At 69.1% G+C, this 57671-nt stretch carries 56 protein-coding genes (2 of these 56 cut by a window edge); 26 read left to right on the top strand and 30 right to left on the bottom strand.

The genetic code is table 11. From position 1 onward, the window contains the following. Position 1: 1 nt before the first annotated feature. The 9 genes from AU194_RS02395 to AU194_RS02355 form a co-directional block, all read right to left on the bottom strand. Positions 2–1042, bottom strand: a complete 1041-nt coding sequence (locus tag AU194_RS02395) for a lipopolysaccharide assembly protein LapB (protein WP_059087621.1) — start codon at positions 1040–1042, stop codon at positions 2–4. A 30-nt stretch (positions 1043–1072) separates the two neighbouring features. Next, the gene (locus tag AU194_RS02390; protein ID WP_059087620.1) at positions 1073–1894 is read right to left on the bottom strand and encodes an ANTAR domain-containing protein; all 822 of its coding nucleotides are present in this window, start codon (positions 1892–1894) and stop codon (positions 1073–1075) included. An 88-nt stretch (positions 1895–1982) separates the two neighbouring features. Next, a complete protein-coding gene (locus AU194_RS02385) occupies positions 1983–3290 on the bottom strand; it encodes a lipase family protein (protein ID WP_059087685.1) in 1308 nt (435 codons plus the stop codon). 96 nt (positions 3291–3386) lie between these two features. Further along, the gene (gene ahcY, locus AU194_RS02380) at positions 3387–4859 is read right to left on the bottom strand and encodes an adenosylhomocysteinase (RefSeq protein ID WP_059087619.1); all 1473 of its coding nucleotides are present in this window, start codon (positions 4857–4859) and stop codon (positions 3387–3389) included. A 48-nt stretch (positions 4860–4907) separates the two neighbouring features. Next, entirely contained in the window at positions 4908–5576 is a 669-nt protein-coding gene (locus tag AU194_RS02375; protein ID WP_059087618.1) for a TetR family transcriptional regulator, read from the bottom strand. Then, positions 5573–5752 (bottom strand): rubredoxin, encoded by a 180-nt coding sequence (locus tag AU194_RS02370; protein ID WP_011768120.1) that lies wholly within the window; start codon positions 5750–5752, stop codon positions 5573–5575. The genes AU194_RS02375 and AU194_RS02370 overlap by 4 nt, the downstream gene beginning before the upstream one ends. 87 nt (positions 5753–5839) lie before the next feature. Next, positions 5840–6001 (bottom strand): rubredoxin, encoded by a 162-nt coding sequence (locus AU194_RS02365; protein ID WP_059087617.1) that lies wholly within the window; start codon positions 5999–6001, stop codon positions 5840–5842. Continuing rightward, entirely contained in the window at positions 5998–7152 is a 1155-nt protein-coding gene (locus AU194_RS02360; RefSeq protein WP_231743134.1) for an alkane 1-monooxygenase, read from the bottom strand. The genes AU194_RS02365 and AU194_RS02360 overlap by 4 nt, the downstream gene beginning before the upstream one ends. A gap of 151 nt (positions 7153–7303) precedes the next feature. Further along, positions 7304–8776, bottom strand: a complete 1473-nt coding sequence (locus tag AU194_RS02355; RefSeq protein ID WP_059087615.1) for an amino acid permease — start codon at positions 8774–8776, stop codon at positions 7304–7306. Between the two features lie 76 nt (positions 8777–8852). On the opposite strand from AU194_RS02355, the gene AU194_RS02350 reads away from it, so the two are divergent. Then, positions 8853–10235 carry an NAD(P)/FAD-dependent oxidoreductase gene (locus AU194_RS02350; protein WP_059087614.1) on the top strand — a complete coding sequence of 461 codons (1383 nt, stop codon included), beginning with the start codon at positions 8853–8855 and terminating at the stop codon, positions 10233–10235. Here the strand turns inward: AU194_RS02350 and manA are convergent, their stop codons facing one another. From manA to AU194_RS02330, 4 genes are all read right to left on the bottom strand, one after another. Next, entirely contained in the window at positions 10236–11465 is a 1230-nt protein-coding gene (manA, locus tag AU194_RS02345) for a mannose-6-phosphate isomerase, class I (RefSeq protein ID WP_059087613.1), read from the bottom strand. A 4-nt stretch (positions 11466–11469) separates the two neighbouring features. Further along, positions 11470–12558, bottom strand: a complete 1089-nt coding sequence (locus AU194_RS02340; protein ID WP_059087612.1) for a hypothetical protein — start codon at positions 12556–12558, stop codon at positions 11470–11472. Continuing rightward, positions 12555–13952: a phosphomannomutase/phosphoglucomutase gene (locus AU194_RS02335; protein WP_059087611.1), complete on the bottom strand. Its 1398-nt coding sequence runs from the start codon at positions 13950–13952 to the stop codon at positions 12555–12557. Before AU194_RS02335 ends, AU194_RS02340 begins: the two co-directional genes overlap by 4 nt. A 95-nt stretch (positions 13953–14047) precedes the next feature. Further along, the gene (locus AU194_RS02330) at positions 14048–14470 is read right to left on the bottom strand and encodes a DUF3499 domain-containing protein (protein ID WP_059087610.1); all 423 of its coding nucleotides are present in this window, start codon (positions 14468–14470) and stop codon (positions 14048–14050) included. Between the two features lie 133 nt (positions 14471–14603). On the opposite strand from AU194_RS02330, the gene AU194_RS02325 reads away from it, so the two are divergent. Continuing rightward, complete coding sequence (locus tag AU194_RS02325; RefSeq protein ID WP_059087684.1) at positions 14604–15029, top strand: metallopeptidase family protein; 426 nt, start codon at positions 14604–14606, stop codon at positions 15027–15029. Positions 15030–15059: 30 nt separating this feature from the next. Here the strand turns inward: AU194_RS02325 and AU194_RS02320 are convergent, their stop codons facing one another. Then, a complete protein-coding gene (locus tag AU194_RS02320; protein WP_197417494.1) occupies positions 15060–15341 on the bottom strand; it encodes a WhiB family transcriptional regulator in 282 nt (93 codons plus the stop codon). A 403-nt stretch (positions 15342–15744) separates the two neighbouring features. Here AU194_RS02320 and cofD point away from each other — a divergent pair, with 403 nt between their 5' ends. From cofD to AU194_RS02305, 3 genes are read left to right on the top strand one after another with little or no spacing between them, the layout of a single operon-like run. Continuing rightward, a complete protein-coding gene (gene cofD, locus AU194_RS02315; protein ID WP_059087608.1) occupies positions 15745–16752 on the top strand; it encodes a 2-phospho-L-lactate transferase in 1008 nt (335 codons plus the stop codon). 26 nt (positions 16753–16778) lie between these two features. Continuing rightward, entirely contained in the window at positions 16779–18116 is a 1338-nt protein-coding gene (locus AU194_RS02310; RefSeq protein WP_157575862.1) for a coenzyme F420-0:L-glutamate ligase, read from the top strand. Next, positions 18113–18667 (top strand): NUDIX hydrolase, encoded by a 555-nt coding sequence (locus AU194_RS02305; protein ID WP_059087606.1) that lies wholly within the window; start codon positions 18113–18115, stop codon positions 18665–18667. The genes AU194_RS02310 and AU194_RS02305 overlap by 4 nt, the downstream gene beginning before the upstream one ends. On the opposite strand, the gene AU194_RS02300 is transcribed toward AU194_RS02305, so the two are convergent. Genes AU194_RS02300 through rfbD form a run of 3 tightly spaced genes read right to left on the bottom strand, consistent with a single transcriptional unit; the run spans position 18649 to position 21513 of the window. Next, a complete protein-coding gene (locus tag AU194_RS02300) occupies positions 18649–19725 on the bottom strand; it encodes a sugar phosphate nucleotidyltransferase (protein WP_059087605.1) in 1077 nt (358 codons plus the stop codon). The two genes, AU194_RS02305 and AU194_RS02300, sit on opposite strands and share 19 nt — an antisense overlap. Further along, entirely contained in the window at positions 19725–20609 is an 885-nt protein-coding gene (locus tag AU194_RS02295; protein WP_059087604.1) for a glycosyltransferase family 2 protein, read from the bottom strand. Before AU194_RS02295 ends, AU194_RS02300 begins: the two co-directional genes overlap by 1 nt. 40 nt (positions 20610–20649) lie before the next feature. After that, positions 20650–21513: a dTDP-4-dehydrorhamnose reductase gene (gene rfbD, locus AU194_RS02290; RefSeq protein ID WP_059087603.1), complete on the bottom strand. Its 864-nt coding sequence runs from the start codon at positions 21511–21513 to the stop codon at positions 20650–20652. 79 nt (positions 21514–21592) lie between these two features. Between rfbD and AU194_RS02285 the strand changes: the two genes are divergently transcribed. From AU194_RS02285 to AU194_RS02275, 3 genes are all read left to right on the top strand, one after another. Further along, entirely contained in the window at positions 21593–23077 is a 1485-nt protein-coding gene (locus AU194_RS02285; RefSeq protein WP_059087602.1) for an LCP family protein, read from the top strand. Next, complete coding sequence (locus AU194_RS02280; protein ID WP_059087601.1) at positions 23065–23802, top strand: TIGR03089 family protein; 738 nt, start codon at positions 23065–23067, stop codon at positions 23800–23802. The genes AU194_RS02285 and AU194_RS02280 overlap by 13 nt, the downstream gene beginning before the upstream one ends. 144 nt (positions 23803–23946) lie before the next feature. Then, on the top strand, positions 23947–24273 hold the full coding sequence (locus tag AU194_RS02275) for a hypothetical protein (RefSeq protein WP_059087600.1): 327 nt from the start codon (positions 23947–23949) through the stop codon (positions 24271–24273). Here AU194_RS02275 and wecB read toward each other — a convergent pair. Further along, positions 24250–25404, bottom strand: coding sequence for a non-hydrolyzing UDP-N-acetylglucosamine 2-epimerase (wecB, locus tag AU194_RS02270; protein ID WP_157575857.1), 1155 nt, complete (start codon positions 25402–25404; stop codon positions 24250–24252). The two genes, AU194_RS02275 and wecB, sit on opposite strands and share 24 nt — an antisense overlap. 291 nt (positions 25405–25695) lie before the next feature. Between wecB and AU194_RS02265 the strand changes: the two genes are divergently transcribed. Genes AU194_RS02265 through AU194_RS02245 form a run of 5 tightly spaced genes read left to right on the top strand, consistent with a single transcriptional unit; the run spans position 25696 to position 30564 of the window. After that, the gene (locus AU194_RS02265; protein ID WP_231743126.1) at positions 25696–26376 is read left to right on the top strand and encodes a hypothetical protein; all 681 of its coding nucleotides are present in this window, start codon (positions 25696–25698) and stop codon (positions 26374–26376) included. Continuing rightward, a complete protein-coding gene (locus tag AU194_RS02260) occupies positions 26373–27326 on the top strand; it encodes a polysaccharide deacetylase family protein (RefSeq protein WP_059087599.1) in 954 nt (317 codons plus the stop codon). The genes AU194_RS02265 and AU194_RS02260 overlap by 4 nt, the downstream gene beginning before the upstream one ends. Beyond that, on the top strand, positions 27310–28422 hold the full coding sequence (locus AU194_RS02255) for a right-handed parallel beta-helix repeat-containing protein (RefSeq protein ID WP_059087598.1): 1113 nt from the start codon (positions 27310–27312) through the stop codon (positions 28420–28422). The genes AU194_RS02260 and AU194_RS02255 overlap by 17 nt, the downstream gene beginning before the upstream one ends. A gap of 22 nt (positions 28423–28444) precedes the next feature. Continuing rightward, a complete protein-coding gene (locus AU194_RS02250) occupies positions 28445–29503 on the top strand; it encodes a glycosyltransferase (RefSeq protein WP_059087597.1) in 1059 nt (352 codons plus the stop codon). After that, positions 29500–30564, top strand: a complete 1065-nt coding sequence (locus AU194_RS02245) for a glycosyltransferase family 1 protein (RefSeq protein ID WP_059087596.1) — start codon at positions 29500–29502, stop codon at positions 30562–30564. Before AU194_RS02250 ends, AU194_RS02245 begins: the two co-directional genes overlap by 4 nt. A gap of 11 nt (positions 30565–30575) precedes the next feature. On the opposite strand, the gene AU194_RS02240 is transcribed toward AU194_RS02245, so the two are convergent. From AU194_RS02240 to AU194_RS02225, 4 genes are all read right to left on the bottom strand, one after another. Next, positions 30576–31898: an O-antigen polymerase gene (locus AU194_RS02240; protein ID WP_059087595.1), complete on the bottom strand. Its 1323-nt coding sequence runs from the start codon at positions 31896–31898 to the stop codon at positions 30576–30578. After that, on the bottom strand, positions 31895–33169 hold the full coding sequence (locus tag AU194_RS02235) for a hypothetical protein (protein WP_059087594.1): 1275 nt from the start codon (positions 33167–33169) through the stop codon (positions 31895–31897). Before AU194_RS02235 ends, AU194_RS02240 begins: the two co-directional genes overlap by 4 nt. A gap of 215 nt (positions 33170–33384) precedes the next feature. Then, positions 33385–34710 (bottom strand): teichoic acid transporter, encoded by a 1326-nt coding sequence (locus AU194_RS02230; RefSeq protein WP_059087593.1) that lies wholly within the window; start codon positions 34708–34710, stop codon positions 33385–33387. Further along, on the bottom strand, positions 34707–35681 hold the full coding sequence (locus tag AU194_RS02225) for a glycosyltransferase family 2 protein (RefSeq protein WP_231743125.1): 975 nt from the start codon (positions 35679–35681) through the stop codon (positions 34707–34709). The genes AU194_RS02230 and AU194_RS02225 overlap by 4 nt, the downstream gene beginning before the upstream one ends. A 195-nt stretch (positions 35682–35876) precedes the next feature. Here AU194_RS02225 and AU194_RS02220 point away from each other — a divergent pair, with 195 nt between their 5' ends. The 5 genes from AU194_RS02220 to AU194_RS02200 all read left to right on the top strand — a co-directional run bounded on the left by AU194_RS02220 (position 35877) and on the right by AU194_RS02200 (position 42111). Continuing rightward, entirely contained in the window at positions 35877–37226 is a 1350-nt protein-coding gene (locus AU194_RS02220; protein ID WP_231743124.1) for a glycosyltransferase family 87 protein, read from the top strand. After that, positions 37172–37981 (top strand): biotin--[acetyl-CoA-carboxylase] ligase, encoded by an 810-nt coding sequence (locus tag AU194_RS02215; RefSeq protein WP_059087592.1) that lies wholly within the window; start codon positions 37172–37174, stop codon positions 37979–37981. Before AU194_RS02220 ends, AU194_RS02215 begins: the two co-directional genes overlap by 55 nt. Before the next feature lie 592 nt (positions 37982–38573). Then, positions 38574–39371 carry a glycosyltransferase gene (locus AU194_RS02210; RefSeq protein ID WP_059087591.1) on the top strand — a complete coding sequence of 266 codons (798 nt, stop codon included), beginning with the start codon at positions 38574–38576 and terminating at the stop codon, positions 39369–39371. Beyond that, on the top strand, positions 39372–40697 hold the full coding sequence (locus tag AU194_RS02205; RefSeq protein ID WP_059087590.1) for an FAD-dependent oxidoreductase: 1326 nt from the start codon (positions 39372–39374) through the stop codon (positions 40695–40697). Then, on the top strand, positions 40690–42111 hold the full coding sequence (locus AU194_RS02200) for a sugar transferase (RefSeq protein ID WP_059087589.1): 1422 nt from the start codon (positions 40690–40692) through the stop codon (positions 42109–42111). The genes AU194_RS02205 and AU194_RS02200 overlap by 8 nt, the downstream gene beginning before the upstream one ends. 13 nt (positions 42112–42124) lie before the next feature. Here the strand turns inward: AU194_RS02200 and AU194_RS02195 are convergent, their stop codons facing one another. Genes AU194_RS02195 through AU194_RS02185 form a run of 3 tightly spaced genes read right to left on the bottom strand, consistent with a single transcriptional unit; the run spans position 42125 to position 45081 of the window. Next, a complete protein-coding gene (locus AU194_RS02195) occupies positions 42125–43291 on the bottom strand; it encodes an acyl-CoA dehydrogenase (protein ID WP_059087588.1) in 1167 nt (388 codons plus the stop codon). 39 nt (positions 43292–43330) lie between these two features. Beyond that, positions 43331–43843, bottom strand: coding sequence for a 5-(carboxyamino)imidazole ribonucleotide mutase (gene purE, locus AU194_RS02190; RefSeq protein ID WP_255374821.1), 513 nt, complete (start codon positions 43841–43843; stop codon positions 43331–43333). Continuing rightward, a complete protein-coding gene (locus AU194_RS02185) occupies positions 43840–45081 on the bottom strand; it encodes a 5-(carboxyamino)imidazole ribonucleotide synthase (protein WP_082698438.1) in 1242 nt (413 codons plus the stop codon). Before AU194_RS02185 ends, purE begins: the two co-directional genes overlap by 4 nt. A 141-nt stretch (positions 45082–45222) precedes the next feature. On the opposite strand from AU194_RS02185, the gene AU194_RS02180 reads away from it, so the two are divergent. Next, positions 45223–45903, top strand: a complete 681-nt coding sequence (locus AU194_RS02180) for a GtrA family protein (protein WP_059087587.1) — start codon at positions 45223–45225, stop codon at positions 45901–45903. On the opposite strand, the gene AU194_RS02175 is transcribed toward AU194_RS02180, so the two are convergent. Further along, on the bottom strand, positions 45858–46376 hold the full coding sequence (locus AU194_RS02175; RefSeq protein WP_059087586.1) for a PH domain-containing protein: 519 nt from the start codon (positions 46374–46376) through the stop codon (positions 45858–45860). The two genes, AU194_RS02180 and AU194_RS02175, sit on opposite strands and share 46 nt — an antisense overlap. Before the next feature lie 43 nt (positions 46377–46419). Next, positions 46420–47910 carry a sugar transferase gene (locus tag AU194_RS02170; protein WP_059087585.1) on the bottom strand — a complete coding sequence of 497 codons (1491 nt, stop codon included), beginning with the start codon at positions 47908–47910 and terminating at the stop codon, positions 46420–46422. 515 nt (positions 47911–48425) lie between these two features. Here AU194_RS02170 and AU194_RS02165 point away from each other — a divergent pair. Genes AU194_RS02165 through AU194_RS02145 form a run of 5 tightly spaced genes read left to right on the top strand, consistent with a single transcriptional unit; the run spans position 48426 to position 52345 of the window. Further along, entirely contained in the window at positions 48426–50063 is a 1638-nt protein-coding gene (locus AU194_RS02165; RefSeq protein WP_059087584.1) for an acyl-CoA carboxylase subunit beta, read from the top strand. Between the two features lie 24 nt (positions 50064–50087). Continuing rightward, the gene (locus AU194_RS02160; RefSeq protein WP_059087583.1) at positions 50088–50366 is read left to right on the top strand and encodes an acyl-CoA carboxylase epsilon subunit; all 279 of its coding nucleotides are present in this window, start codon (positions 50088–50090) and stop codon (positions 50364–50366) included. Continuing rightward, a complete protein-coding gene (locus AU194_RS02155) occupies positions 50363–50992 on the top strand; it encodes a nucleoside triphosphate pyrophosphatase (protein ID WP_059087582.1) in 630 nt (209 codons plus the stop codon). The genes AU194_RS02160 and AU194_RS02155 overlap by 4 nt, the downstream gene beginning before the upstream one ends. A 43-nt stretch (positions 50993–51035) precedes the next feature. Beyond that, on the top strand, positions 51036–51932 hold the full coding sequence (locus AU194_RS02150; RefSeq protein ID WP_059087581.1) for a sulfurtransferase: 897 nt from the start codon (positions 51036–51038) through the stop codon (positions 51930–51932). Beyond that, the gene (locus AU194_RS02145; protein ID WP_059087580.1) at positions 51929–52345 is read left to right on the top strand and encodes a SufE family protein; all 417 of its coding nucleotides are present in this window, start codon (positions 51929–51931) and stop codon (positions 52343–52345) included. Before AU194_RS02150 ends, AU194_RS02145 begins: the two co-directional genes overlap by 4 nt. Positions 52346–52387: 42 nt before the next feature. Here the strand turns inward: AU194_RS02145 and AU194_RS02140 are convergent, their stop codons facing one another. Then, the gene (locus tag AU194_RS02140; protein ID WP_059087579.1) at positions 52388–53101 is read right to left on the bottom strand and encodes an SDR family NAD(P)-dependent oxidoreductase; all 714 of its coding nucleotides are present in this window, start codon (positions 53099–53101) and stop codon (positions 52388–52390) included. Positions 53102–53209: 108 nt separating this feature from the next. Here AU194_RS02140 and AU194_RS02135 point away from each other — a divergent pair, with 108 nt between their 5' ends. Together AU194_RS02135 and AU194_RS02130 are read left to right on the top strand one after the other, a co-directional pair. Then, positions 53210–53812, top strand: coding sequence for a TetR/AcrR family transcriptional regulator (locus AU194_RS02135; protein WP_059087578.1), 603 nt, complete (start codon positions 53210–53212; stop codon positions 53810–53812). A gap of 269 nt (positions 53813–54081) precedes the next feature. Further along, positions 54082–55890: an acetyl/propionyl/methylcrotonyl-CoA carboxylase subunit alpha gene (locus AU194_RS02130; RefSeq protein WP_059087577.1), complete on the top strand. Its 1809-nt coding sequence runs from the start codon at positions 54082–54084 to the stop codon at positions 55888–55890. 790 nt (positions 55891–56680) lie between these two features. Here the strand turns inward: AU194_RS02130 and AU194_RS02125 are convergent. Next, on the bottom strand, positions 56681–57671 hold the 3' portion of the coding sequence (locus AU194_RS02125; protein ID WP_059087576.1) for a zinc-binding dehydrogenase. 17 nt of this gene lie beyond the right edge of the window; only the last 991 of its 1008 coding nucleotides appear in the window; its start codon lies beyond the right edge, outside the window; the stop codon is at positions 56681–56683. Next, positions 57664–57671: the 3' portion of a phosphonate ABC transporter, permease protein PhnE gene (gene phnE, locus AU194_RS02120; RefSeq protein WP_369804016.1), read on the bottom strand. It continues 1570 nt past the right edge of the window; only the last 8 of its 1578 coding nucleotides appear in the window; its start codon lies beyond the right edge, outside the window; the stop codon is at positions 57664–57666. The genes AU194_RS02125 and phnE overlap by 25 nt, the downstream gene beginning before the upstream one ends.

The raw sequence follows: 57671 nt of genomic DNA, 5'->3' as shown, positions 1-57671 counted from the left end.
CTCACCACAGCCGCTCGTCGCCCAACCCACCGGCGATCACGACAACCGGCAACGTAAGCACCAGGACCGACGCCACCACTGCCGGCACCGTCATCCCACCGACCGCAGCGGTCACGCCCCCCACTGCCACCGCGACCACCAACTGCACGAGCCGCACCACCAGCATCTTCCGCTGCCGCAGAACAGCTTCCACCATCACCCGAGGCAACCCGCGCATCGCCCGCCCGAGCATCACCACCAGCAGGACGGCGCCGACCCCAGCCACCACCCTGGGAACCACGGTGGCATGGCCGTCCTGACCGAGCGTGTACGCGAAGATGACCGCGAACGCGACGATCAACACCACCCATGCCGACTTCCGCAGCATTCCCCCGACCAGCGCACCGATGTTCTGCCGCACCACCTCTCGGTACGACGAATCCAGGTTCGCCGCGGCAACGAAACCGCGCATCGCGCTGGCGCGCCGTCCCCTCGCGTGCTCCAGCAGGGCCAAGCTGTGCACGGCGTCGGCATGCTCCGGATGTCGACGCAGCGCCTCGCGATACTGAGACTCCGCCGCGTCGCGCTGACCCGACGCCGCCAGGATGTCCCCGCGCAGCACCAACGAGTCGACGTCCGACGGGTTCAACCCCACAGCGGAATCGACGGCCGCCAGAGCCTCTCGCGGTCGCCCCGCAACCTGCAGCAGTCGGGCGTATCCGTAATACGCCTGATGACTCGACGGATACGCGCTCACCGTTCGCCACGCCATCGACAACGCCTCGTCCACCCGCCCGAGCATCTCGAGCGCGCGGGTGTACACCCGCATCGTGTGCTCGTTGTCCGGGTCGACCGACAGCGCCGCGTACGCGCTCGTTGCGGCGGCCGCCCAGTCCGACAGCCCCAGCTTCGCCCTCGCGTACGCCGTCAGCAGCCGTGGATCATGCGGCGAAAAAGTCAGAGCGGCCCGGATCACCTCGTCGGCACGCCGGTAATCACCTGCAGCGAAGCACGTTTCGGCCGCACGCAAGGTTTCCTCAACGCCACCGAAGCCAGCAGTCATCGACAGCGGACTCTACGGCACCTCCGGCGTCTACGCCGAGACCGCACCCGTCTCGGCCACGAGCGACGCCGCGACGTCGTGCACGGCCGCGACCAACTTCGGCATGACCTCGCTGTCGTACCACCGCAGCCACTGCGCGCAGGAATCGGCGTGCCCGTGCAGCATCTCCACGGCGAACGGATCGATGCGCGGACGGCGGGAATCGAACATCACCGTCACCGCACCCCAGTTGCGGCCGTCCTCATCGCACATCGGCACCGCGAGCTCGGCCTGCACACCGGAGGCGGCCAGCACCTCCATATCGGTGAAGCCGTACAGCGGGGATACAGCGACGTCGTCTACCCGCGCGACCTCGCAGTGCGCGGTCGCGTACCCGGCGGCCGAGCCCCCGTCCTCGACGAAACTGAAGTGGTGGCGGAACTGCTCGGGCAAACCGGTGTGGCTCTCGATGCAGAGCCCGCCGAACGTGGCGTCACGCAACTGCACCGCACCGGCCTGCCCACCGAACAGGTCGACGGCGGTGGTCAGCAGATCGGCCAGCACATCCGAACGTTTCGGCACGCTGCCGCGGCCGCGCAGCGAGAACGACAGCCCGGGCGCCGGGGTGCGCTTCGCGGTCGGCGTATCGGCGTCGGCGTTGATCACCGCCGCGGACAGGTGCCGCAGTTTGACGTCGTAGCGCTGCGACACGGTCAGCAGCGCACGAAATGCCGTGTCGCCGTCGGGGATTCCGTGTGCTTCCTGCAGCCGGGCGACCGCGCGGCTCACGGCGGCGTGCGAGATGAGATTGATCGGCGCCACCAGCGCCGTCTCGTTGAAGCTCTGCTCGTCACCGATATGCACGTCGGCCATCCCGCGTCCTTCCCTCAAGTGAATGTGAGCTCTCAATACCCCGAGGTTCTCGCCGCGAAACGGAGGTCACCGTCATGTAAGACCCGAGTCAGAACCGTCCACAGTTCGGGGCCGTCGGCACGCCCTTGAACCGGTCGGCGATCCACTGCATGGCCGGCTCCCCGTCGACGAGCATCGGCAGCCCGTGGTTGACCATCGCCTTGTTCAGGAACGGTGGTTGCTCGTTGGTGCGCGCCTCGACGTCGGCACCCTGCGCACACCAGTCGCGGCCCATCTGCATGGCCGCGGCCCACGGCACCAAGGGGTCGAACCGGTTGGCGTTGATCAGCACCGGCGCGTTCGGTTTCGTGCGGCCCAGCCTCTGCTCTTCGAACAGCGATGCGAACGGTTCCTGCTCGACGACCGTGAAGATGTCCTGATTGAAGTACGGCTGCAGGTGGCGGAACATGAATTTCGTGAGCGTCTCGCCGACGCACTGATCCTGCACCTTGAAGAGAAGGTCGGTCCCACGCGGGGTCAACGTCGCCCGGATCGCCGCCTCGTGCTCGGGGTAGGCCGCGATGATCCCGTTCAGCGCATAACCCACCGCCCCCACCAGCGCGCTGCCGTCGGCGAACGGGAACAGCGCCTTCAGATCGGCCGGCGGTGCGCCCGCGTACGTGCCGACGGTCCGCAGTTCCGGTGCGTAATCCTGCGCCATCTCCGCCGCAGACGCCGCCGCTCCCCCACCCTGCGAGTAACCCCAGAACGCCACGGGCCCATCGGCTTCCAGCGACGTGTCGGGCAGCCGCTTGGCCGCCCGCGCGGCGTCGAGCATGGCGTGGCCCTGCGAGACCCGGCTGACGTAGGTGTGCAGACCCGGGGTGCCGAGACCCTCGTAATCGGTCATGACGATCGCGAAACCGCGCGCGACCATCGTGGCGACGAACATCTCCTCGTAGTTGAACGCGATGTCCAGATACGGCGACCAGTGGATGCCCTGATTGAACTGTCGCGACGGCGCGCACTGGTCGCCTTGGCCCTGTGTGCCCGGCCCGTACACGATCAACGGGCGCGGCCCTGGATGCGGCCACGGGTTGTGCGGTTCGAAGTAGATTCCGGTGACAGCCACCGGATTGCCGCGAGCGTCGTTGCTGCGGTACATGATTCGCGTACCGTCCGCCACGATCATGCCGAGCGCGCCAGACGGCTCGAGCACCAGGCGCGACGGTTCGGTGCGGATCAGATCGCCGGGCGCCCCCGGCGGCAACGGGTCGGGCGGGGTGTAGAACGCCTGGTACTCGTCCTCGTTGAAGTACGGGTGGTGGTCGTCGATCGTCGGATCATCGGCGGCGGCGGGGCCTGCGGTTCCCACCGCGGCGGCGAGCAGGCACAGCACGATGCAGACATTCCGGATCCCCCACCCCACGAACCGACCCTAACGACGAACGTGCGCCCACTGCGGGAGTTTTCGAGAATTCCCGCGGTGAGCGCACGTTCGGCGCAGCGTGTTCTAGTACCGGTAGTGCTCCGGCTTGTAGGGGCCTTCGACGTCGACGTTGATGTACTCCGCCTGCTCCTTGGTGAGCTTGGTCAGCGTGCCGCCGAGCGCCTCGACGTGGATGCGCGCCACCTTCTCGTCGAGATGCTTGGCGAGCCGATACACCGCGTTGTCGTACTCGTCGTTCTTGGTCCACAGCTCGATCTGCGCGATCACCTGGTTCGAGAAGCTGTTGCTCATCACGAACGACGGGTGACCGGTCGCGTTGCCCAGGTTGAGCAGCCGGCCCTCGGACAGCACGATGATCGCCTTGCCCGAGTCCCCGAAGGTCCACTCGTCAACCTGCGGCTTGATGTTGATCCGGGTGGCACCGGAGCGTTCCAGGGCGGCCATGTCGATCTCGTTGTCGAAGTGGCCGATGTTGCCCAGGATCGCATGATCCTTCATCGCCTTCATGTGATCGAGGGTGATGATGTCCTTGTTGCCGGTCGACGTGATGACGATGTCGGCATCGCTGATCGCCTGCTCGACGGTGACGACGTCGTAGCCGTCCATCAGCGCCTGCAGCGCGTTGATCGGGTCGATCTCGGTGACCTGGACGCGGGCGCCCTGGCCGGCCAGCGACTCGGCGCAGCCCTTGCCGACGTCGCCGTACCCACAGATCAGCACCTTCTTGCCGCCGATGAGGGCGTCGGTGCCACGGTTGATGCCGTCGACCAGCGAGTGGCGGGTGCCGTACTTGTTGTCGAACTTGCTCTTGGTGACCGAGTCGTTGACGTTGATCGCCGGGAACGGCAGCTCGCCGGCGGCCTCGAACTGGTACAGGCGCAGCACGCCGGTGGTGGTCTCCTCGGTGACGCCCTGGACCGACTCGGCGATCTTCGTCCACTTGGTCTTGTCGGTCTCGAACCGCTCACGGAGCAGGTTGAGGAAGACCCGGTACTCGGCGGAGTCGTCGTCCTCGGCGGGCGGGACCACGCCGGCCTTCTCGAACTGCGCGCCGCGCAGCACGAGCATCGTGGCGTCGCCACCGTCGTCGAGGATCATGTTGGCGGGCTCACCCGGCCAGGTCAGCATCTGCTCGGCGGCCCACCAGTACTCCTCCAGCGTCTCGCCCTTCCAGGCGAAGACCGGGGTGCCCTTGGGCTCCTCCGGGGTGCCGTGCGGGCCGACGACGATCGCGGCGGCCGCATGGTCCTGGGTGGAGAAGATGTTGCAGCTCGCCCAGCGCACCTCGGCGCCGAGGGCCGTCAGGGTCTCGATGAGCACCGCGGTCTGCACGGTCATGTGCAGCGAACCGGAGATGCGGGCGCCCTTGAGCGGCTGCACGTCGTGGTACTCACGACGCAGTGCCATCAGGCCCGGCATCTCGTGCTCGGCCAGGCGGATCTCCTTGCGGCCGAATTCGGCCAGGGACAGGTCGGCCACCTTGTAATCGATGCCGTTGCGGCTGTCGACCGTCAGTCGCTGCTCAGTCGTGGTCATGTACTTCCTTCTCGCTTCTCGTGCGCGCGTGTGGTCAGCTGAAATCATTCACCGATCGGGGCTCTGCGTCTTCGCCGGCCGCGGATCCTGTTCGATAACACCGTAGCGCTCCGCGAACGGTGTCATCAGACGGGCCAGGTCACCGGCCACATCGTGGTCGGCTTCCGGGGGCATCGAGACGTAGCTCATCGCCAGGCGCACGATCGCCCGCGCCAGGATCCCGGCGTCCTCGTCGCTGGCTTTAACCCAGCTGTGTTGGAAGGTGGCGGTCAACCGCTCCGAGCAGCGGGTGATGATCGGACCGCTGTCGGTGGTGATGATCTGCAGCAGGTCCGGTTTGGTGTCCCCCGACAGCAACGAGATCACCAGCGGGTCGGCGGCCGATTCGGTGAAGAACGCGCGGAAGCCCTCGAGGAACGCGGCGTACACCTCGCCGATGTTGCCCTCGATCGCCTCGTCCACCGCGTCGACGAGGCGATCGGCCAGGCGCAGCGCGTAGCCCTGGGCGAGACCCTGCCGGGAGCCGAATTCGTTGTAGATGGTCTGCCTGCTGATGCCTGCCGCCTTCGCGACGTCGGTCAGCGTGATCGCCGACCAGTCGCGGCTGCGCAGCAACTCGCGCATCCCGTCCAGGATGGAGTCGCGCAGCAGGACGCGCGACGCCTCGGCGTAGGGCACGCGTGCGCGGGAAACCACACGCGCGACCCTATAGGTCATCCTCGGGCGACCTCCACCATCTCGAAATCCGACTTGGCCGCGCCGCAGTCCGGGCAGCTCCAGTCGTCGGGGATGTCGTCCCAGCGGGTGCCCGGTGCGATGCCGTCCTCCGGCCAGCCCTTGGCCTCGTCGTACTCGAAGCCGCACTGCACGCAGACGAACAGTTTGTAATCCATGGTCTTCCTCTCCTGGGGGTCGTTGACCCTGCGCTCACGGTCCGAATGTGCGAGTGGGGCACGCCGTGAACGCAGAGTCAACGATGGTCAGACGGGTTCGAAATCGGGTTTCTCGCGTACCGCGCAGTCCGGGCAGAACCAGTCGTCGGGCACGTCGGCCCATGCGGTGCCTGCCGGGAGACCCTCGCGCGGTTCGCCTTTGGCCTCGTCGTAGACGTAGCCGCAACCGGGGCAGCGGTGCGCGCTCATGCGGGCACGTTCGTGCTGTAGCGGGCAAGCACCGCCTCACGCATCCGCGGGTGGATGTTGACGCGGGTGATGTCGCCGCCGTAGTGCGCGAGCACGCGGTGGTCCATCACCTTGCGCCACAGCGGCGGGAAGTACGTCAGCGCGATCATCGACGCGTACCCGCTCGGCAGGTTCGGGGCGCCCTCCATGCTGCGCAGCGTCTGGTAGCGACGCGTCGGGTTGGCGTGGTGGTCGCTGTGCCGCTGCAAGTGGTAGAGGAACAGGTTGGTCACGATGTGGTCGGAGTTCCAGCTGTGCACCGGCGCGCAGCGCTCGTAGCGGCCGCTCTCGAGTTTCTGGCGCAGCAGACCGTAGTGCTCGAGGTAGTTGACGGTCTCGAGCAGCGTGAAGCCGAAGACCGCCGAGATGACGATGTACGGGAGCAGCGCCCAGCCGAACACCGCGACCAGCGCGCCGTAGAACACCACCGACATTGCCCAGGCGTTGAGCACGTCGTTGGACCAGTGCCATTTACTCTTGCCGGCGCGGTCCAGGCGTTTGGCCTCCAGCTCCCACGCCGACTTGAGCGAACCCCACACGCTGCGCGGCAGGAATTCCCAGAACGTCTCACCGAAGCGTGCGGACGCGGGGTCCTCGGGGGTGGCGACGCGGACGTGGTGGCCGCGGTTGTGCTCGATGTAGAAGTGTCCGTAGCAGGTCTGCGCGAGCGTGATCTTGCTCAGCCAGCGTTCCAGCGAGTCCTTCTTGTGCCCGAGTTCGTGCGCGGTGTTGATCCCCACGCCGCCGAGCAGACCCACCGACAGGGCGAGTCCGATCTTCGCGGGCCAGCCGAGTCCGCCGTCGAAGCCGAGCCAGCTCAGGTCCGACGCGGTGAACAGGTAGGCGCCGAGGATGACGCTGGCGTACTGGAACGGGATGTAGGCGTAGGTGCAGTAGCGGTAGTACTTGTCGTTCTCCAACCGCTCCATCACCTCGTCGGGCGGGTTCTGCCCGTCCGGTCCGAAGCGCAGGTCCAGCGCAGGCAACAGGCCGTACAGCAGGATCGGCCCGATCCAGAACGGCACTGCCGCCGCGCCATGCCAGCCCTGCTGGTTGAGCGCCCACACCACCGGCAGCATCACGAACAGCGCCGTCGGGGCGATCAGTCCCATCAGCCACAGGTAGCGCTTGCGGTCGCGCCATTCGACGAGTTGCGGTTCTGCGGTCACCACACACCTCCTAGTCAAGCCATCGTGCGATGACTTGACTATAGAGGTGACTTTGTCGTTCGTCTAGACACAAAACATCGTTTTGTAAAATCGCTTACTCGGTGACGGCCTCGCGCTCGCGCTGGGCCATGACCGAGTGGCGCCGCCCGTAGAGGAAGTAGACGCCGATACCGATCGCCATCCAGATGAGGAACCGGATCCAGGTCAGACCGGTCAGGTTCAGCATCAGCCACACGCAGGCGATGATCGCGGCGATCGGCAGGATCGGCACCAGCGGCGCCTTGAAGCCGCGCTCGAGGTCCGGCCTGGTGCGCCGCAGCACGATCACCCCGGCCGAGACCAGCACGAACGCGAACAGCGTCCCGATGTTGACCATCTCCTCGAGCTTGCCGATCGGGAACACCGTCGCCGCGATCGCCACGACCACGCCGACGATCACGGTGATCCGCACCGGGGTGCCGTGTTCACCGGTGCGGGCCAGCTGGCGCGGCATCAGACCGTCGCGCGACATCGCGAACAGCACGCGGGTCTGGCCCAGCATCAGCACGATCACCACGGTGGTGAGCCCGGCCAGTGCGCCGATGGAGATGACGGTCGCCGCCCAGTTCACGCCGTTGGCCTCGAACGCCGTCGCGAGGTTGGCCCCGCTGCCGGCATCGCGCAGTTCGGTGTAGGACACCATGCCCGACAGCACCACCGCGACGGCCACGTAGAGGACGGTGACGATCGCGAGCGACGCGAGGATGCCGCGCGGCACGTCGCGCTGCGGGTTCTTGGTCTCCTCCGCGGTGGTGGCGACGATGTCGAACCCGATGAACGCGAAGAACACGATCGACGCGCCCGCGAGCAGGCCGTACCAGCCGTAGTGGCTGCCCTCGGCGCCCGTGATGAGCGAGAACAGGGACTGTTCGGTGCCCGAACCGCCCTCACCGGATTCCGCGGGCGGGATGAACGGGGTGTAGTTGGCGGCCTTGATGAAGAACGACCCGACGATGACGACCAGCAGCACGACGGCGACCTTGATGACGGTGATGACCAGGCTCACCGACGCGGACAGTTTCGTCCCCCTTGCCAGCAACAGGGTGACGAAGGCGATGATGACCAGCGCCCCCCAGTCCACTTCGAAGCCGCCGAAGTTCGCGACACCCCCGCCGAACCCGAACACGGTGCCCAGGTAGCTCGACCACCCCTTCGCCACCACGGCCGCGGCAACCGCGAACTCCAGGATCAGATCCCAGCCGATGATCCAGGCCATGAACTCGCCGAAGGTCGCATACGAGAACGTGTACGCACTGCCCGCGACCGGCACCGTCGAGGCGAATTCCGCGTAGCACAGCGCCGCGAGGCCGCATGCGATCGCGGCGAGGATGAACGAGATCGAGATGGCCGGGCCGGTCAGGTTCCCCGCCGTCGACGCCGTGATGGTGAAGATGCCGGCGCCGATCACCACCGACACCCCGAAGACGGTGAGGTCCCACCAGCTCAAGTCCTTGCGCAGGCGGGTTCCGGGTTCGTCGGTGTCGGCGATCGACTGCTCGACCGTCTTCGTGCGCCAATTGCCGGCCATGACGTTTCCCTTTCGAAAGAAGTTCGGGTGCGATTCGGGGCCTGGATGTCGTGAACGTACCGAGTACTGTGCACCGATGGGGCGGAGAATTAAACACACGGTCGTCATCGGGGGCAGCATCGCGGGGATGTGTGCAGCCCGGGTGCTGTCCGACTTCTCCGATCACGTGACCGTTTACGAACGCGACGAGCTGCCCGCGGGTCCCCGGAATCGGGCCGCCGTCCCGCAGGGCAGGCACGTCCACCTGCTCATGGCGCGCGGCGCCCAGGAGTTCGAGAACCTCTATCCCGGGCTGCTCGACGACATGGTGGCCCAGGGCGTGCCGATGTTGGAGAACCGGCCCGACTGCATCCATTTCGGGGCGGCCGGCCACGTGCTGGGCACCCACCACACGTTGCGCGAGGAGTTCACCGCGTATGTGCCCAGCCGCCCGCAACTGGAATGGCAGATCCGCAGGCGCACCACGGCGATCCCCAACGTGACGGTGGAGAAACGGTCGGTGCACGAACCGCTCTTCGATCCGGCCGCCGGCCGCGTCACCGGAGTACTGCTCGACGCCGACGACGGATACGACACGGTGCCCGCCGACCTCGTCGTGGACGCGACGGGGCGCGGCACCCGGCTGCCGGTGTGGCTGACGCAGTGGGGCTTCGAACGGCCGCACGAGGACACTGTCGAGGTCGGGATCTCGTACGCCACCCAGCAGGTGCACATCCCCGACGGCCTGCTGGCCGAGAAGGTGGTGGTGGCCGGCGCGTCGGCCGACCATCCGCTGGGTCTGGGCATGCTGTTCTACGAGGACGGCAACTGGAACATCACCACGTTCGGCGTCGGCAAGGCGACTCCCCCGCAGAACTTCGCCGAGATCTGCGACCTGGTCGACGCCATGGCACCGGCGCACGTCGCCGCCGCGGTGCGCTCGGGAACGCCATTGGGCGACATGGCTTTTCACAAGTACCCGACCAGCCGCTGGCGCCGCTACGACAAGCTGCGACGGCTCCCGGCGGGCATCCTGCCGTTCGGGGATGCGGTGGTGAGCTTCAACCCGACGTTCGGTCAGGGGATGACGATGACGTCGTTGCAGGCCGGTCACCTGCGCCGCGCGCTGCAGCACCGGCAGCCGGATCTGGTGCGCACATTCTGCAGGGCGACCGCCAAGACGACGTTCCCGGTGTGGCAGATGAACGCGATCGGCGACCTGACGCTGCACCGCGCGAGCGGGCCGATGCCGAAGTGGTACGGGCCGGTGGGCAGCCTGTTCGACCAGTTCCTCGGCGCGGCGGAAACCGATCCCGTGCTGGCCGAGTGGTTCCTGCGCCGGTTCAGCCTGCTCGACAGCCTCTACATGGTGCCGTCACCGCGTCTGGTGGGCCGCACCGTCGGCCACAACATGAGAATGTGGTTGGCCGAACGGCTGCCGTCGAAACGCCGGACCCTGGAATTCGCGCCGAGCCGCTGATCAGATCCCGACGGTGACGCGGAACAGCGTCGTCGGCTGCTGCGCCACCAACCGGATCGGATCCTCGTCGGCGGTCACCCAGGCGGCCGTACCCCGCTGCAGGCTCAGGGTGCCGTCCCCCTTACCGTGCACCTCGACACCGCCCTCGGTGCACACCAGCACCTGCGGTCCGTCGTGACGCGACGGCGCGTCGACCTCGTGCCCGATGTCGTCGCCGTCGAGCCGCAGCACCGACACCGCGAATTCCGGTGCGGGCGTCGAGTATTCGAGCTCGACCCCGTCGCCGGCGACCTGAGGACGCAAAACGAGGTCGGGGGTCGGCGTGAAGTCGAGCACCCGCAGCAGCTCCGGCACGTCGACGTGTTTGGGCGTCAACCCGCCGCGTAACACGTTGTCGGAGTTGGCCATCACCTCCACACCCACCCCGTGCAGGTAGGCGTGCAGATTCCCGGCAGGCAGGTAGATGCCCTCCCCCGCCTCGAGCGTGATGCGGTTGAGCAGCATCGCGGCCAGCACACCCGCATCGCCGGGATACCGCTCACCCAGTTCCAGCACTGTCTTGACCTCGGTGGCGAATTCGGTCTGCCCGCCACGGATGTAGTCGATCGCCCCGTCGAGCACAGCGGGCACCAACGTGTCGAGCATCGGCTGCGGCGCCGTGATCCAGGTGGTGAACAACGCGCGCAACCCGTCGGGTTCGGATTGGCCGTGCAGCAGGTTGACGAACGGGTCGAGTTCACCGACACCGAGCGCGCGCATCAACTCCACGGTCCGCGCGACGGGGCGGAACCCGGCGAGCGCCTCGAACCGGTCGAGCGCCACCAGCAGTTCGGGTTTGTGGCTGCGGTCGCGGTAGTTGCGCATCGGCGCCGACACGGGAATGCCGAGGCGTTCCTCGCGGTCGAAGCCCTCCGCGGCCTGCTGGGCGCTCGGATGCGCCTGCAGCGACAGCGGTTCGTCGGCGGCGAGCACCTTCACCAGGAACGGCAGGGTCTCGCCGAATCGGCCGACGACCGTGGCGCCGAGCTGACCCTCGGGGTCGGCCTGCAGCGCCTCGAGCAGTGACACCTCACCGCCGTCGGCCTGCAGGTACGCCGGATCGCCCGGATGCGCGCCGAACCACAGTTCGGCCTCCGGATGCGCTGTCGGACTTGGCCTTCCGGTGAACTCCGCAATCGCGGTCCGCGAACCCCAGGCATAGGTCCGCACCGCTCCCCTCAGCAGATGCACCCGCTCAGCCCCGAACCAGTCGCAGGTAGACCGCCGTCATCTCCAACCGCACCGCCAGTTTCGCCAATTGTTGTTCCATCCCCCTGCCGCCGGCCGGGATCTCCGGTCCGTCGGGTACGTCCTCGGCGTTGACCACGTCGATGTCCTCGTAACCGCTGACCCGTGCGGTCACCAATGGCCGCTGCGCATCGGCGGTCAGCACGAACGTGCGCTTCCGCCGCGGCAGCGGTCCGTCGAGTTCCTCGTCGTAGAACAGCGACGCCTCCCGGTTCGCGCCCGCCGCGCCGAATCCGGCGCGCAGCGCGACCAGCACATCGCCGAGACCGACGGCGGCCACCGTCTCCTGCGCCACCCGCAGCAGCACGGCCGCACCGTGGCGGGCCAGCGCGAGCATCGCCGCGTCGTCGCCTGCGAGGACGACGTCCCGCCCCGAGAAGCGTTCGGCCAGTGCCTTGGCCGGGTTGGTGAACATGTCCCGGCCCGCGCTGTTGCGCAGCGCCTCGGCGTCGAGTTCGTCGGCGAGCCCGGCCAGGTCGACCCGCAGCCCGCTGTCGACGACCTGCAGCACCGCCAGCCCCACCGCGAGGTAACGGGACAGGCCGAAGTCGTCGGGCACCCACAGCCGCGGCGCCAGTACCACCGCGCGCCCCGCCGTCGCGTCGCGCAGCGGCCCCTCGTAGGGGGCGGCCACCACGACGCGGGCCCCGCGGCGCACACCGGTGGCCGCCGCCGACACGAGTGCCGGGTCGCCCGGATCGTCACCGGCGACCACGAGCACGTCGAGCGCACCGATCCACGACGGCGCCTCGGCCATCGTCACGATCGGCGCGGCGACCGCCGAGCCGAAGGCCGCGGCCAGCATGGCGCCTGCGGTCTCCGCGGCGCCACGGCCAGCCAGCCAGATCACCGTGCGCGGCGGCTGCCCGGACCGCAACGGTTCGAGCAGACCCTCGTCGAGCGCGGCCGCGGTCGCCCGCACCTGGGCACCCGCCATCGCCGCCGCCCGCAGCAGCCCCTCGCGGTCAGCGGCCAACAGGCCCTCACCGTCGTCGAGGTCCACCACGGCGGCGGACGATCCGGGGCCGGACGTCACGTCGATGTCCCACCTCGAGCGGAGATCTCGGCCTGCACGGTCTGCGAGACCAGGCCGACCACCTCGGCGACCTCCTCGGCCGTGCGGGCCTCGACGTTGAGTCGCAGCAGCGGTTCGGTGTTGGAGGTGCGCAGGTTGAACCACCGGCCCTCGCCCAGGTCGACCGTCACCCCGTCGAGGTGGTCGATGGCGTTGATGCGGGTGCCGAACGCCTTGAGCACGGCCTCCACGCACGCGGGCGCGTCGGCGACGGTGAAGTTGATCTCGCCGGAGGCCTCGTAGCGCTGGTAGTCGCTCATGAAATCCGACAGCGGGCGGTCCTGCTCGCCGAGCGCCGCCAGCACGTGCAGTGCGGCGAGCATCCCGGAATCGGCGCCCCAGAAATCGCGGAAGTAATAGTGCGCGGAGTGTTCCCCACCGAAGATCGCCCCGGTCTCGGCCATGAGCGCCTTGATGTAGGAGTGGCCGACGCGGGAGCGCACCGCCGTGCCGCCGCGCTCCGCGACGAGTTCGGGCACCGCCCGCGAGGTGATGAGGTTGTGGATGACCGTGGCGCCGATCTCGCGGCCGAGTTCGCGGCCGGCCACCAGTGCGGTGACCGCCGACGGCGACACCGCCTGCCCCTTCTCGTCGACGACGAAGCAGCGATCGGCGTCCCCGTCGAAGGCCAGGCCGATGTCCGCACCGGTCTCCAGCACGTAGGACTGCAGATCGACCAGGTTGGCGGCGTCGAGCGGATTCGCCTCGTGATTGGGGAAGGTGCCGTCGAGTTCGAAGAACAACGGCAGCAGCGTGATCGCCGCGATGGGACCGAGTACCGCGGGGGTGGTGTGCCCGGCCATCCCGTTGCCCGCGTCCACGGCGACGCGCAGCGGGCGGCGTCCGGAGATCGGCACCAGCGAACGCAGGAAGTCGCCGTAGTCGCCGAGGACGTCACGGTCCGACGCGGTGCCGCGCGGCCCGTCGTGGGTGGGCACGCCCGCGATGACCTGTTCGGCGATCTGCGCCAGCCCGGTGTCGCGGCCGACCGGTTTGGCGCCGGCGCGGCAGAGTTTGATGCCGTTGTAGGCGGCCGGGTTGTGGCTCGCGGTGAACATCGCGCCGGGACAGTCCAGCAACCCGGAGGCGAAGTAGAGCTGATCGGTCGATGCCAGGCCGATGCGGACGACGTCGAGCCCTTGTGCGAGCACGCCCTCGGCGAAGGCTTCGGCGAGAGCGGGGGAACTCGCCCGCATGTCGTGGCCGATGACGACCTGGCTCGCACCGTCGGCGACCAGGCGGGCGAAGGCACCGCCCACGTCGGCGACGAATGCCTCGTCGAGTTCCTCGCCGACCAGGCCACGCACGTCATAAGCCTTGATGACGCGATGCACCGTGGCAGCCGGCCGAGACATACAACTCCTTGGAGACGGGGACGTTTCCGTCAGCCTATCCGCACCGGGACACTCGCTGCCGTCCCTGTTCCGGGACCATGGGGCGTCGGCGCCCGTCAGTCGGCGGGGTCGGGCAGGACGCGCAGATGGCCGCGCCTGCGGCCGGTCGGCTCGGGGCGTCGCACGGGCGGCGCCAGCAACGCTCCGCTCTGGGCCCCGCCGGTGGGATCGGAGAATCCGGCGACCACACCGCCGTTCGCGGACGCGGTCGACTCACGGCCTTCCCGGACCGCATCGGCGAGCGCCACCAGGTCGTCGTCATCGGAGTGGGCGGGCAGCGGTCCGGCGTGGCGGACCAACTCCCAACCGCGCGGCGCGGTGATGCGGCCCGCGTGCCCCACGCACAGATCCCACGAGTGCGGTTCGGACACGGTGGCCAACGGGCCGACGACAGCGGTGGAGTCGGAGTAGACGAACGTCAACGTCGCCACCGCATAGTGGGGGCACCCGGGCCTGCAGCAGCGACGGGGAACATTCACGAACGGAAGGCTATCGCGGGACAAACGTCACGTGGTACCGGACACGCGCAGTGTCGGACTGCCCGATAGCCAACCGTTACGATCGGTGACCGTGGCCGAGCGCAACCGCTGGAGATCCCGCCGCGGTCGCGGAATGCGGGGTCCGCTCCTTCCACCGACGGTGCCGGGGTGGCGCAGCCGCGCCGAGCGGTTCGACATGGCGGTGCTGGAAGCCTACGAGCCGATCGAGCGGCGGTGGCAGGACCGGGTGTCCGGATTGGACGTCGCGGTCGACGAGATCCCGCGCATGGCGCCGAAGGATCCGGAGAGTGTGCAGTGGCCCCCCGAGGTGGTGGCCGACGGGCCGGTGGCGCTGGCCCGCTTGATACCGGCAGGCGTCGATGTCCGCGGTAACTCCACGCGGGCGCGAATTGTGTTGTTCAGGAAGCCGATCGAGCGCCGGGCCAAGGACTCCGACGAACTCGCCGATCTGTTACATGAGGTGCTGGTGGCTCAGGTGGCCACATATCTGGGAGTCGAACCGTCCGTCATCGACCCCACCATCGACGACGAAGACTGAGCACGGCCCCCGCAGGAGGGGTCGGTCGGGTCAGATGATCCCGCGCTTGAGGCGACGGCGCTCACGCTCGGAGAGCCCACCCCAGATGCCGAAGCGCTCGTCATGGGCCAGCGCGTAGTCGAGGCATTCGTCCCGCACCTCGCAGCCCATGCAGATCCGCTTGGCCTCGCGGGTCGAACCACCCTTCTCGGGGAAGAACGCCTCGGGGTCGGTCTGCGCGCACAGCGCGCGTTCCTGCCAGAGATCGTCGGCTTCCTCCGGTTCGGCGTCGATGACGCGTTCCGGGACCAGGCTCAGCTGGGGCCGACCCATGGCCGCCATAGACGCGGCCCCGGTGTCGGTGTGTGGCGCCCCGCCGACGGAGCCGAGTAGCCGGCTGTCGAACCGGACCACGCGATCGAATTCGCTTCGCTCAAAAGACATTTCCCGCCCCTCCTCACTCGGTGTCGTAGATCCACGTGGCCCCACTCGGTGCTGTACGGCCATCCAATTCGAACAAGTGATCGAATCTCGGTCTGCGACACCGAAATCGGTTGGCCAACCGGGAAATGACACTGGTGTGATTACACACGCGTTGCGAGCTGGGGTCAAGCGATGGAACTGGTTTTCATACCACCTTGTGACACTTCTGCGGCGCGTCGGAAATATCGGCGTGTCCGCCCCGTGACCACGTGGGTGCAACCGCGGGCCGCCGCACCGCCTAGTCTCGTTCGATGTGAAGGTCACTGTTCTGGTCGGCGGCGTCGGCGGCGCACGCTTCCTGCTCGGCGTGCAGCGCCTGCTCGGCCTGGGACAGTTCGGCACGGACAACACATCCGAGGCGCCCGAACACGAGCTGACCGCGGTGGTCAACGTGGGCGACGACACGTGGATGTTCGGGGTGCGGATCTGCCCGGATCTCGACACGTGCATGTACACCCTCGGCGGTGGGATCGACCCCGAGCGCGGGTGGGGGCACCGCAACGAAACCTGGCACGCCAAGGAGGAACTGGCCGCCTACGGCGTCCAGCCGGACTGGTTCGGCCTCGGCGATCGCGATCTGGCGACCCATCTGGTGCGCAGCCAGATGCTGCGCGCGGGCTACCCGCTGTCGGCGGTGACCGAGGCGCTGTGCGACCGGTGGTCGCCCGGCGCCCGACTGCTGCCCGCCAGCGACGACCGCGCCGAGACCCACGTGGTGATCACCGACCCCGGCCCGGGTGAGCAGGCGGGGGAGCGCCGCGCCATCCACTTCCAGGAGTGGTGGGTGCGCTACCGCGCCAAGGTGCCCACCCACAGCTTCGCCTTCGTCGGCGCCGAGAAGGCCGTCGCCGCACCCGGAGTCACCGACGCGATCGCCGACGCCGACGTGGTGCTGCTCGCACCGTCCAACCCCGTCGTCAGCATCGGCTCGATCCTCGCCGTCCCCGGTATCCGCGGCGCACTGCGGTCGACGCAGGCCAAGATCATCGGCTACTCCCCCATCGTCGCTGGAAAACCGTTGCGCGGCATGGCCGATGAATGCCTGTCCGTGATCGGCGTCGCATCCACCTCGGAGGCGGTCGGACGTCACTACGGTGCCAGGTCGGGAACCGGCATCCTCGACGGCTGGCTCGTCCACGAGGGTGACACCGCGCAGATCGACGGGGTGGCCGTCGAGGCGGTGCCGCTCCTGATGACCGATCCGGCGGCCACCGCCGAGATGGTCCGGGCCGGGCTCCGGTTGGCCGGGGTCTCGTTGTGATCGACCACGGGGCCGGTTCCGGCGCCATCGAACACGGTTCCGCGGGCGCCGTCGAACTGCTGCCGGTGCCGGGACTGCCGGAGTTCCGCCCCGGTGACGATCTGGCCGCCGCGCTCGCCGGGGCCGCGCCGTGGCTGCGCGACGGTGACGTCGTGGTGGTCACCAGCAAGGTGGTCTCCAAGTGCGAGGGCCGCATCGTCACCGCGCCGGAGGATCCCGACGAGCGGGACGCGTTGCGGCGCAAGCTCATCGATGACGAGGCGGTGCGGGTGCTGGCCCGTAAGGGCCGCACGTTGATCACCGAGAACGCCATCGGACTGATCCAGGCGGCCGCCGGCGTCGACGGATCCAACGTCGACACCCGGGAACTGGCACTGCTGCCGGTCGACCCCGACGGCAGCGCCGCACGCCTGCGCGACGGGCTGGCCGAGCGACTCGGTGTCACCGTCGCCGTCGTGGTCACCGACACCATGGGACGCGCGTGGCGCAACGGCCAGATCGATGCGGCGATCGGTGCGGCCGGCCTGAGTGTCCTCTACGGCTACGCCGGCGCCCGCGACGCGCACGGTAACGAACTGATCGTGACCGAGGTCGCCGTCGCCGACGAGATCGCCGCGGCCGCGGACCTGGTCAAGGGCAAGCTCACTGGCATCCCGGTCGCCGTCGTACGCGGGATCTCGTTGCCCGACAACGGTTCTACCGCCCGCGACCTGCTCCGCCCCGGCGAGGAGGACCTCTTCTGGCTGGGCACCGAGGAGTCGATGCGCCTGGGCCGCGGCCAGGCCCAGCTGCTGCGCCGCTCGGTGCGCCGATTCACCGACGATCCGGTGCCCGAGGACATCGTCACCGACGCCGTCGCCGAGGCGCTCACCGCCCCGGCCCCGCACCACACCCGACCGGTCCGCTTCGTCTGGGTGCAGGATCACGACACCCGGATCCGGTTACTCGACCGCATGAAGGAGAACTGGCGCGCCGACCTGTCCGCCGACGGGCTCTCGGCCGACGCCGTCGAGCGCCGCCTCGCCCGCGGTCAGATCCTCTACGACGCACCGGAACTCGTGATCCCGTTCCTGGTGCCCGACGGCGCCCACGACTATCCGGACGCCGCGCGTACCGCCGCCGAGCACACCATGTTCACCGTCGCGGTCGGCGCGGCCGTGCAGGCGTTCCTCGTCGCGCTCGCGGTCCGCGAGGTCGGCAGCTGCTGGGTGGGGTCGACGATCTTCGCCGCCGATGTGGTGCGTACCGAACTCGACCTGCCCGCCGACTGGGAGCCGTTGGGCGCGGTCGCCGTCGGCTACCCCGCCGAACCCGAGGGGCCGCGCGAACCCGTTGTCCCAGAAGGACTTCTGGTGCGCCGGTGAGCCTGCACTCGTCGGCGGTCGACCTGCTGACCCGGTGGGCGGCGCCCGACCCGGCGCAGGACTCGATGCGCCACGCCGTGCTGGCGTTCCTGGCCGCCCGGCCCGACGGATGCCTGCGCGCCTGCGAACCCGGGCACGTCACCGCATCGGCACTCGTCGTCGACCACACCGGCACCCACGCGGTGCTGACCCTGCACCCACGCTTCGGCCGCTGGCTGCAACTCGGCGGGCACTGCGAACCCGAGGACCCCGACGTCGTCGCCGCCGCCCTGCGCGAGGCCACCGAGGAGTCCGGGATCGACGGTCTGGTCATCGACCCGGAACTCGCTGCGGTGCACGTCCATCCGGTGACGTGCTCGCTGGGCGTGCCGACGCGACACCTCGATCTGCAGTTCGTGGTGCGCGCCCCGGAGGGCGCCCGCATCGCCCGCTCCGACGAATCCCTGGACCTGCGGTGGTGGCCGCTCGACGCGTTGCCGCCCGAGACGGACTTCGGACTCACCCAGTTGGCAGCCGCGGCGCGGCGACGCGGTCAGACGTCGGTGGAGTAGCGGATCCCGCCGTCGGGGATCACCACACCCGGCCAGACCCGCGCTCCGCGCAGCAGTTCGCAGCGGGCACCGATGTCGGCGCCGTCGCCGATCACCGCATCGCGGATCAGCGCGCGCGGACCGATGCGGGCGCCGAACCCGATGATCGACCGCTCGATCACCGCACCGGCCCCGACGTCGACCCCGTCGAAGATCACCGCACCGTCGAGCCGGGCCGCCTTGATCTCCGCGCCGCGGCCCACCACCGTGCCGCCGATCAGCAGCGCACCCGGTGCCACCGACGCGCCGTCGTGGACGAGCGACTCGCCCCGGTGGCCCTGCAGCGCGGGCGACGGCGCGATACCGCGCACCAGATCGGCCGAACCCCGCACGAAGTCCTCCGGAGTGCCCATGTCCCGCCAGTACGTGGCGTCCACGTAGCCGCACACCCGCAGCCCGTCGGACAGCAGGTTGGGGAACACCTCCCGCTCGACCGACACGGGCCGGTCGCGCGGGATGCGGTCGATGACCGAACGCTTGAACACATAGCAACCGGCGTTGATCTGGTCGGTCGGCGGATCCTGCGTCTTCTCGAGGAACGCGGTGACCACCCCGTCGCCGTCGGTCGGCACACAGCCGAACGCCCGAGGGTCGCCCACCCGCACCAGGTGCAGGGTGACGTCGGCGTCCTTGCTCACGTGGCTGTCGAGCAGTGCGCCAAGATCGCACCCCGACAACACGTCGCCGTTGAACACCATCGCGGTGTCGTAGCGCAGCTTGTCGGCGACGTTGGCGATCGCGCCGCCGGTGCCCATCGGCTCGTCCTCGAAGACGTACTCGATCTGCAGTCCGAGCTTGGATCCGTCACCGAACTCGGCCTCGAAGACGTCGGCCTTGTACGCCGTGCCGAGCACCACATGCTCGATGCCGGCCGCGGCGATGCGCGACAGCAGGTGGGTCAGGAACGCCAGCCCCGCCGTCGGCAACATCGGTTTCGGCGCCGACAACGTCAGCGGCCGCAGCCGGGTGCCCTGTCCCCCAACGAGTACGACGGCGTCGACCTCAGCCGGATTCACCATCACCTGTCCCCCTTGCCGTCCGCTTGTTCCCGACGAGCTTTCCGCACCACCAGACCCGCCCGCACGGCCAGCGCGCCCTTCATCGCCCCCCGCAGCGGGGCCTGCCACCGGTGCGGGTACCGATCAGACAAGAAAGTGTAGGTGCTGCGGTGGTGGGCAGCCAGGTTGCGGGCCGGATCCCGACCGGTCGAGTGGCCCTTGTCGTGCAGGATCTCCGCCGACGGCACGTAGACGTTGAGCCAGCCCGCCCTGCCGAGCCGGTCGCCGAGGTCGACGTCCTCCATGTACATGAAGTAGCGCTCGTCGAAACCGCCGATCTGGTCGAACGCCGCGCGGCGCACCAGCAGACAGCTCCCCGACAGCCAGCCGACGGGACGTTCACTGGGCTCCGCGTGGTCCTGGCGGTAGGCCGCGGTCCACGGATTCGACTTCCAGAACGGTCCGACCACCGCGTGCATGCCGCCGCGGACCAGGCTGGGTAGATGCCGCGCCGACGGATACACCGAACCGTCGGGGTCGCGGATCAGCGGTCCGAGCGCACCGGCCCGCGGCCACCGCTCGGCGGCCTCGAGCATCAGGTCGATAGACCGCGGACCCCACTGCACGTCGGGGTTGGCGACTATGAGGAACTCGTCGCCGTCGTGTTCAAGCGAGGCCACCGCACGGTTGACCGCGGTGCCGTAGCCGAGGTTGCCGCCCGTGCGCAGCAGCCGGACGTTCGGATAGCGCTGCACCGCCTCTTCGGGTGCGCCGTCGGTCGAACCGTTGTCGGCCATCACGACCGACACCGGCCGGTCGGTGGCCAAGGCCAGTGTGGCCAGGAACCGGTCGAGGTGCGGACCCGGTGAATACGTCACGGTGACGACGACCAATTCGTCACTCATCCGATCGACCACCCAGCACGGCGTAGAGGGTAGCGGCCCGTCACCCGGCCTCCTGCAACGCCGAGACCAGCGCCTCCCGCCACGGGCGCAGCGGGGTGAGACCGGACGCCGCCGACCCCGCGCCCGAGAGCGCCGAATACGCAGGCCGGCGCGCCGGGCGGGGGAAGCGGTCGCTGCCGACGGGCCGCACCCGCTCGGGGTCGGCGCCCACCGCCTCGAACACCGCGCGGGCCTGGTCGAAGCGGCTGGCCTGCCCCTCGTTGGCGGCGTGCAGCAGGTGCCCGTGGACGCCGCCGTCGGCGATCTCGAGCAGCGCGGCGGCCAGGTCGTGCGCGCTGGTGGGCGATCCGATCTGGTCGGCCACGACCTCCACGGTGTCCCCGCCCGCGGCCTTGCGGCGCATCGCCGCGACGAAGTCGGTGCCGTCGGCGCCCTCATACACCCACGCCGTGCGCACCACGTATCCGCGGGGCAGCCCCTCGAACACCGCCCGCTCGCCCGCGAGTTTGGTGCGCCCGTAGACGCTCAGCGGTGCGGTCGCATCGTCGATCTCGTACGGCCGCGGCGGCGCCCCGGCGAAGTCGCCGCTGAAGACGTAGTCGGTCGAGATGTGGACGAGCCCGGCGCCGACCCGCGCGCACGCGGCCGCCAGGTGGCCGGGCCCGATCGCGTTGACCGCTTCGGCGCGATCCGGATCGGACTCCGCACCGTCGACGTCGGTGAAGGCCGCGCAGTTGACCACCACATCGCCGTTCCGCACCACCGCGGCGACGGCCGCGGGATCGGTGATGTCGCAGTCCACGGAGGTCAGCGCCACCACCTCGCGGTCCTGGCGACGTGCTTGACCTGCGAGAACGCGGCCCACCATGCCGCCGGCACCGGTGATAACGAGACGTTGCGGCATGGGTGTGAGTTTGGCACGACCCCTGGCGCGCCGACGATCGCTACCCCGTGCGCGAAGCCCCGGCCAGTAACCTGGGCTGATGCCCGCTCGTGTCCTACGTGCCGTCGCTGTGACGGTGGCCCTTGCCGTGGTGCTCGGGACCGGGGTGGCGTGGAGCCGTATCCGGTCCTTCGAGGACGGCATCAACCACATCAGCTCTCCCACCCTCGGCGAGGGCGGCGAGGACGGTGCGATCGACATCCTGCTGGTGGGGTCCGACAGCCGCACCGACGCGCACGGCAATCCCCTCTCGGAGGAGGAACTGGCCACCCTGCGCGCGGGCAACGACGTGTCCACGAACACCGACACGATCATCCTGATCCGCATCCCCAACAACGGGGAGTCGGCGACGGCCATCTCCATCCCCCGCGACTCCTACGTCGAGGCGCCCGGGCTGGGCAAGATGAAGATCAACGGCGTCTACGGTTCGGTGCACCTCGAGAAGCTCAAGGAGCTCGTCGAGGAGCAGGGCATGGATCCGGCCCAGGCCGAACCGCTGGCGGTCGAGGACGGTCGCGAAGCGCTCATCAAGACGGTGGCGAACCTCACCGGTGTCACCGTCGACCACTACGCCGAGATCGGCCTGCTCGGGTTCGCATTGATCACCGATGCGCTCGGCGGTGTCGACGTATGCCTCAAAGAGCCCGTCTACGAACCGCTTTCGGGCGCCGACTTCCCCGCCGGCTGGCAGAAGCTGAACGGGCCGCAGGCGTTGAGCTTCGTCCGGCAGCGCCACGATCTGCCGCGCGGCGATCTCGACCGCGTCACCCGGCAGCAGGCGGTCATGGCCTCCCTCGCCCACGAGGTGATCTCGAGCAAGACGCTGTCCAGCCCGGCGACGCTGAGCCGGCTCGAGGCGGCCGTCCAGCGTTCGGTGGTGCTCTCCGACGGCTGGGACATCATGGATTTCGTCGATCAGCTGCAGAAGCTCGCCGCGGGCAACATCGCCTTCTCCACCATCCCGGTGCTGCGCGAGGACGGCTGGAGCGACGACGGCATGCAGAGTGTCGTGCGCGTCGAGCCCACGGCCGTGCAGGAGTGGGTGACCAGCCTGCTCGACGAGCAGGACGAGGGCAAGACCGAGGAGTTGGCGTACACCCCGGACAAGACCACGGTCGAGGTCGTCAACGCCACCGACATCAACGGACTCGCCGCATCGGTGTCGGCGGTGTTGTCCCAGAAGGGGTTCACGCCCGGCCCCACCGGCAACCACGAGGACGGACCGGTCGACAGGACTCAGGTGCAGGCGGCCAAGGCCGACGATCTCGGCGCGCAGCAGGTGGCCAAGGATCTCGGTGGGCTCAGCGTGGTGGAGAACGGCACCGTGGCGCCCGGCACCGTGCGCGTGGTGCTCGGCGATGACTACACCGGACCGGGATCGGGTCTCGACGGCACCGATCCGACGCTGCTGGCCGCCGACCCGTCCGACGCGGGGCTCGGCGACGGCACCGTCGATCCGGCCGCGCCCCCGCCGCCCCCGCAGATCATCACCGCGGGTTCCGACGATCCGGAGTGTGTGAACTGACCGTCACCGCAGCACTTCTCGGGCCGCTGCTCGACTCCGATCCGGCCGGTCCGAGCATCACCTACTACGACGACGCGACCGGCGAGCGCATCGAGGTGTCCGCCGTGACGCTGGCGAACTGGGCCGCCAAGACCGGCAACCTGCTTCGCGACGAACTCGGCGCCGGACCGGGCAGCCGGATCGCGATCCTGCTGCCCGCCCACTGGCAGACCGCGGCGGTGCTGTTCGGGCTGTGGTGGATCGGCGCCGAGGCGCTCGTCGGTGGCTCGGTCGGCGGCGCTATCGACGGTGCAGACGTGGCGCTGTGCACGGCCGACCGCATCGACGAGGCCGACGCCGCGGTGGGCGCCGGCGAGATCGCCGTGTTGTCGCTCGATCCGTTCGGCAGGCCGGTGGCCGACCTGCCGGTGGGCCTGACCGACTACGCCACCGCGGTCCGGGTGCACGGGGATCAGATCGTCCCCGAGCGCAGCCCGGGGCCCGCGCTGAACGGGGACTCGGTCGACGACGTCCTGGCCGCCGCGCGGCAGGCCGCGGACCGGGCGGGCTTACAGCAGCGCGACCGGGTGCTGTCCACCGCGGAATGGCTCACGGCCGGCGACGTCGTGGCACGCCTGCTCGCCGTCTACGCCGTCGGCGGTTCGTTGGTGCAGGTGGCGCATCCGGACCCGGCTGGACTGGACCGTCGCAGGGCGATGGAGAAGGTCACCCGAACGCTGGATTGACCTCACGGGTGATGCACAGCAACGGCCCCGGAGTTCTCAGGTGATTCCTAACGTGGCCGAACAGAGTAGCGGCGATCCGGTGGTAACTTCGGAAACGACACGGCTGGCCGTCGTGCCATGTCGCCGTAGAGCAGAGGTGGTTCGATGTCCGAACCCGTCACCGCAGTGATCATCGTGGTGTTGCTCGGCCTCTGGCATCTCCACAACCGCAGGCATCCCGGATGGCGCGTCAGCGCCGAGGGCCGATTCTTCGTCCTCTCCGGCTACCCCGCACTGATCATCGCGGTCTACTGGCTCGGCACCGCCCCCAGCGGCACCGCCTGGGAATGGGTCGTCGGCAATGCGTGGACCGTCGTTGCGATGGTGTCGTTCGTCTACGGGTTCAACGCGCTCAACGCCGTGCCCGCGCGTCAGCAGTCCATGTCGCACGCCCTGGAGTCGCTGACCTCAGAAGCGAAACTCCGCCGGTAACCGCTCGGCGCGGCCGAGCATCCAGGCGATCGCCGCGGCGCACCGCTGCGCGGCCTCCCCGTCCCCGAACGGGTTACCCCTGGCCACCATCGCCGCCCGCTCGTCGGGATCGTCGAGTAGTCGGCACGCATGGGCGAGCACCGCGTCACGGTCCGTGCCGACGAGCACCGCACATCCGGCGTGCACCGCCTCCATCCGTTCCGTGACCTCGCGCAGGACGATCACCGGGACGCCGAAGCTGGGCGCCTCCTCCTGGATGCCGCCGGAGTCCGACAGCACCAGGGTGGCCGCCGCCAGCGTCGCGACGAGCACCGGATACGCGAGGGGTTCAGTGACCAGCACCCGCGGATGGGCCCCGAGCGCGGCCCGAACCTGTTGCGCCACCGCGGGATTCGGGTGCGCAGGCAGCACCACCTCGACGTCGGAGTACTTGTCGAGCAGCAGCAGCACCGCGCTGAGCACCCGGTCGAGCGGCTCACCCCAGGATTCGCGACGGTGCGCGGTCACCAGCACCAACCTGCTGGCACCCGACCGCGCCCGCGCGACGAAACCGGACACCCGCGGATCGCCGATCGGTTCCCCGCGCGCAGCGATCCCGAGCACCGCGTCGATCACGGTGTTGCCGGTGACCACGATGTGGTCGGGCTGGGCGCCCTCCCGTTCGAGGTTGGCCCGCGCCTCGGCGGTGGGCGCCAGATGCAACCGACTGATCTGCCCGACGAGTCGGCGGTTGCCCTCCTCGGGGAACGGCGCCGACAGATCATGGCTGCGCAGACCCGCCTCCACATGGGCGATCGGCAGCTGCGCCCAGAACGCCACCATCGCCGCGGCCAGCACGGTGGTCGTATCGCCCTGCACCACCACCGCATCGGGTGGCGTTCGCGCCCAGTGCGTTTCGAGTCTCGCGGTGAGCGCGGCCATGAGTTCGGCCTGACCGCCGCTGCCACGGTCGATGCGCAGCGTGACGTCGGGTTCGAGCCCGAACGCGGCGAGCGCCTGATGAACCATCGTCGGATGCTGCCCGCTGGCGACGAACACCGGCGTCATGCCCTGCGCCCGTAGTGCGGGCACCAGCGGCGCCAGTTTGATGGCCTCGGGGCGGGTTCCTGCTACCAGGTGAACTTCGGTCACGCGCCCACTATGCCGGATGCAGTGAAGTGTTGTAAATTCGCTTAGCAAAGTTGACCGCGATTGCGGACGACATTCTCACGAGCTGGCCACGACGACTCGAAAGCGCAGGTGTACACGATGTTCGCGTATGTCCTGCTCGTGTTGTCAACCGTTTCGTACGCAGCTGGGCTGATCCTGCAAAGTTCGGCTGCTCGCCGCGTTTGCGATAGCAATGCCGTTTCTGGTCTGGTCACGCGACTGCTCAGCGACCCCCGCTACGCGGCCGGCTTCGCCGCGCAGGTCGCCGGCTTCTTGTTCGCCTTCTACGCTCGCGGCACGCTGCCGGTGTACCTCGTACAGGCGGCCGCCTGTGCGGCCGTCGGGGTTGCGGCCGTACTGGGCGCCACCCTCTTCGGCTGGCCGGTCACCCGACGCGAGATGGCCGTCCTCGCCACCCTGACCGTCGCGCTGGCACTGCTCGCCGGCGCCGCCGAACCGTCCCGCATCACGTCCGTCCCGCCGGTGACCGGCTGGGTCCTGAGCGTGCTGCTGCTGGCCTGCGTCGCGCTGGCGCCGACCGCGTGGCGGATGCGCGGAGCGGTACCACTGGCCGGCCTGGCCGGGGCCGCGTTCGCGGTCCTGGCCGTCGCAAGCCGTCCGCTGCCATCGCTCGAGTGGACGGCCCTGCCGCTGAGCCCACTGACCTGGCTGACACTGGCGGCGGCCGGGGTGGGCCAATTCCTGCTCGCCGCGGCACTGCAGCGGGGATCGACGACGGCGGCCGGTTCGGCGATGGACGCCGTCACGATGGTGGTCGCATCCGTCGCGGGCATTGCCCTGGTCGGTGACCAGATCGCCCCGGGCCGCGCATCGTGGTTCGGCGCAGGTCTGGTCCTCATCGTCGGCGGCGTGCTGGCCATGGCCCGGGTCGGCACCGTCGTCACCACCACCGCACCCTCCGACCAACCGATCGCCCAGGGGAACGCCCGATGACCAAATCGCCCGCAGTCGCCAGTGTCTCGTTCGATCTCGACAACGTGTGGTCGTTCCTCAAGACCCACGGCGACCCGGACTGGGAATCGCGGCCGAGTTATCTCCCGGTGGCGACACCACGGATCGTCGACTTCCTCGGCGAAGCCGGCTTGCGGTCAACGGTTTTCGTGATCGGCGCGGACGCCGACCGCGACGACGGGGCCGCGGCGGTGCGCGCGTTCGCCGCTGCCGGGCACGAGATCGGCAACCACTCCTACGAACACGAGCCGTGGCTGCAGCGCTACCACGTCGACGACCTCGCCGCCGAGATCGATCGCACCCACGCCGCGATCATCGCGGCGGGCGCGCCGGCGCCGACGGGGTTCCGCGGCCCCGGCTACAGCACCAGTCCCACCCTCGAACGGCTCCTCGTCGACCGCGGATACACCTACGACGCCAGCACCTTCCCCACGTGGATCGGACCGCTGGCCCGGGCGCACCACTTCCGCACCACCCGGCTGACCGCCGAGCAGCGCAAGGAGCGTGCGCACCTGTTCGGCGGAGTGCGGCAGGCGGCGCTGCCGCTGCGCGCGCACCGGACGGCCACCGGGATCGCCGAACTGCCGGTGACCACGATGCCGCTGCTGCGGATCCCCATTCACGGCTCCTATCTTCTTCAGCTGCACTCCATCTCACCGAGCGTCGCCCGCGGGTACCTCCGTACCGCGGTGCGGTTGTGCGTGCTGCGCGGGATCGGGTTGACGATGCTGCTGCACCCCACCGACCTGCTGGACCGCCGCGACGCCCCGGCCCTGGACTTCTTCCCGGGCATGTCGGTACCCGCCCGCGAGAAGTACGCGTTCATGCAGTGGGTGATCGCGACGATGCAGCGCCATTTCACGGTGTTGGGCACCGGCGAACACATTGTCCACACACTCGGAGCCGGGAGCCGCCGTGCGTCCGCGGCATGACACCGGCCGACGGCGAGCGGCCGCGGTGCTCGTCACCGCCGTGGTCGCGCTCGCGCTGACGGTCGTCGGCGTACAGGCCGCCCACAGCGCACCGCCGGACGAAACCGCCGCGCTACAGGCACGACTCGACGGGCTCCGGCCCGGCGACACCCTCCGTCTCGAGCCGCGCACGTACTTCCACGCCGCTGTCCTCCGCATCACGGTGCCCGGTGTCCGCATCGACGGCGACGGCGCGACTCTCGCTGCGACGAACGCCGAGACATCGGCGGTGCAGATCGATGCACCCGGGGTGTCATTGGCCGACCTCACGCTGAGCGCCCCCACCGACGGGCCGCGCGGCGGCGACCTCGACGAGCACAAACTCGTGGTGGCGGGCGACGGGGTCACCCTCACCGACGTGACGGTCGACGGTTCGGCGGCCGCGGGGGTGTTCGTCGACGGCGCCCACGACTTCCGGCTCACCGGCGTGACCGTCCGCGACACCCTCGCCGACGGCATCCACATGACCAACGGCGCGTCCGACGGCGTCGTCGACCGGCCGCGCACCGAACGCACCGGCGACGATGGCGTCGCCGTGGTGTCCTACGGCACCGAGAACCCGTGCCGCGGGATCACCGTCACCGGGGCAGTCGTCGAGGGGACCCGGTGGGGCCGCGGCATCTCCGTGGTCGGCGGACGCGATGTGACGGTCCGCGACATCGCGGTGGCGCGGACCAGCGGAGCCGGTGTGTACATCGCCTCCGAGGGCCCCCCGTACTTCACCGGCTCGGTCACCGGCGTGCGGGTATCCGGCGGCACGATCGCCGGGGCCAACACCGATCCGGCGGTCGTGCACGGTGCGGTGATGGTCTACGCCGGCCGGGCCGGGCAGTCGGTGACCGACGTCGCGATCTCCGACCTGACGGTCACCGCGACCGCGCCGACCGCGCAACGCAACGTCGCCGTGGTGGCCGGTCCCGGCCGCATCGACGGTATCCGACTCGACCGAATCCAACTGCGCGACAGCGATCTCCAGCCGCTGCTCGTCAAGGCCCCCGCCGGATCCGTCCAGACTTCCGACTTCACCGCCGATGGCAGACCGGTCGACGTCCGTTGACCGGCCGACTCAGAGGAGCACCGTGACACAAACATTCACCGTCGTGCACGTGACCGAGTCGTTCGCCAGCGGCACCGCCGCAGCGATCCGCGACTACGTGCGCAACTATCCCTCGGCCCAGCACCGGCTGGTCTACGCGCGTCGCGCCGAAGCGTCGGTCAGCCCAGCGGAATTCGTCGGCTTCGCCGAGGTCGCCGAACTGCCCGACGGTCATCTCGCCCGCCTGCGGTTCCTCCGCCGGTACGCCGCGAGCGTGCCCGGACCGGTCGTCGTGCACACCCACTCCAGCAAGGGTGGCGTGTACGCCCGTGTCGCGCTGCGCCGGTCGGCCGCCCGCCCCATCGTGTACTCACCGCACTGCTACGCGTTCGAACGCCGCGACGTCGGATGGCCGGTGCGCGCGGCGTTCCGAGCCGCCGAGTGGCTGCTGTCGTTCAACACCAGCAGCTACGCCGTCTGCTCACCGCGGGAGGCGGCGTTGTCGCGGTGGCCGGTGACGCGGCCCCGGGTGGTGACGGTGCCGAACGTGGCCGGGCCGGTCTCGGTCGCCTCGAGCGGTGATCCGGCGGCGGGGTTGCTCATCGTGGGCAACGGCAGGCTCGGGCCGCAGAAGGATCCGTATTTCTTCGCCGACGCGGTGGTACACGCCAGGATCACCCATCCGGACCTGCGCGCGCTGTGGGTCGGTGACGGCGACGCCGACTGCGTGCGCTACCTGGCCGAGCGCGACATCGAGGTCACCGGGTGGCTGCCGAGGTCGCAGGCGCTGGCCGAACTCGCCCGCGGCGACGTGTACCTGCACACCGCAGCATGGGAGGGGCTGCCGATCTCGATCCTCGAGGCGAACGCCGCAGGACTGCCGGTCGTGGCCCGCACCCGCCCCTACCTCCACGGTCTGTCGCTGCCGCTGACCATCGACGCCCCTTACGATCTCGGCGGTGTGCTGTCGGGGCTGGGCACCGGCCACGCGCGCGCCGCCGCCCGTGACGCCACAAGGGTCGCGTTCGCCGACAACTGCGACGGCAGCCAGCAGGTCGCGCTCAAGGAGCTCTACGGCCCCTATGCGGGAGGCCGCCGATGACCGCGGTGCACGTCAACGGGAAGTGGTTGGCGCAGCCGCTGACCGGCACGCAGCGCTATGCCACCGAGATGGTGCGCGGGCTGGTGACCTCCGGTGCGGTGGACGTGGTGCTGCACCTGCCCAAGGGGGTCGACGCGCCCGAGTGGGCGACCGGGCGTCCGCGGGTGGAGTTCCGGCACGCACCGGTGGGCGGTGTGGTGTTCGAACAGTTGTACCTGCCGCTGGCCACGGCGGGCCGGCTGCTGCTCAACTTCGCCGGTCCCGCACCGCTTCTCAAGCGGTGCCAGCTGGTCACCATGCACGACGCGACCGCGTTCCGGTATCCGCGCACCTTCCGCCCCGTCTTCGTCGCGTTCTACTTCGTGATGTACCTGCTGCTCGCCCGCACGGCCCGTCAGGTCGTCACCGTCTCGGAGTTCAGCGCGGGTGAGCTGGCCGCGGTGCTGCACGTCGACCGGCGTCGGTTCCTCGTGATTCCCTGCGCTGCAGACGGGTTGGCAAACATCGTAACGGTGCGGCCCGACCTCGACGTCGACGGCGACCAGTACCTCGTCGTGGGCACCCTCGCCCGGCACAAGAACCTCACCGGTACGGTGGCGGCGCTGACCGCATCCGGGCGGCGCGTGGTCGTGGTCGGGGCGGCCGGTGGCGACCGCGTGTTCTCCGCGATCTCCGAACTGGGTCCGGCGGCGACGGTGGCCGGCCGGCTGACCGATGCCGAACTCGCGTGGCTGTACCGCAATTCGCGGGCGCTGGTGTTCCCGTCGAGATACGAGGGTTTCGGGCTACCCCTGTTGGAGGCCCAGGTGCTGGGTTGCCCGGTGATCAGCTCCTCGGCCGCGTCGCTACCCGAGGTCGGTGGCCAGGGCGCCCTCTATTTCGACCCGGACGACACGAACGATCTGCTGGTGCGGCTCGACGAGGTGGAGACGCAACCGGATATTGTTCAGCGGCTGCGCGAGCGGGGGCATGACAACGCCCGGCGCTTCTCCTGGCAGGCGTCCGCCGATGCGCTGCTGGCCTGGCTCGGTGTGGAATCTGTTGTGGCGCTGCACCGCTGACGGCGGCGCCGTCACATCACGGTCGCCGGAACCCGTGCGCTGAGGGCGTCACCGACCCGGGCATCGCGGAGGGCCCGGTGCATCCAGATCGCGATGCCCACCAACACCACCATCGCGGGGAACGCGCGGCCCTGGGTCCAGTGCATGTAGCGCGGCAGTTCGAGCAGGCCGACGAAGAGCACCGGGTACAGGAGCAGACCCGCGGGGCGGCCCTCGCGGAAAGCACGGTAGAGCAGACCGGCGACCACCCCGACGATCAGGAAGTACACCAGCCCGCCTGCGGGGCCGTAGTCGAGGAACGGGACGGCGTAACCGGAGGAGTTGTTGAACTCGAGATTGCCGTAGTGCTGCAGGACGAACCCGTAATCGGCGTCCTGTACGGGCCCGTTGCGCCCGGGAAACCGGCCCGCGAGCTGGTCGTAAAGACCGATATTGCGCACACCCGGTGCGTCCCACAGGAATTGCAGCGTCGTGAGCGGCCTGCGCGTCGGCACGTTGAGGTGCGTGTACTCGAGGTAGCCGTTGTTGAGTGCCGTCGCGTAGTACCCGGCCACGCGTTCGGTGGAGAACTGCCAGAAACTCTGCCCGGTCGAGCGGAAGAACTCCCAGCTGCGGAAGTACTCGAAGACCGAGAAGAACAGCAGCACCGCGGGAATCGCGAACAGCGGAAGGTAACGCAGTGGCCGCAGCCAGCGCGGTGACTGCGCGGCCCGGAAGCAGACGAGCACCGCGATCGGCACCACCAGCTCCAGGATGGCCAGCCGCTCGGTGAAGATGTAGGCCCGCGGGACGGCCGCCCCCAGCACGACCAGCAGCTTGGCCAGCTCCGCGCGGTCGAAGCGCTGTGCCAGAACGACGGTCGAGACGATCACCGACGCGATGCCGAACTGCGTCATCGTGGTGACGCCGGGCACGGTGCCGACCGCTTCCTTGATCGGCGTCGCACCGTCGTATCCGGCCGCACCGGCCAGATCCGACCACCCGATACCGGCGCGCAGGATGAGGTATCCGAAGCCCGCGTAGCCGACCATCGTCAGGGCGACGAGCGCGGTACTGATCCGCTGCAGGCCCGACATCACCGAATCAGGCAGATCGGGCCACGGTCCCGCGGGGGCGCGGGTGGGTCGGATCGCTCCGACGAGCAGCGCACCGAGCGCCATGGCCAGTGCTCCGCAGAACATCAGCAGCAGCATCGATTCGGTGATCGATTTCGGCGTCTTCCACAGCGTGCGGAAGCGCTCGTCACTCACCACCGCGGTCAGGGTGATCGCGATGGCCGCCACCGTGAGCGTGACACCGGCCGGCGACAGCCACCACAGCCGGCCGTTCCTCAATGCGCGGCCACCGGGTGCGGCGCGGACCCATTCCGCTCGGGATCCCCGACCGTGGCGGATTCCGCCTCCGGTGAGACGGGCTCGAGACCATCGCCGCCTGCGCGCGATGACCGTGCCGCCCACCACGGTTGGAAAGTGAGGACCGCCTTCACCCCACCCGGATGAGTCCGCGCCGCGGCCACCACCGCGGACAGGGAATCCACCGTGTCGACGTTGAGCCGGGCGACCAGGACCACCTCGGTCGCGGCGGCGATCTCGGCCGTCGTGGACGCCGATTCGCCGAGGGCCCCGGCGTCGACGATCACGATGCCGTCGTCGCCGTGTGCCTCGGCGGCCGCATCCCGGAGGAGCGCCGCGACCTGCGCGCTGCCCGATCTCGCGGATGCGCCGACGACGACGATGCGCGCATCGGCGGGCGCGGCGCACTGCGCGAAGAGCGTTCGGGCAAGATGCATTCGCGCGGTCTGCGACTCCGCATCGGTGCGGCGCAGCCGTGCCAGACCGACCTCCGGGGCGATGACGCCCTGCAGCGCAGCCGGATCCACTGCGTCGACGACGTCGAAGGCGGACCGCACCCTGCCGCTGCGACTGCGGTGACCGGTCAGCACCGCCAGCGCCAGCACACCGCCGAGAAGCCCACCGAATACCGCGCCGAACGGCCAGTGGGTGTCGGAGTGCTCATCGGCACTGGGCGGTGCCAGGACGTCGAGACCGCCCGGCCGCGTCGCCTGCAGTTCGATGTTCGCGCGGAGCGCGGCGATCTGGCCGCGGCGCCCGGGGTCGCGCGCGGCCTCGGCGGTCCACCGTTTGAACGCCTCGGACACGCTCGCGAGTTGTTCGTCGACGCGGGAGCGCAGACCGGTCGCGTACAGGTCGATCGCGGACCGGACGATGCGCGTCGCCTCGGCCGGCGTCGCGCCGGTCGCCATCAAGGTGACCACCGGGGACGTGGCGTTCTGGGTGACGGTGAAGTCCACGGGACCTGATTTGCGGAGCCGGGTGGCGAGCGCCTGGGCGAACCCCTGGCCCGACAGGTAGGCCACCTCCCCGGTCACGTAATCGGCTGCGCTGGTGGCCGATTGGTCGGCCGATGCGCCGGTGGCCATGGCCATGAGATCGACGGGCGGTGCCAGGCGGATCTGGGCGCTGGCGGTCGGCGCCTCGTCCTGCGGGTGGTACAGCGCGGTGCCGAGCGCGGCGCCGACGGCAACGCCGACGAGTGCGACCACGGTCATGGTGACCAGCCACGCGTTGGCCGAACTCCTCGTCACTGCCGCCAGCGCTGAGGGCTTCGTGGCCGGATGTGTGTCGCGCAAGGGTGGTACCCCCTTCGGGTCGCGGCGTGCCGCCATCGCAGCGTGGCGTTGCTGAATATGTTCCGGCATACTAACTCATATCTGGAACGACGCGCCATCCGGGCTTTGTGCGGCCAATCGAGCGACGTAGATGCCCTTCTTTGACCCGGCAACCTACTGGACAGAGAATCTCAGCGCGAAGTCTTCACGATTTGCCATGCTTCCCAAGGCCACATCCGTGCACCCGCCGCCGTCCCCACGGTGGTCCGCGTGCACCACCACTGGGCGACCGCGATCGCGGTCACCGACAACGCCGACACCACCGCCAGGGCGAACGGTCCACCCCAGACAGCCGCGACGACCGCCGCCGGGACGGTCACCGCCAGCACCGCCACCGCGGTACGGGCAGCCTCGGCGATGTGTCCGCTGACGATGAGCAGCGTGACGTTCACACCGAGCGCCGTCTTGGCCAGTCCCCCCGCTGCCATGATCACCAGCAGCGGCCCGGCCGCCCGCAGGGAATCGCCATAGGCGAGGGCGAGCAGGGTCGGTCCGGCCACCGCGAGGACCACGACGACTGTGGCGGTCACCGCGGTGCTCAGCGTTGCGACCGCCGACAGCGTGCGGACCACCTCGTCACGCGCACCTGCCGCCCACATCCGCGCCGCGGGCGGCGTCACCGCCAGCGCGGCAAGGCTTTCCAGGACTGTCACCTGTAGTGCCAGCGTGGCGGCCGCCGAGTACTGCGCCGCCGCACCGGGGGCGAACACGATGGCGGCAAGCCACACCGTGCCGGACAGTGCGAGGAACGCTGTGAGATCGAGCGTGAACAGCTTGGCGCCTGCGCCTATCGCCCCGCGCAACGGGACACCGCCTCGGGCGAGAGTCAGGTGGCTTCGCGCGCCGGCCAGTGCGACACCCAACTGCAGGCACGCCACGACCGTGTAGACCCCCGTCACCTCGAGCAGAGTCGGCGCGGGCACCGCGAAGGCGACCATCCCGACCAAGGGCAGCACCAGCATGCTCCGCACGTGATGGGTGGTGGCCACCGAAGCGCGGACTCGGCCGGTGGCCGCGAACACATCGCTGAGGGTGAGCCGAACGGATTCGGCGACGATCGCGGTCGCAGCGAGCGTCAGCACGGCCACATAGTGCGCCTGGCCGCGCAGCGACCAGGTGGCGATCACGGCGACGACGGGTGCGCTCACCGTCGACAGCAGTGCGGTGGCCCCGAGGTGAGACGAGGCGATCGCGCGTCGGCGGACGGGATGCCCTTCGGCGGCCATCAGGCGAATCACGTTCGGCCCCAAACCGAGTCGTCCCATCAGCGGGCCGATCGACAACGCGGCGAGGATGGCGAAGAACGCCGCCGCGTCCCTCGCGTCGAGAGCCCGATAGGCGATCACCGTCAGCACCAGCGTCGACAGCAGACCACCGGCGGCGGCCGCGGTCCGCCATCCGAAGCTGCGCCGCAGTTCCGAGTGCGCGGCGCGGTCCTGCGAGGTCGCAGGCGTCATGACTCCGTGCCCAGCCAGCCCCTCAGCTGACCGGTCAGGAAGGCCAGATCCGCGCGGGCGAGGACGGGTTCGCGGCGTGCGGCGTGTACCGCCGCCCCGACCAGTTTGCGGGCGGAGTAGTAGGCCAACCGGTGCGGCGCCAATCGGTGCCTGCGCCACAGATGGCCGTTGCCCACGCCGTACTTGCGCATCTTCTCGATGAACTCCGCGGTCGGCTCGTCGCGGTGGTCGTCCTGGTAGATGTGCAGGTCCGGCCGGTAGAAGAGGGTGTGTCCGGCTGCGATGACGCGGAGCAGCAGGTCGGACTCCTCTCCCGCGCCGCGGCGGCCCGCCGACCCGGTGCCGATGGATTCGTCGAACGGCGCCGCCGACGGTAACGCACTGCGGCGCAGGAACACCGTCGAGCAGATCGAGGTGTGCATGAAGTTGCGCCTGCTGATCACCGCCGACCGGTCGAGCCACCGCAACATCGACGGACGGCCGTCCTCGGTGATCTGGATACCGCCCACACCGGCCCACTCGGGGTGTTCGGCGAGGATCTCGACGACCGTGCGCAGGGTTCGCGGCGGGTACCAGCAGTTGTCGTCCGGGTAGCCCACGATCGGCGCGGTGGCCAGCGGCGTCCCGGCGTTGCGGCCGGCCGATGCGCCCCTGCCGCTGGTCGTGACGTGGACAGGGCCGGGCAGGTCCAGCGTGCGAAGCAGCTGCGCGCACGACTGCCCGGCACTCTGGTCGACGAGCACGAACTCGATGCGCTCGGCCATCTCGCTCTCGGCGACCGATGTCGCGAGGCGCCGCAGCGCATCCGGCCGCCCCACGGTGGTGCAGACCAGCGAGAGCGCCGGACGACCGGACGCAGCGGCAAATCCGTCGATGTTGTCCTCGCTGGGCGGGGTCACTGCCCGGCTTCCGGGGTTCGCTGGCGATTCGTGCGCACGGGAGATGACGTCCTTCTGAGGTGGGTGGGTCACGTCGATGCCGTAGCTTACTGCACTTTTGAGGTGCTGCGACATCCGACGGCCCACCCGTTCGCGAAGCAGGCCCGCCGACGTCGCCGCACACCGCACCGAGCCGGGGGTGCCCGCTGGCAGGCATTGCCACAGTTCGCGCCCGCGAATCGTTTCGCTATGGTGGTCGGACGATCCGTGTGGACGGAAGGAGACCACGTGGCGGGGCGTTCATCCCGGCCCACCGCCGGCCGCGGTGTCGCGATGGCACTCACCGCGGGTGCGGCCATCGTGCTCACCGTCTTCAACGCCCTCAAGGTGTGGTCGGAGCGGACCCGGTGGGACGCACAGGCGCCGTGCCCGACACCGGGATGCCGGGACGCCGCGATGGTCGATTTCCGCGACACCATCTGGCTGCCGACGAAATGGCTTCTCGCAGGCGGCGATCCGTACGACGGCGCGGCCTACGCCGCTCAGTTCCCGTTCGCCCAGGACTTTCCGACCTACGCACCCGGTCATCTCGCGTTGTGGCTGCCGTTCGGCGCGCTGCCGTGGCAGATGGCGGTGACCCTCGCGGTCGTGGTGAACGTCGCGGTCGTCGTCGCGGTCGGCGCATGGGCGGGCGCCCGCTGTCTGCAGCAGTGGCGGGTCCCCGCGCCCGTCGACCGCGCCGAGCGGCTCACCGCGGCCGCGGCCGGGGTCACGGTGCTGTGGCTGGCACGCACCGTCGCCGACGCCGTCGGCTACGGGCAGCCCTCGGTGCTCTACGGACTGCTCGCCGCCCCCGCGCTGCTGACCAGGCGGCCGTCCGTGGCGGTGCTGTGTACGGCGGTCACGTGTCTCAAACCGCACATCGGGTTGTTCGTCGTCATCATCTTGCTCGCTCAGAAGCGCTGGCGTACAGCCGCTTTCGGCGCCACGTTGGCGGGCGGCGTCTCGCTCGCCGTCGCGGTGTGGGCCGCGGGTGGACCGTCCGGACTGATCCCGTGGTTGCATACCCTCGCGGGCAATGCCGGTGGGTCGTCCGCGCGTCGCGCCGTCGAGTATCTCGGGGAGCGGATCGACGTCGTCGGCAGCGCACTGGACCACGGGCTATCGGTGGGCGGGTGGGCGACGGTGGCCGGTCTGGCGGCCGGTGTGATCGCGATGGTCGTCGCGGTCCGCGCGGCCGAGCGCCTCGGCCTGCCGCTCATCGGTGTGGTGTTGGCGTTGAGCATCGCGCTGCTGGCCTTCTACCACATCAGCTACGACGCGATGTGGCTCCTGGCACCCACCGCGCTGGCCGGCACGACCGTGTGCAGGGCCGGTGATCGCGACGTCCGCCGCGCGATGCTTCCGGGCCTTGCCGCGCTCGGCATCGCGGCCTTCGCGGCGCGCTGGCATCCCATCGACGTCGTGGTGGGGCCCGGGACGACGATCGCGGTGATGCGCATCCTGCTGCTCCTCGGGACCGCCGCGCTGGCGTTCGGACTCTGGCGGATCGGCCGGAGACCACCGGATCTAGGCTCGACCGAGTGGACACCGAGAACCCGCGCCCGCTGGACGTCGCGACACTTCGTGAGTCGCTGACGACGCCGTGGCGTCGCCTCGACGTCGTCGACGAAACAGGGTCGACCAACGCCGATCTCCTGGCCCGCGCGGCGGCCGGGGAGGACATCGCCGGGTCCGTCCTGATCACCGATTACCAGAGCGCCGGACGCGGTAGGCACGGGCGGCGGTGGACCGCGCCCCCCGGCTCCCAACTCGCGATGTCCGTGGCGGTCGACACCGCCGGTGTCCCGCCGGATGCCTGGGGGTGGCTGCCGCTGCTCACCGGGGTCGCCGTCCGGGACGCCGTGTCCGAGGTGTCGGGCGTCGAGGCGGGACTCAAGTGGCCGAACGACGTCCTCGTCGGCGAGGGCAAACTGGCGGGGATCCTCGCCGAAGTCGCGGCGCCGCAGTCGGTGGTGGTCGTCGGCGTCGGGCTCAACGTCACCCTGAGCGCCGCTGATGCACCTGACACCAGGGCGACGTCGTTACGCATGCTCGGCGCCCGCAACGTCGACCGCAATGCGCTCGCCGCGGCGCTGCTGCGACACCTCGGCGAACGCATCGCCCGCTGGGGCGCCGCCCGCGGCGCCGACGCGGAACTGATCGCCGACTACCGCCGTCACAGCCTCACACTCGGCCGGGACGTCACCGCCACCCTGCCCGGGGACCGGCAGCTGCGGGGCACCGCCACCGACATCGATGAGCTCGGCCGCTTGACCATCCGGTCCGGAGCCCACACCGTGACCGTCGCCGCAGGCGACATCACCCACCTGCGCCCCGACCGCCCGAACTGACCCGCACCGCTCGTCCACTTTGCTGCGTTCGCGAACATCTGCGCGCGGCCGGACGAGCCGTCGCCCTGCCCGTCGCATCGAGCAGGCGCGAGCGCCACACCCGTCACAGCTTTGTCATGAACCGATGCTGTGATCGCACTTCGACGACACGTAATCAAGTCGGCGCACGTGCCGCCCGCCCACGAAATTGACGCCGATGCCGGACGTCGGCAATCGCGCCGATGCCTGCATACGCACTGAAACCACAGATCAGGGCGCTTCGCATCTACCCACCGCGTTCCGACGCAAACCTAGATGACCGCATGTTGTGACGTACGTCTCTTCATTGTGCGAATGCCGTTAGCGTGGTGTAGTTATTAGCTGTATTCGCACGAGCGAACACAAAATGGACAGCAACACCCGGTCGACGTCGTCTGGCACCGCCACGAGAGCGCGTGTCTGTGACGTTGACGTGGGCCGCACCGCTGAGCGTCGATGCGTTGCCACGGACGTATCGGCCGGCGGCCCACCGACACCGCGCACGAGCACACCGACCGCCGAACTCAACCGCTCCGCCACCCGCACAGTGGCACCAGAACCCCGAAGGATCGCCATGACCGACACGCTCGTCCGGGACCACGTCGACACCGCAGTGCGCCACAAGCAGGTGCACATCGTGCTGCCGGCGTACAACGAGGAGGGATCCCTGCGCCCCCTCCTCGAACGCATCGACCGCCTCGCCGCGACCCAACCGCTCACCGTCTGGGTCATCGACGACGGTTCGGCGGACGGCACCGCCGCCGTCGCGGCCGACGGACCCGAGAGCCTGACGGTGAACGTCGTCAGCCACGAGGTCAATCTCGGTCTGGGCCAAGCGATTCAGACCGGGCTGCGGTCCGTGTTGGCGACCGCATCCGACGACGACGTCCTCGTGGTGATGGACGCCGACGACACCCACGACCCCACGCTGGTGACCGCGCTGGTCCGTGAGATCGACAACGGCGCCGACATCGCGATCTGCTCCCGCTTCACCGACGGCGGCGACGACACCACGGCCCCGCCGTTGCGCCGGGTGATGTCCCGAGGGGCGGCGCACATGTTCCGCACGGTCGCCAAAATCGACGGGGTCCGCGACTTCACCAGCGGTTACCGCGCCTACCGCGTCTCGCTGCTGCGCAGGGCGACCGGTCACTGGGGTGAGCGCCTCGTCGTCGAACAGGGCTTCGCCTGCATGGTCGAACTGCTGCTCAAACTGCGGCACTGCAATCCGCGCATCGCCGAGGTGCCGCTGGTCCTGCAGTACGACCGCAAACAGGGCGCGAGCAAGCTGAAGTTGGCCCGCACTCTCCGGCAGTACTTCAAACTGCTTGTCCGCGAATCGTTCACGCCCGCGCCCTACCGGCAGGTCTAGATGTCCACACCGGCCGGACAACGACCCGTCGTCGTCATCGGCGGCGGCATCTCGGGCCTCACGGCGGCCTATCGACTCAGCCGCGCCGCGGTCCCCGTGCGCCTCGTCGAGAGCGCCGACCGGCTCGGCGGACTGGGCATGGGTGGCGAGATCGGCGGCATCGAGATCGAGCGGTTCTACCACTGTGTGATGCCGACCGACGAACATCTGCTGCCCCTGCTCGACGAACTCGGGCTCGGCGACACCATCCGCTGGCAGCAGACCACGATGGGCATGAATATCGACGGTCGTCGCTTCGCGTTCAACAGCGCGGTGGACCTCCTGCGCTTCAGCCCGCTGCGGTTGAGCCACCGGATCCGGTTCGGCGCCGTGTCACTGCTGTTGCGCAGGCTCGGCCGCGGCAAGGATCTCGACAACACCAGGACCGAGGACTGGCTGCGTGGCGTCTACGGCGACACCGTGTGGCAGCGGCTGCTCAAACCATTGTTCGGCGCGAAGTTCGGCGACGCGTTCGGCGAGGTCCCCGCCCGCTACCTCTACCAGCGGTTGGGCCGGGAGAGCAACGTCGCGACCAGGGGTTACCCCGCGGGCACCTACACGGTGATCGTCGACCGGCTGCGGACGGCGATCGAATCCACCAAGGGCCGAATCGATCTGGGTGTCAGTGTGCGGGAGGTATCGACCGACGGACACGGCGTGACGGTCCGGCTGGCGACCGGCGAGGAGATCGCCGCGCAGTCGGTCGTGTCCACGGTGCCGATACCGTTGTTGCGCACGCTCGCCGACGAACCGCTGCGGGCGCAGCTGCCGCAGGTGCGACTGGACTACCAGGGTGTGGTGAACGCGGTCTTCCTCCTGGACCGGCCACTCGACGGTCACTACTGGGCGCCGGTCATCAACTGCGGCACCGATTTCGACGGTGTCGTGGAGATGTCGGCACTCACCGGCACCGAGCGTTACGGCGGCCGATCGCTGGTGTACGTCATGCACTACTGCGGCCGGGATTCGGCGTTGTTCGCCGAACCGGACGCCGATATCGCACGGCGCTGGTCGGCCCAGCTGCGTGCGCTCTACCCCGACCGACTGGGCACCATCGAGGACGTCCGGATCTTCAAAGCGCCGTTCGTCGAACCGATCCCGACGCTGGGCTACCACGCTCGGATGCCCGCGGTCCGCGTCGGCAGTACCAACGTGTTCCTGGCCACCACCGCCCAGATCTATCCCGACGTCACGAGCTGGAACTCATCGGTCGGTCTCGCCGAACAGGTCGTGCGCGAGGTGCTCGACAGCCGTGGAGCCTTCGACCGGACGGTGGTCAATGCCTGACCACAGCGTCACGGTGCGCACCGCCGAGATCCTCAGCGTGTCCGGCGGCACCGCGCTCGCCGTCGCGGTGAGCACCGATGTCGCCGTACACCATCAGACGTGGGTGCGCGTCGTGTTCGGTGTCGGCATGGTGGCGGCGTGGGCGGTTCTGCTGGCGGCGCAGAAGTCCGCGGACGCCAAGGTGCTCGGCCGCGGTTTCGAGGAGTTCAAGCGGCTGCTGGTGGCCACCGGCAAGCTACTCGGCCTGGTCGCCGTGGTCCTGCTGGTGACCGGAAGCCCGCTCCCCCGCCAGACCCTGCTGATCGCGATCGCGGCGGGCCTCGGCGGATGTGTGCTGGCACATCTGGTCTGCACCGTCGTCCTCGTCCGGCAACGCACCCGCCCGGACGGGCCCCGCACCCGGCTGCTGCTGGCAGGCACCCGCGCCGAGGCAGACCGGGTCGCGGCCGCCGTGGCCGGCGATGCGCGGGCGGGTTACGAGGTGGTGGCCTTCCACGGCCTCGGTGCCCGCTCGAGCGAATTGGTCGGCGCCACAGGTGGTTCCGATCTGCTCGGCGACCGCAGCGAGGAGCCCGTTGTGGACACCGCCGAGATCACCGAACTCGCGCGCGTCAACCAAGCCGAAGCGGTGGTTATCACGTCCGCGGACCGGTTGAGCGACGAATGTCTACGCGATCTGCGGTGGGCGCTGCACCCCTACGGGATCGACCTGATGGTGGTCCCCGGCGTGGCGGCGATCGCCCAGCCCAAACTGAGTCTGGAACGGCTGAGCGGACTTTCGCTGCTGCGGGTCGACGAACCGGGCTACTCGTCGGTGTCCGCGTTGGGCAAGGCGTTGTTCGACCGCATCCTGTCCGCGGTGTTGCTCATCGTGAGCGCGCCGCTCTTCGCGGTCATCGCCGTGCTGGTCAAAGTCGAGGACGGCGGCCCGGTGTTCTACCGACCCACCCGTGTCGGCAGGCACGGAAAACCGTTCCGCATGTGGAAGTTCCGGTCCATGCACCCCGACGCCGACTCCCGTCTCGCCGAGGTGCGCACACAGTCCGGCAAGGACGGGGCGTTCTACAAATGGGAGCGCGACCCCCGGATCACCCGGATCGGCAGGGTGTTGCGCCGCACCAGCCTCGACGAACTGCCCCAGCTGATCAACGTCCTCACCGGTGATATGAGCCTGATCGGGCCGCGGCCGATGGTCGACGGGGAGGGGGCCGAGTTCCCCGGCTTCGTCCAGCGCAGGCTGCTGGTGAAACCGGGGATGACCGGGCTGTGGCAGGTCTCGGGCCGATCCGACATCAGCGAACAGGACCGGGTCCGGCTCGACCTGTACTACGTCGAGAACTGGTCAGTGGACCAGGATCTGCGGATCCTCGCGAGGACAGCGGTCACCGTGGCCCGCGGCCACGGCGCCTACTGACCGCCGGTGTGCCTCAGCGCAACAGCGCGCGCGACATCACCATCCGCTGAATCTGGTTGGTACCCTCGTAGATCTGGGTGATCTTGGCGTCGCGCATGAACCGCTCGACCGGGAAGTCGGCCGTGTAGCCCGCGCCGCCGAACAGCTGCACGGCGTCGGTGGTCACCTCCATCGCGACGTCGGAGGCGAAGCACTTGCTCGCCGCCGAGATGAATCCGAGGTTGCCCTCGCCGCGTTCGGCGCGCGCTGCGGCCGAGTAGACCATCAGCCGGGCGGCCTCCACCTTCATCGCCATGTCGGCGAGCATGAACTGCACACCCTGGAAGTCGCTGATCGACTTACCGAACTGCTTGCGGTCCTTGGTATATGCGATGGCGGCGTCCACCGCACCCTGCGCGATGCCGACGGCCTGGGCGCCGATGGTCGGCCGGGTGTGGTCGAGCGTCGCGAGCGCGGTCTTGAAGCCGGTGCCCGGCTCGCCGACGATGCGGTCACCGGGGATGCGGCAGTTCTCGAAGTACAGCTCGGTGGTCGGTGATCCCTTGATGCCGAGCTTGCGCTCCTTGGGCCCGATGGTGAAACCCTCGTCGTCGATGTGCACCATGAACGCCGAGATGCCGTTGGCGCCCTTGTCGGGATCGGTCACCGCCATGACGGTGTACCAGGACGACTTGCCGCCGTTGGTGATCCAGGCCTTGGCGCCGTTGAGGATCCAGTCGTCGCCGTCGGCCTTGGCGCGGGTGCGCATGGAGGCCGCATCGCTGCCGGCCTCGCGCTCGGAGAGTGCGTACGAGGCCAACTTGCCGTCGACCAGGTCGGGCAGCACCTTCTGCTTGAGCTCGTCGGAGCCGCGCAGGATCAGCCCCATCGTGCCGAGCTTGTTCACGGCCGGGATCAGCGACGCCGAGGCGTCGACCCGGGCTACTTCCTCGATCACGATGCACGCCGCCACCGAATCGGCGCCCTGACCGCCGTACTCCTCGGGCACGTGCACCGCGTTGAAGCCCGAATTGTTGAGCGCCTGCAGGGCTTCCTCAGGGAAGCGCATCTGCTCGTCGACCTCGGCCGCGTGCGGCGCGATCTCCTTCTCGGCGAGGGCGCGGATCGCCGCGCGCAGTTCCTCGTGCTCCTCGGGCAACTGGAACACGTCGAACGACGGGTTTCCGGTCCATCCAGCCATGTGGGCCTCCTTGCTACTCGCCGGTAACTTTACCTGCGGTCACTCCCCACCGAGTATCCGGTTCCGCAGTGCTTCATCCTTCTCCAGCACCATTCGTTCGAGGTCTTCCTGGAAGCGGGTCATCCGGTCCCGCAGTGCGGAATCGGCGGCCCCGAGGATGCGCACCGCGAGCAGCCCGGCGTTGCGCGCACCGCCGATCGACACCGTGGCCACCGGCACCCCGGCGGGCATCTGCACGATCGACAGCAGCGAGTCCATCCCGTCCAGCCGCGCCAGAGGCACCGGCACGCCGATCACCGGCAGCGGTGTGGCCGCGGCGACCATCCCCGGCAGGTGGGCCGCTCCGCCCGCCCCGGCGATGACCACTCCGATACCGCGGTCGGCGGCGGTGCGGGCGTAGTCGAGCATCCGGCCGGGGGTGCGGTGCGCCGAGACGACGCCGACCTCGAACGGCACCTCGAACTCGGCGAGCGCCTCGGCGGCGGCCTCCATCACCGACCAGTCGCTGTCGCTGCCCATGATGAGCCCGACGCGCGGAGCAGGTGCGTTCACCTCGTGATCCCTTCCGGAAAGTTCACATCTCGGACATCGGCACCGTGCGGATCCCAGCCGTCGGTCCACTCCGCGTGGGACAACCAGTGCGCGGCGCGTTCGGCGCGCTCACGCAATGTTGCGATGTCGTCGCCGGTGAGGTTGACGTGGCCGATCTTGCGGCCGGGCCGCTCCCCCTTGCCGTACAGGTGCACCTTCGCGTCGGGCATCCGAGCGAACAGGTGGTGCACGCGTTCGTCCATCGACATCGCGGGGGTCTGCGGCGCACCGAGCACGTTGGCCATCACGGTGGCCGGCGCCAGCAGCGCGGTATCGCCGAGCGGGTAGTCGAGCACCGCGCGCACGTGCTGTTCGAACTGGCTGGTGACCGATCCGTCCATACTCCAGTGGCCGGAGTTGTGCGGGCGCATCGCAAGCTCGTTGACGAGCAGCCTGCCGTCGGCGGTCTCGAAGAGTTCGACCGCGAGCAACCCGACGACGCCGAGTTCGGCGGCCAGCCGCAACGCCAGCTCCTGTGCGCTCGACCGGAGGTCGTCGGACAGTTCGGGGGCGGGCGCGAGCACGGTCACGCAGATCCCGTCGCGCTGCACGGTCTCGACCACCGGCCAGGCCGCACCCTGTCCGAACGGCGACCGTGCGACCAGTGCGGCCAGTTCGCGGCGCATCTCGACGCGTTCCTCCGCCAGGATCGGCACGCCGTCGGCGAGGTAGCGGGCGGCCGCCTCGCGCGCCTCGTCGACGTTCGCGGCCAGCACCACACCGCGGCCGTCGTATCCGCCGCGGATCGTCTTGAGCACGACCGGTCCGCCGACCTCGGCGGAGAAGGCGACGACGTCCTCGACGCTGCCGACGGCGGTGTACCGCGGGATCGGCGCTCCCATCGCGTCGAGCCTGCGCCGCATCACCAACTTGTCCTGGGCGTGCACCAGCGCCTCCGGCGGTGGCGCGACGTTGACCCCCTCGGCCTGCAGGGTCTCCAGCATCTCGGTGGGCACGTGTTCGTGGTCGAAGGTGAGCACCGTCGCGCCCGCGGCCGCCCGCCGCAACGCGTCGAGGTCGGTATGGGACCCGAGCACCACATCGGGTGTCACCTGCGCGGCGGGCTCCTGCGGGTCGGTGGCCAGCACGCGCAGGGTCTGTCCCAGCGCGATCGCCGCCTGGTGGGTCATCCTGGCGAGTTGGCCGCCGCCGATCATGGCCACCACGGGCGGCGAGGGGGAAGAGGTGATACTCGGCACGCGCCTATGGTGTCATGACGCCGACCGGGCTCTTTGACCAGGAACGAAGACCGGCGGCCGAGCGGCGACCCGCCCGGCGGGGCGGCAGCGATACGACTGCGATACGACAGGGCCCCTGTCTCTTCCGTAGACTTCGTCCTTGTGTCATTCGCCGATGCGACGATCAAACGGCTGCCGCGACCGTTGCGGCCGTTCGCCGAACGGCACCACGAGCTGATCAAGTTCGCGATCGTCGGCGCGACCACCTTCGTCATCGATTCGGCGATCTTCTTCACGTTGAAGCTGACGATCCTCGAACCCAAGCCGGTGACCGCCAAGATCATCGCCGGGATCGTCGCGGTCATCGCCTCCTACATCCTCAATCGGGAGTGGAGTTTCCGCGACCGCGGTGGACGTGAGCGACATCACGAGGCCCTGTTGTTCTTCGGATTCAGCGGTGTGGGCGTGCTGTTGAGCATGCTCCCGCTGTACTTCTCGAGCTACGTGCTGGGCCTGCGGGTGCCCGAGGTCTCGCTGACCGTCGAGAACATCGCCGACTTCATCTCCGCCTACATCCTGGGCAACCTGCTGCAGATGGCGTTCCGGTTCTGGGCGTTCCGGCGCTGGGTCTTCCCGGACGAGTTCGGCCGTGCCCCGGACAAGGCGCTGGAGTCCACGCTGACCAGCGGTGGTTTCGCCGAGGCCATGGAGGACGTCGCCGAACACCACACCGGTGCGGCCCCCGAAGAGCCGACGGGCACCGTCACCCCGCTGCGCCGGTCATCCCGGCGATCCGATCAGCTCGGTGACTCCTCGGACCCCAGGGTGTCGAAGACTTCGTGATACAGCAGTGAATGCACGTGTTCCACGCGCGGGATGTCGTGGAACTCGAGCGGATCCTGCGCCGCTGATTCGATGACCAGCGTCCCGGTGCGCAGGATGCGGTCGAGCAGACCGTGCCGGAACTCCACACTGTTGATCCGCGCGAGCGGGATGTCGATACCCGACCGGGTGAGCAGTCCGTGCCGGAACATCACCCGGCGGTCGGTGATGACGAAGTGCGTCGTCCACCAGTTCAGGAACGGCCACACCGTCAGCCAGCCGATCAGCACCAGCCAGATGCCGGCGATGACCAGGAAGATCACGTTCTTCGCGGTGGCGTCCCACGCGAGGGTGTTGACGTAACCCGCGATGAACGCGGCGGCCGCGCAGGTGAACAGCAGGACCAGCACCGCACCGGTCAACCGCTTCCAGTGCGGATGCCGGTGCAGCACCACCTGTTCGTCTCTGGCCAGCACGTTGTCGGGGTAACCCACGGCAGCACTGTACTCAGCGGTGGGGTCGGCCGACGGCTATCGCTCAGTACGCGCCGGAGTGGCCGAGCATCGCCTTCACGGTCTTGAACGCGATCTGCAGGTCGGAGATCATCGACCAGTTCTCGACGTAGAACAGGTCGAGGCGCACCGAGTCCTCCCACGACAGGTCCGAACGCCCGCTGACCTGCCACAGACCGGTGATCCCCGGCCGCACCAACAGGCGGCGCTTGACGTGGTCGTCGTAGGTCTTGACCTCGCGCGCCAGCGGCGGACGCGGCCCGACGACGCTCATATCGCGCTTGAGGACGTTGATGAACTGCGGCAGCTCGTCGATGCTGAACTTGCGCAGGATCCGGCCCAGCGGGGTGACGCGGGGATCCTCGCGGATCTTGAACAGCACCCCGCCTTGGCTCTCGTTGAGCGCGGCCAGTTCCGGCAGCATCCGGTCGGCGCCCTGGACCATGGTGCGGAACTTGATCATCTCGAACGGCTGACCGTCGAGGCCGATGCGCTCGGACCGGTAGAAGACCGGGCCCTTGCTGGTGAGCTTGACCGCGATCGCGACGGCGATCAGGATCGGCGAGCCGAGCAGCAGCACGGTGCTGGCGAAGACCATGTCGAACAGCCGCTTCTGGAAGCGCTTGGCGCCGTTGTACTGCGGCTTCTCGACGTGGATCAGTGGAAGTCCGGCGACCGGCCGCATGGTCAGCCGCGGGCCTGCGACGTCGACGACGCCGGGCGCGACTAGCAGGTCGATGTCGAGCTTCTCCAGCTCCCAGGACAGGTTGCGCATACCGCGGCCGTCGAGCCGCTCGGTCGCGGTGACCGCGACGGCGTGGCTCTTGGTGGCGGTCACCGCGCCGACGACGTTGGTCTCGTCACCGAAAGTGGGGATGGCGCCGACGCCGGGGACCTCGATGCTGGGTTTGGCGAATCCGCTGGGCACGCAGGCCCCGACCACGAGGTATTCCGACTTCGATTCGCGGGCAAGCGATCTGGTGAGATCGCGGATCGCGTGCGGGTTGCCGACCACGAGGAGGCGGGTGATGCAGCGGCCATACTTCTCCCGCAGCGAGCCGACGACCTGGCGGGCGATCCACCGGAACAGGACCAGGGTGACGAGCCCGATCGGCAGCGCGATCATCAGGTAGCCGCGGGCGATGTTGAGCTTGAAGAGCATGGAGACGATGGCCACGCCACCGAACACCGCGAGCGTGGCGAGCCACACCCGCCGGTACTCCTCGGCGCCCGAACCGATCACCCGGGGCGATCGCGCACGGTTGATGGACATTGCCAGCATCCACGCCACGGCGATGATCACCGAAAGCAGCGAATACGCGAGATTCGGATAGGTGTCCGTCTCACCCGGCAGGCTTCCGAAACGAAGCCACTGAGCTGCGCCGACGGCGAGGATGACGGCGACGAGATCCAGGACGACCAGGCGACGCGCATAGCCGCGCTGCCAGAGTGGCACCCTCCCCGGCTCGGCTACCACCTTTGCTGTCAAATCAAGATCGTCATTCACCGCGGTCATGCGGTCCCCCCCAGTGTTCAATTACTCCCGCCCGACTCTAACCGACTTCACATGATCATCTCAAGACGATCACGATCGCGCGCGGCGGACCGATAATTCGTTTGTAAATTCGTGTTTCGCCGCCCGTCACCGAGGCGTCCCGACGCCCGGCGCAGCCGCCGAGGCGCCCGCACGCTGCATGATCCACTCTCAGTGCCCGCATAGATTGACTTACGCTAGCGTCAATGGCAAGATCTTGCGGGCGCAAGAGAATCTCGGCCACCGCATCATGCCCGGTGTTATTCCGATACCCGGCGAGGTGCGGCACTATTCGCGCATTCCGATTTTCATTTCGCATTCCTCGCATAAAGCGCTACGCGTTGCTGCGGTGACCTGCGACACTTCGATGCGTTTGCTGGACAACTCGGCTCACACGAGGGGTAGACACACGCCCGACCTGCGACTTTAAGGACCGGCTGTCCGATTTCTAAGGGCATCGTGAAAGTGGCCGCGGCGGGGTCTATAGCATCACTGCCATGACGAGCGTGACGGATCCTTCCGCGCCCTCCGGCGCCCACGAGATCGACATCCACACCACCGCAGGCAAGCTGGCCGATCTGCGCAAGCGAGTCGAGGAGGCACAGCACCCGGTGGGCGAGGCCGCCGTGGAGAAGGTGCACGCCAAGGGCAAGCTGACCGCCCGTGAGCGCATCCTCGCCCTGCTCGACGAGGACTCGTTCGTCGAACTCGACGCGCTCGCCAAGCACCGCAGCAAGAACTTCGGGCTCGACAAGAACCGGCCGACCGGCGACGGCGTGGTGACCGGCTACGGCACCATCGACGGCCGCGAGGTCTGCATCTTCAGCCAGGACGCCACCGTCTTCGGCGGCAGCCTCGGCGAGGTCTACGGCGAGAAGATCGTCAAGGTGCAGGAGCTGGCCATCAAGACCGGCCGCCCCCTGATCGGCATCAACGACGGCGCAGGCGCCCGCATCCAGGAGGGTGTGGTCTCGCTGGGCCTCTACAGCCGCATCTTCCACAACAACATCAAGGCCTCCGGCGTGATCCCGCAGATCTCGCTGATCATGGGCGCCGCGGCGGGCGGGCACGTCTACTCCCCCGCGCTCACCGACTTCGTGATCATGGTCGACAAGACCAGCCAGATGTTCATCACCGGCCCCGACGTCATCAAGACGGTCACCGGTGAAGAGGTCACCATGGAGGAGCTGGGCGGCGGCCACACCCACATGGCGAAGTCGGGTCTGGCGCACTACGTCGCCTCCGGTGAGCAGGACGCCTTCGACTACGTCCGCGACCTGCTGTCGTACCTGCCTCCGAACAACCACGCCGATCCGCCGCGCTACCCGTCGTCCGCGCCGGTGGGCCCGATCGAGGAGACCCTCACCGACGAGGACCTCGAACTGGACACGCTGATCCCGGACTCGCCGAACCAGCCGTACGACATGCACGAGGTCATCACCCGGATCCTCGACGACGACGAGTTCCTGGAGGTCCAGGAGGGCTACGCGAGCAACATCGTCGTCGGCTTCGGCCGCATCGACGGCCGCCCGGTCGGCATCGTGGCCAACCAGCCCACCCAGTTCGCCGGCTGCCTCGACATCAACGCCTCCGAGAAGGCCGCGCGCTTCGTGCGGACCTGCGACTGCTTCAACATCCCGATCGTCATGCTCGTCGACGTCCCGGGCTTCCTGCCCGGCACCGAGCAGGAGTACAACGGCATCATCCGCCGCGGCGCCAAACTGCTCTACGCCTACGGCGAGGCCACCGTCGCCAAGATCACCGTCATCACCCGCAAGGCCTACGGCGGCGCGTACTGCGTCATGGGCTCCAAGGACATGGGCTGCGACGTCAACGTCGCGTGGCCGACGGCGCAGATCGCGGTCATGGGCGCCTCGGGTGCGGTCGGGTTCGTGTACCGCCAGCAGCTCAAGGAGGCGGCCGCCAAGGGCGAGGACGTGGACGCCCTGCGTCTGCAGCTGCAGCAGGAGTACGAGGACACGCTGGTCAACCCGTACATCGCCGCCGAGCGCGGCTACGTCGACGCGGTCATCCAGCCCTCGCACACCCGCGGCTACATCGCCACCGCACTGCGACTGCTGGAACGCAAGATCACCCAGACGCCGCCCAAGAAGCACGGCAACATCCCCCTGTAGATCGCCGGCTGAGGAGCAACGCACATGTCGCAGGACACCGACATCACCGAGGTCAGCGATCACCGTCAGCTGACCATCGACCTTCCGCCCGCCCCCGATCCGCACATCCAGGTGCTCAAGGGGCAGCCCTCCGACGAGGACATCGCCGCGCTCGCGGCTGTGCTCGCCGGTGCGGGTGGCGGACACGCCGAACCGGGCCCGCAGGAGTTCAACCCCTGGGGTCATCCGGTGGGCAAGCTGCGCTACGACGTCACCAGCTGGCAGCGGGTGACGCTGTTGGAGCGCACCCAGATGAGAAGGTGACCAGGCTCGTCCTGGGCTCCGCGTCGACGGGCCGGCTGCAGGTGTTGCGCCAGGCCGGAATCGACCCGCTGGTCGTCGTCTCCGGCGTCGACGAGGATGCGATCGTCGCGCGCCTCGGTGCCGCGGCACCACCGGACGAGGTGGTGTGCGCGCTGGCGGAGGCGAAGGCCGCCAGCGTGGTCGAGGCGCTCCCTGCCGACGTCGCGGCCGACTGCGTGGTCGTCGGCTGCGATTCCATGCTGCTGCTCGACGGCAGGCTCACCGGCAAACCCGGTACGGCGGAAGCCGCGCGGGCACAGTGGCAGGCGATGGCCGGACACAGCGGGCACCTCTACACCGGGCACTGCGTCGTCCGGGTGCGCGAGGGCGTCGCCGACGCGCCTGACGTCGAGGCGGCGGCCACCACCGTGCGGTTCGGCACGCCGGACCCGGCCGATCTCGACGCCTACATCGCCAGCGGCGAACCGCTTGGCGTCGCAGGCGGTTTCACCCTCGACGGCCTCGGCGGGTGGTTCCTCGACGGCATCGACGGCGACCCGTCGAACGTCATCGGGCTGAGCCTGCCGCTGGTGCGACGGATGCTGGAGCGGATCGGCCTGTCGGTGCCCGCGCTCTGGACCCGCTGACCAGGCACCCGACACCGTGCCATCCGGCGGTAGGCTCGTTTCCGTGCCGCTGCCACCTGATCCCAGCCCGAAACTCGCCGACTACGCCCACCCCGAACGCCTGGTCACCGCCGACTGGCTGGCCAGCAACCTCGGCCGGCCGGGGCTGGCCATCGTCGAGTCCGACGAGGACGTCCTGCTCTACGACACCGGCCACATCCCCGGCGCGGTGAAGATCGACTGGCACGTCGACCTCAACGATCCGAACGTGCGCGACTACATCGACGGCGAGCAGTTCGCCGCGCTGATGGACCGCAAGGGCATCGGCCGCGACGACACCGTGGTGATCTACGGCGACAAGAGCAACTGGTGGGCGGCCTACGCCCTGTGGGTGTTCACGCTGTTCGGTCACCCCGACGTCCGCCTGCTCGACGGCGGCCGCGATCTGTGGATCTCCGACGGCCGCGACACCACGCTCGACGTGCCCAACAAGCAGACCAGCGGCTACCCCGTCGTCGAACGGGACGACGCCCCGATCCGGGCCTACCGCCAGGACGTGCTGGGGATCCTGGGCAAGCAGCCGCTCATCGACGTCCGCTCCCCCGCGGAGTACACCGGTGAACGCACCCACATGCCGGACTATCCCGAAGAGGGTGCGCTGCGCGGCGGGCACATCCCCACCGCGCGGTCGATCCCGTGGAGCAAAGCCGCCAAGGACAACGGGCAGTTCCGGTCCCGCGCCGAACTCGAGGAGCTCTACAGCTTCCTGCAGCCCGACGACGAGACCGTCGTGTACTGCCGCATCGGCGAACGCTCCAGCCACACCTGGTTCGTGCTGACCCATCTGCTCGGCCTGCCGGGCGTGCGCAACTACGACGGTTCGTGGACCGAATGGGGTAACGCCGTGCGCGTGCCCGTCGCGGTCGGACCCGATCCGGGTGAGGCGCCCGCGTCGTCATGACCATGCCGGCCGCTCTCGCCGAGGTCGTCTCGGAATTCCAGGAGGTGCAGGGGCAGGACAAGCTGCGCCTGCTCCTGGAGTTCGCCGACGAGCTGCCCGCGCTGCCCACCGAGCTCGAAGAGGCGGCGATGGAGCCGGTGCCCGAATGCCAGTCGCCGCTGTTCCTGCACGTCGACGCCGCCGACCGTGACCGGGTGCGGCTGTACTTCAGCGCACCCGCCGAGGCGCCGACCACCCGCGGGTTCGCGGCGATCCTGGCCACGGGGCTCGACGAACAGTCGGCCGGTGACATCCTCGCCGTACCGGACGATTTCTACACCGAGTTGGGGTTGGCCAAGCTGATCAGCCCGCTGCGGCTGCGCGGGATGTCGGCGATGCTCACGCGCATCAAACGCCGCCTGCGCGACGCCTGAGCGCTGAAACCCGCCGAGACCGAGCGGCTCGAGGCTCCACCCCTACAACGCGAGTGCGCGGGGCGGCCCAGCGAGACTCGCTTTCGCCTCGGCTCCCAACGGGTCCAGGATCTCGACCTCGCCGGCTTCGAGGCCGTCGAGTGCCAGCCGGACGAGATCAGCGGGGTCTGTCACTGTGCCGTCGGGGAATTCGATGCCCTGACGTTCCGCGAAGTCGTAAAGCGTCGGCGTGCCCACCAGGCCGGGCACGAGCGCAACGACCTGAGTCCCCTGTGGGGCCAGTTCGACTCTGACGCCATTCGTCAATCCCCACTGCGCCGACTTGGCGGCCGCGTAGGCCGTGTTCCCGTCGACGGTGTTCCACGCCACCGCCGACAGGACGTTGAGGATCGCTCCCCCACCGTTGCGGGCAAGGATCGGCGCGAACGCGCGGATCATCGCGAGGGTGCCGTAGTAGTTCGAGTCCATCGTCGACCTGATCGCGCGTAGGTCTGCGGTCAGCAGGTTGCCACCCGCGGTGTCAGCGGCGTTGTTGATCAGCAGGTTCACATCGCCGGCCAGTGCGGCGACCGCGTCGACCGATGACTGGTCGGTGATGTCGAGGCGGATTGCTTCCACGCCGGGAACGGTCACTAGCTCGGGACGGCGTGCCGTGGCGTAGACCCTGGCACCGCGCTCGACCAATTCCGCGGCGAAGTGATGCCCGATACCCCGATTCGATCCCGTCACCAATGCGGTCGCTCCCTGAATTTTCATGTGCCCCTTCTCCTCTCGTGCACCACAGCGAAGATGACCGTTCGGTCAAGTTCGACTTGCAAGGCTGGCACAACATGACCAATCGGTCAACTTGATAGCCTCGGAGCCATGAGCACCAGGAGCCGACCGGCGCGCGCGGATGCAACGCGAAATCGCACCTTGGTGTTGGCCGCGGCCGAGGATGAATTCGCCGAGCGGGGCCTCGCCGCATCAGTGGCCGATATCGCCCGCCGAGCCGGGGTCGCGAAAGGCACGGTGTTCGCACACTTTTCGACGAAGGAAGATCTGATCGCCGCCATCGTCTCCGGGCATATCGCGGTGCTCGCGGACGCCGCGCGGCGGCTGGCCGATTCGCCGGACGCGGGCGCAGCGCTGTTGGAGTTCCTCACCATCGCCGCCGACCAGCGCCAGCGGCACGATCTGACCTTCCTGCAGTCGGCAAGTGACGGCGACCCCAGGGTGACCGAGGCGCTTGACGCACTGCACACGAACCTTGAAATCCTGGTGGATCGCGCACGCACCGCGGGCGCAATTCGTGCCGACATCACCGAGGCCGACGTCTTTCTCATGATGTGCGCACCCATTCACATCGTCGAAAACCTCGCGGCCCCATCGCCGCTGCTCTGGCAGCGCTACCTGGCGATCATCTTCGACGGTCTACGCCCCGATGGCGCGCATCCGCTGCCCCAACCGGCGCCTACCACACCCTGACCTCAACGGCTCCTGGAGAACGCGCGGCTCACCGGCTCGGCGAGATCACCACCCGGGAAGGTGCCACACCGCCGAACCGCGTCATCGCCAACCCTATGGGCGGGTGACGGGGTCACCGCGCACCAATCGTTCGCGGCCGATCGACGAACTTACCCGCGAGTAACCGATACCGCCTACCAAGCGCCACAGGCACGCCGCTTAAACTCGCCCATTAGATTCTCAAGACGTTCTTAAGTACGTGCCCGAAAGGCATATCAGCAGGAGGCGAAGTGGCCAGTCACGCCAGCTCGAAGATCTCCAAGGTGCTTGTCGCCAACCGTGGGGAGATTGCGGTCCGGGTCATCCGGGCCGCCAAGGACGCCGGGCTGCAGAGCGTGGCCGTCTACGCCGAACCCGACGCCGACGCACCCCACGTGCGGTTGGCCGACGAGGCGTTCGCACTGGGCGGGCAGACCTCGGCGGAGTCCTACCTGGTGTTCGAGAAGCTCCTCGACGCCGCCGAGAAGTCCGGCGCCAACGCGATCCACCCCGGCTACGGCTTCCTCTCCGAGAACGCCGACTTCGCCCAGGCCGTGATCGACGCCGGGCTGATCTGGATCGGGCCCAGCCCGCAGTCGATCCGCGATCTCGGTGACAAGGTCACCGCCCGCCACATCGCCGCCCGCGCCCAGGCGCCGCTGGTGCCCGGCACGTCGGATCCGGTCAAGGACGCCGACGAGGTCGTGGCCTTCGCCAAGGAGTACGGCGTGCCGGTGGCGATCAAGGCCGCGTTCGGCGGCGGCGGCCGCGGTATGAAGGTCGCCCGCACCATCGAGGAGATCCCCGAGCTGTACGACTCGGCCGTGCGTGAGGCCGTCGCGGCGTTCGGCCGTGGCGAGTGCTTCGTCGAGCGCTACCTGGACAAGCCGCGCCACGTCGAGGCGCAGGTGATCGCCGACCAGCACGGCAACGTCGTGGTCGCCGGTACCCGTGACTGCTCGCTGCAGCGCCGGTTCCAGAAACTGGTCGAGGAGGCCCCGGCGCCGTTCCTGACCGACGCCCAGCGCAAGGAGATCCACGAGTCCGCCAAGCGCATCTGCAAGGAGGCCGGCTACTACGGCGCAGGCACCGTGGAGTACCTGGTGGGCCAGGACGGGCTGATCAGCTTCCTCGAGGTGAACACCCGTCTGCAGGTCGAGCACCCGGTGACCGAGGAGACCTCGGGCATCGACCTGGTGCGCCAGCAGTTCCGCATCGCCAACGGCGAAGCGCTCGCCATCACCGAGGACCCGACCCCGCGCGGTCACTCGATCGAGTTCCGGATCAACGGTGAGGACGCCGGCCGCGGCTTCCTGCCCGCCCCCGGCCCCGTGACGAAGTTCGAACCGCCCACCGGCCCCGGCGTGCGCCTGGATTCGGGTGTGGAGTCCGGTTCGGTGATCGGCGGTCAGTTCGACTCGATGCTCGCCAAGCTGATCGTCACCGGCGCCACCCGCGAGGAGGCCCTGGAGCGCTCACGCCGGGCGCTGGCGGAGTTCAACGTCGAGGGCCTGGCCACCGTCATCCCCTTCCACCGCGCGGTGGTGTCCGACCCGGCGTTCATCGGCGACGAGAACGGCTTCACGGTCCACACCCGCTGGATCGAGACCGAGTGGAACAACACCATCGAACCGTTCACCGGCGGCGACCCCATCGACGAGGAGGACACCATCCCCCGTCAGAAGGTCGTGGTCGAGGTCGGTGGCCGTCGCCTCGAGGTGTCGCTGCCCGGTGACCTGGTGCTCGGCAACGGCGGCGGCGCCGCCGCCCCGGGTGTCGTGCGCAAGAAGCCCAAGCCGCGTAAGCGTGGTGCGCAGGGCGGCGCGGCCGCGTCCGGCGATTCGGTCACCGCGCCCATGCAGGGCACGGTCGTCAAGGTCGCTGTCGAGGAGGGCCAGCAGGTCTCCGCGGGTGATCTGGTCGTGGTGCTCGAGGCGATGAAGATGGAGAACCCGGTGACCGCGCACAAGGACGGCACGATCACCGGACTCGCCGTCGAGCCCGGCGCCGCCGTCACCCAGGGCACGGTTTTGGCAGAAATCAAGAGCGAGGGCGAGTAACCGCCCCGACAACCCCTTCCCGGCGCAGTCCGTTCGGCCACGAGCCGACGGACTGCGCCGGTTTTTTCGCAGGTCAGAGCGGTTTTACGGGGCGCCGCGAGGGCGACTTTGGTTTTCGGATTTTGCTGTGATCTTGAGACACGCACAGCTTGGGGCACCCTCCGCGCCCGTCCTTCGCGCAATTACTGAGGGTTGGTTATGTAATGCGCTCTTTACACAGGCAAAGGTGAGTCGGACTACCGACCGGTGCCCCGAATTGGTCGGGTCGGTTCGTTGCCGAACCGGACCATCGGCGCGCACCATGCTCACACCTCCGCACGCGGGCGTTACCGACGGCACCGAATCGGCAACGTGGGCGCCCATCGAAAACGCTTGTTGTCAGCGGTTTTCGAGTGCCGACGCGACGCTCCGGCGAACGGCGCCGCAGCCCGGTGAGCGATATGCGAAAGCGCACAATTCGCGCGGCGAGCAACGCGTGATCTTTTGCCCGGAACCGGGAATACCCACCACATCGCGTCGCCGCAGCGAACAACAACAGGGCCGTCCCGAATTTGCCTCAACGTCAGCGGGGCGCGCCAAGTTAACGACCAATCCTCTCGATTGCCTCTAAGGTTTCCCTCAGGTACAGTTTGCTACGTGTCCGCAAGGGCCAGGCAGGGATGGTCATTGGCGGCGGCGCTCCGTCGTCAGGCACCAGGTGACGAGGCAGAAAAGGGACAAACGCCTCACCATCGAAGGGGGAGCGGTCCCGCTTCTCCGGCGATCGCCGGAGGAGCGGGGCGCCGCAACGTCACGGCGCCACCGACGCCCGCAGGACTCCGGGACCGGTAGGGCCCAACACGGCGCCGATGTCCTCGAGCGCCACCGGATCGGACACCACCACCCGCCACGGGTACTTGTCCCGGGTCCGGTCCAGGAACCCGACCGCCCGCTGGAGGTGCCGCGGTTCGTAGTTGTGCACCCCGGTGACCGTCCACCAGTTGCGCACCACGCGTTCCGGGTCGAACGACACCGACCTGCTCGGCATCACCGAACCCGCCATGACCAGCACTCCCCCGATGTCCAACCGCTCGGCGGCGGCTTCGACCATCTCCGGAGCGCCGGTGTAGTCGATGGCGACGTCCACCGGTCCCCCGGCGTCCGGTTCGGCACCGAACATCGCCGCCAGCCGCAGCCGCTCGGGATCGCGATCGGTGCTCAGCACGTGTGCGCCCGCATCGGCGCACGCGGCGGCCGCGGTGACACCGAGCATCCCGGCGCCGCAGATCAACACCCGCCGGCCCGCGACCACACCCGCGGCCTCGAGGGTCGCCAGCACCGTCGCGGTGGCACATGCCGCGGGTGCGGCGATCCGGTCGTCGAGGCCGTCGGGCACCCGCACGACCGTGACCCCGGCGGGTAACGCGATGTACTCGCTGTAGGCGCCGGACAGCGGCCAGTCCCCCTCGAACGGTTCGTGGCCCACCTTCCGCACCGCCACACACTTGGCCGTGCGGCCCGCCAGGCAGCGTCCGCAGCGTCCGCACGCGGCGGTCACCGACCACACCACCCGATCGCCTGCATCCAGGCCTCGCCGCGGATCGGCCACCACGACCTCGCCGACGGCCTCGTGTCCCAGCACGCTGGGGCACGGTCCGGTCCGCCGGCCCGCGACGGTGTGCAGATCACTGCCGCACACGGTCGCCAGCCGGACCCGCACCAGCAGGCTGTCGTCGGCCGGCATCCGCACCTCGCGAATCTCGACACCGCGACCCGTCCAGACAGCGGCGCGGCTCACACCA

Origin of the sequence: Mycobacterium sp. GA-2829 (assembly GCF_001499965.1) — a bacterium.
In the GTDB taxonomy this organism is placed as follows: domain Bacteria; phylum Actinomycetota; class Actinomycetes; order Mycobacteriales; family Mycobacteriaceae; genus Mycobacterium.
Note: the sequence above shows the minus strand (reverse complement) of the source record. Positions and strands in the feature narration are given on the sequence as shown.

Bases quoted from the DNA above. Each gene is read 5' to 3' on its own strand.
- AU194_RS02395 (WP_059087621.1), bottom strand. From the start codon at position 1,042: ATGACTGCTGGCTTCGGTGGCGTTGAGGAAACCTTGCGTGCGGCCGAA.
- AU194_RS02390 (WP_059087620.1), bottom strand. From the start codon at position 1,894: ATGGCCGACGTGCATATCGGTGACGAGCAGAGCTTCAACGAGACGGCG.
- ahcY (WP_059087619.1), bottom strand. From the start codon at position 4,859: ATGACCACGACTGAGCAGCGACTGACGGTCGACAGCCGCAACGGCATC.
- AU194_RS02375 (WP_059087618.1), bottom strand. From the start codon at position 5,576: ATGACCTATAGGGTCGCGCGTGTGGTTTCCCGCGCACGCGTGCCCTAC.
- AU194_RS02370 (WP_011768120.1), bottom strand. From the start codon at position 5,752: ATGGATTACAAACTGTTCGTCTGCGTGCAGTGCGGCTTCGAGTACGAC.
- AU194_RS02365 (WP_059087617.1), bottom strand. From the start codon at position 6,001: ATGAGCGCGCACCGCTGCCCCGGTTGCGGCTACGTCTACGACGAGGCC.
- AU194_RS02360 (WP_231743134.1), bottom strand. From the start codon at position 7,152: ATGGGACTGATCGCCCCGACGGCGCTGTTCGTGATGCTGCCGGTGGTG.
- AU194_RS02355 (WP_059087615.1), bottom strand. From the start codon at position 8,776: ATGGCCGGCAATTGGCGCACGAAGACGGTCGAGCAGTCGATCGCCGAC.
- AU194_RS02350 (WP_059087614.1), top strand. From the start codon at position 8,853: ATGGGGCGGAGAATTAAACACACGGTCGTCATCGGGGGCAGCATCGCG.
- AU194_RS02335 (WP_059087611.1), bottom strand. From the start codon at position 13,952: ATGTCTCGGCCGGCTGCCACGGTGCATCGCGTCATCAAGGCTTATGAC.
- AU194_RS02325 (WP_059087684.1), top strand. From the start codon at position 14,604: ATGCGGGGTCCGCTCCTTCCACCGACGGTGCCGGGGTGGCGCAGCCGC.
- AU194_RS02320 (WP_197417494.1), bottom strand. From the start codon at position 15,341: ATGGGTCGGCCCCAGCTGAGCCTGGTCCCGGAACGCGTCATCGACGCC.
- AU194_RS02300 (WP_059087605.1), bottom strand. From the start codon at position 19,725: ATGGTGAATCCGGCTGAGGTCGACGCCGTCGTACTCGTTGGGGGACAG.
- AU194_RS02295 (WP_059087604.1), bottom strand. From the start codon at position 20,609: ATGAGTGACGAATTGGTCGTCGTCACCGTGACGTATTCACCGGGTCCG.
- rfbD (WP_059087603.1), bottom strand. From the start codon at position 21,513: ATGCCGCAACGTCTCGTTATCACCGGTGCCGGCGGCATGGTGGGCCGC.
- AU194_RS02285 (WP_059087602.1), top strand. From the start codon at position 21,593: ATGCCCGCTCGTGTCCTACGTGCCGTCGCTGTGACGGTGGCCCTTGCC.
- AU194_RS02275 (WP_059087600.1), top strand. From the start codon at position 23,947: ATGTCCGAACCCGTCACCGCAGTGATCATCGTGGTGTTGCTCGGCCTC.
- AU194_RS02260 (WP_059087599.1), top strand. From the start codon at position 26,373: ATGACCAAATCGCCCGCAGTCGCCAGTGTCTCGTTCGATCTCGACAAC.
- AU194_RS02245 (WP_059087596.1), top strand. From the start codon at position 29,500: ATGACCGCGGTGCACGTCAACGGGAAGTGGTTGGCGCAGCCGCTGACC.
- AU194_RS02230 (WP_059087593.1), bottom strand. From the start codon at position 34,710: ATGACGCCTGCGACCTCGCAGGACCGCGCCGCGCACTCGGAACTGCGG.
- AU194_RS02210 (WP_059087591.1), top strand. From the start codon at position 38,574: ATGACCGACACGCTCGTCCGGGACCACGTCGACACCGCAGTGCGCCAC.
- AU194_RS02205 (WP_059087590.1), top strand. From the start codon at position 39,372: ATGTCCACACCGGCCGGACAACGACCCGTCGTCGTCATCGGCGGCGGC.
- AU194_RS02200 (WP_059087589.1), top strand. From the start codon at position 40,690: ATGCCTGACCACAGCGTCACGGTGCGCACCGCCGAGATCCTCAGCGTG.
- AU194_RS02195 (WP_059087588.1), bottom strand. From the start codon at position 43,291: ATGGCTGGATGGACCGGAAACCCGTCGTTCGACGTGTTCCAGTTGCCC.
- AU194_RS02170 (WP_059087585.1), bottom strand. From the start codon at position 47,910: ATGACCGCGGTGAATGACGATCTTGATTTGACAGCAAAGGTGGTAGCC.
- AU194_RS02165 (WP_059087584.1), top strand. From the start codon at position 48,426: ATGACGAGCGTGACGGATCCTTCCGCGCCCTCCGGCGCCCACGAGATC.
- AU194_RS02160 (WP_059087583.1), top strand. From the start codon at position 50,088: ATGTCGCAGGACACCGACATCACCGAGGTCAGCGATCACCGTCAGCTG.
- AU194_RS02145 (WP_059087580.1), top strand. From the start codon at position 51,929: ATGACCATGCCGGCCGCTCTCGCCGAGGTCGTCTCGGAATTCCAGGAG.
- AU194_RS02140 (WP_059087579.1), bottom strand. From the start codon at position 53,101: ATGAAAATTCAGGGAGCGACCGCATTGGTGACGGGATCGAATCGGGGT.
- AU194_RS02135 (WP_059087578.1), top strand. From the start codon at position 53,210: ATGAGCACCAGGAGCCGACCGGCGCGCGCGGATGCAACGCGAAATCGC.